The organism is Kitasatospora sp. NPDC093102 (genome assembly GCF_040683915.1).
Taxonomy (GTDB): domain Bacteria; phylum Actinomycetota; class Actinomycetes; order Streptomycetales; family Streptomycetaceae; genus Kitasatospora.
Genome location: NZ_JBFBFA010000044.1, coordinates 1 through 55,799 on the forward strand (window position 1 = coordinate 1; position 55,799 = coordinate 55,799).

Here is a 55,799-nt window from a genome sequence, read left to right on the forward strand (position 1 = left end):
GAGGACGGCGTCCTGGCCGGCATCCACTTCGAAGGCCCCTTCATCTCGCACAACCGCTGCGGCGCCCACCGCCCCGACCTGCTGCGCGACCCCGATCCGGCGCTGGTGCGCAAGCTGGTCGACGCCGCCCGCGGCCACGCCAGGATGGTCACCCTCGCCCCCGAGCTGCCCGGCGGCCTGGACTCGGTGCGGATGCTCGCCGACCTCGGCGTGATCGCCGCCGTCGGCCACACCGACTCCGACTACGCCACCACCCTGGAGGCGATCGAGGCCGGCGCCACCGTCGCCACCCACCTGTTCAACGCCATGCCCGGCATCGCCCACCGCGCCCCCGGCCCGATCGTGGCACTGCTGGAGGACGAGCGGGTCACCGTCGAGCTGATCAACGACGGCGTGCACCTGCACCCCTCCGTGCTGGACCTCGCCTACGGCACCGCCGGCGCGAACCGGGTCGCCCTGATCACCGACGCGATGGGCGCGGCCGGCATGGGCGACGGCCTCTACCCGCTCGGCCCGCTCCAGGTCGAGGTCAAGGACGGCGTGGCCCGGCTGGTCGAGGGCGGCGCGATCGCCGGCTCCACCCTCACCCTGGACGTGGCGTTCAAGCGCTCGGTCACCGTCAACGGGCTGAGCCTGAGCCAGACCGTCGAGTCGCTGTCCGCCACCCCGGCCCGGCTGCTCGGCCTGAGCGACTCGATCGGCTCGCTGGAGACCGGCAAGCTCGCCGATCTCGTCGTGGTCGACTCCGACGGCTACGACCTGGTCGCCGTCATGCGCCGCGGCCGGTGGGTCCTCGGCGGCGACACGTTCTCCACCGTCAAGCCCGCCTGAGCAACGCCGACGGCCGCCCTCCCCCTGCGAGGACGGGCGGCCGTGGTGTGTCCGGAGGGCGGGCGGGCTCAGCCGCCCGGCTCGATGGTGATCTGGTCGATCAGGACCGGCCCGGAGGGCGCCGTGAAGGTCACCGAGTTCGGCCCGGCCTGGAACTGCGGGAGTATCCAGGTGCTGAACCAGGCGGACGTCTGGTCCTTGGGGGGCGGACCGTAGATCTTGTAGGTCACCCCGCTCGGCCAGTCCTTGCCGTTCACCGCGACCGCGCCCTTGATCTCCGCGCCCGAGTAGTTGTAGTGCACGGTCAGCTTGTACGTCCCGGCCGTGGCGATCTCACCGGTCCAGGTCACCGAACCGCCCGGCTGGAGCGTCAGGTAGCTGCCGTCGGCGGACTTGGCACCCTTGACGCTGTTGCCGGACGGCGCGTTCTGCCCCTGGAGCTGGCCCGCGTCCACGGTCGTCGGACCGGAGATGACGGTCGCGCTCGCCGAGGGGGCGGCGCTCGCGGTGGTGGCCGTCGGCACCGGGGTGGCGGGGGCCGGCGGGGCGGAGGACGTGGCGCCGTCCTTGGTGGTCTTGTTGCCGTCCGGGTCCCCGGTGGAGAGCGCTATGCCGGCACCGATCGCTATCGCCGCGACCACGGCCACCGCGCCGATCACCGCGCCCCGGCTGCGGCCGCTGCTGCGGGGCTCCTCCCCCGGCTGCGGCCGGGAGTGCTCCGCGTAGCGGGTCTGCTGGCTGGGCGCGGCACCGTACTCGGGCTGCTGCGGCAGACCGGGCTGACCGCCGTACGGGGCCTGCGGCTGGCCGCCCGGGTACCCCTGCGGCGGCATGCCCTGCTGGCCGTACGGCTGCTGCTGTTGCGGCGCCCGCTGCGGGTAGCCGTACTGTGCGCGCCCGACCTCCATCGGACGGTTGTACGACGTGCGCGGAACCCCCTGCTGCGGCTCGGCCGACTCCCCGGTGGAACCGTCGGCCGGGCGGTAGAGGTAGCCGAACGGGTCGTCGTCCTGCGGGGCACCGCCCCCCTGGCCCTCGGGCACTCCGTTGCTGCCGGCGGTCGTCACGGTGGTCTGCTCCCCCATCCGGTGCGCCGCCGGCTGCGGGCGGCGCAGATCATGGACGCTGTCGTACCGGGAACCCTACCTGTCGTATGTGACGGCGGGGAAAGACCCCTTGACAACTCGCGGGTAACCCGGACCGACCAGGGCCGGCCCGGGCCCGCGGCGGCCGCCCGCCGGCTCAGCCCGCGCGTCGGTGCGAACGCTCGGCGCGCGCCCCACGCACCGCCCCGCCCCTGGCCCGCTTCTCGTCGTACATCCGCTCGTCCGCGGTGTGCAGCACCTCCTCGATGCTCATCCCGCAACCGGCCCAGCCGACCCCGAGGCTCACCCCCACCCGCATCGCCCGTCCGTCGATCCGCATCGGCGGGATGATGGCGCCCCGCAGCCGGTGGGCGAGGTCCTTGGCCTCCTCGCGGCCGATCCCGTCGGCCAGCACCACGAACTCGTCGCCGCCGAGCCGGGCCACCGTGTCGCCGTCCCGGACGGCCTGGCTCAGCCGCCGGGCCACCTCGACCAGCACCGCATCGCCAGCGTTGTGGCCGAACCGGTCGTTGATCGACTTGAAGCCGTCCAGGTCGCAGAAGAGCACCGCGAGCCCCTTGTCCACCGCCGCCGCGCCGCCGGAGCGGAACGGCGCCGACCAGGCGTCGCCGCCCGGCCCGTACTCGGCCGGGACCACCGCGTGCACGTGCTCCCCGAAGCCCGGGCCGAGCCCGCCCGGCAGGCCCTCGGGCAACCCGTAGCCGTGCACCGGCCCGGCGTACGGGTCGGCGCCCTCCAGCCCGTCGTGCGCCGTGTGCGCGCTGTAGGAGTCGGCCGGGTAGCCGTACGGCTGCGGGTAGGCCGCCTCGACCTGGCCGGCGGCGGCGCCGACCGGCTGCGGCTGGGCGCAGAGCCGGCGGGCCAGCCGGGCCTTGAGCTCGGCACCGTTCGGCAGCCCGGTGAGCGCGTCGTGGCTGGCCCGGTGGGCGAGCTGGAACTCGTGCCGCTTGCGGTCCTCGATGTCCTCGACGTGGGTGAGCAGGAAGCTCGGGCCCTCGGCCGCGTCCGCGACGATCGAGTTGCGCAGGCAGACCCACTGGTAGCCGCCGTCCCGCCGGGACAGCCGCAGCTCCGCGCGGCCGCTCTCGGCGCTGGTGCGTTCCAGCAGCGCCCGGTCCTCGGGGTGCACGAGGTCGGCGAAGCTCTGCTGGCGCAGCACCGCCCGGGGCCGGCCGAGCAGTCGGCAGAGCGCGTCGTTGACCCTGGTCAGCTGGCCGCGCCCGACGCCGTGCAGCTCGGTGATCGCCATCCCGCTGGGCGCGTACTCGAAGGCCTGGCGGAAGCTCTCCTCGCTGGCGCGCAGCGCCTGCTGCTCCTTCTCCAGGCGGGCCAGCGCACGCTGCATCTCGGCCCGCAGCCGGGCGTTGCCGATCGCGATGGAGGCCTGGAGCGAGAACATCTCCAGTGCCTCGCGGGTCCACGCCCCGGGCCGCTTGCCGCTGCGCGGGCGGTCCACCGAGAGGACGCCCAGGAGGTCGCCGCCGGCGCTGTACATCGGGGCGAGCAGCCCGTCGGCGGGGTGCCAGTCGTTGGCGTACACCGGCAGCGGGCCGTCCCCGATCCAGCGCGGGATGTCGCTGGCGACGGCCCAGCCGCGGTCGTAGGGCAGGAAGCGAAGGGTGCCCCAGTGGTCGCTGACGCCGAGCAACCGGTCCCAGGACTCGCGGGAACCGACCTGGCCGAGCAGCACGGAGGGGCCGCCCATCGGGCTCTCCTCCAGCTCCCAGACGGCCGCCACCACGAGGTCGCCGTCCGGCCGGACCAGGCTGACCGCGGCAGCGTCGAAGCCGAGCCCGTGCACCGCGCCTTCGACGACGGCCTGGAGGGTGCCAGCGAGGCTGCGGGCAGCGTTGAGGTCCGCCACGACCCGGTGCAAGGTGCGGAGGGTCGCGAGACGGACGTACGGCTCCGACTCGGCTTCCATGCGGGGGCTCCCCGGCTGCTTCGGATAGTTCTTGATTGGTTATCGTCCGATTGCCAGAAGAACTGAATCACAGGGAGCACAGCGCTCGGCACGCTCGGTCAGCAATAGGCCGTCACTTGTGACTTAAATCACACGACACTAATGCGCCTTTAATCAGTTCATCTGTCCCATAGCGGGACATAAAGCGCTATCGGAACATTTCTCGTGGTCGACCGCATTGGCCTCAGACTGAAGCCGACTGCGCCCGCCGGTCCGACGGCTTCACTCCTGAGGGTGAGTTCGGCCACCGAGCGCAACCCTTCGGCCGGACCGCCGGTCCTACGACCAAGGCCCGATGCCGTTTCTCCCGGGTGACGACTACCGTGCGGTACGTGTACCCGTCCCCGCAGCCCGAAGCTGCCCCCCACGCCACGCCCGACGAGTTCCGGGCTGCCCTCTCCCAGCTCGCCGCCGGCGTGAGCCTGGTGACCGTCCACGACCCGGAGGACGGGGAGGACGTCGGCATGACCGCCACGTCCTTCCTCTCGGTGTCGTTGGAGCCGCCGCTGGTACTGATCTCGGTCCGCGAGGACTCCCGGATGGACGAGGTGCTCTCCCGGGTGGACACCTGGGCGGTCTCGGTGCTGGCCGAGGGGCAGAAGACGCTCGGCTCCCGGTTCGCCATGAAGGGCCGGCTCAGCGACCGGCTGCTGTTCGCGGACACCGCGCACCACCGCGGCCCGCGCACCGGCGCCCCGCTGGTCGACGGCGCACTGGCCACCGTCGAGTGCCGCACCGAGCAGCGGATACCCGCCGGTGACCACACCCTGCTGCTCGGCCGCGTCCTGGAGGCCACGGTTCCCGACCCGGGAGGCCGCCCGCTGCTCTACTTCCGCGGCGGCTACCGCACCCTCGGCTGAGTCCCCGCCTACTCGCCGCCCCGCGGCGACCGGCGGCCCTGCTTCAGCTCGGAACGGTGCCGCTTGTTGAACAGCCGCCGTTCGACCATCCCCCGGCTCGGCCTGGTCGCCCGCCGGGCCTTCGGCGGCGGCGCGCACGCCTCGGTCAGCAGCGCCGACAGCCGGGCCGCGGCCGCCTCCCGGTTGCGCCACTGCGAGCGGAACTCCGAGGCCTGGACCACCAGCACCCGGCCGTCGACCAGCCGCCCGGCCAGCCGCTCCAGCGCACGCTCGCGCCACACCTCGGGCAGCGCCCTGGTCGAGGCCAGGTCGAAGCGCAGCTCGGCCTTGGAGTCGGAGGTGTTGACGTGCTGGCCGCCGGGGCCGGAGGAACGCGAGAAGCGCCAGACGAGCTCGGCGTCGGGGACGACCACCGACCCCCGCACGCGGATGGGCTCGGACATGCGTCCATCATCCCGCGCGGGGCCCGTACGGTCACCCGGTTATCCGACGCCCGCCCGCACGCCTCCGGGCGCCCCGGACCCGGTTACCGGAGCACGCCCCGAGCCCCGACAATGGCGTACGTGATCGAGCTCGGCTACTCCCTCTCCAACCGCTTCCCCGACCCCCCGCAGACGGACTACCGCACCGCGTCCGTGCACGCCCTGCGGTACGACCTGTTCTGCGGCGACGTCTACCTGGACGGCGAGGGCGCGGAGCTGTCCACCGCCTGGGGCTGGGTGCCGGTGCTCGACTTCGCCTGGGCGCTGTGCGACATCGCCGAGCTGCTGGACCGCGACCCGGCCGGCAGCCGGGCCGCCCGGGTGCAGACCGCCGACCTCGACTTCACCCAGAACACCGAGCTGCTGCGCTTCGCCCGCCGCTTCAACTGGGTCGAGGTCACCGCCACCTGGCTGCCGGACGAGCCGCCGGTCGTGGTCCGCCACGACGAACTGCGGCGCGAGGCCCGGGACTTCCTCCAGGACACCCTGGCCGACCTCTTCGACATGCACCCCGACCTGGCCGACAATCCGAACATCTGGTCGTTGCAGGGCCGGTTCCGGCGGATCTGACACCCGCTTTGCCCGGGCTTTGCCTTCGATTGGCGCTCACGAAGAATTCACGGCCCCCGCGGAACCAAGCCGCCGGAGTATTGCGTTGTCCCGGGAAAAAGCGAACGAAGCGAACGAAGGGACTGCAATCGTCATGCCAGTGAGCCTCTCCAAGGGTGGCAACGTCTCGCTGACCAAGGAGGCCCCCGGTCTGTCCGCGGTCACCGTCGGCCTGGGCTGGGACGTCCGCACCACGACCGGCGCCGAGTTCGACCTCGACGCCAGCGCGATCGTCCTGAACGCCGACGGCAAGGTGCTGTCCAACGCCCACTTCGTCTTCTTCAACAACACCAGCACGCCGGACAACACCGTCGTGCACACCGGTGACAACCGCACCGGCGAGGGCGCGGGCGACGACGAGTCGATCAACATCAACCTGGCCGGCCTGCCGGCCGAGGCCGTCAAGATCACCTTCCCGGTCACCATCTACGACGGCGTCGCCCGCGGCCAGAACTTCGGCCAGGTCCGCAACGCCTACATCCGCGTGGTGAACGCGGCCGGCGGCGCCGAGATCGCCCGCTACGACCTCTCCGAGGACGCCGCCACCGAGACCGCGATGATCTTCGGCGAGCTCTACCGCAACGGCGGGGAGTGGAAGTTCCGCGCCGTCGGCCAGGGCTACGCCTCCGGCCTGGCCGGCATCGCCCAGGACTTCGGCGTCCAGATCTGACGCACCCGCGGGGAACGCCGCGGCGCGGGAAGCCGGTCCGTCCGGCTTCCCGCGCCGCGGTTTTCGTTTTCGGAGCCCCGGCCCATCGAGCCCCGGCGTCCCGGGCCCCGGGCCCCGCTTCCGGTCCTCAGCGCGAGGCGCGCAGCTCCGGCAGCTGGATCAGCTCGGTCTCGTCCTCCGGCGTCAGGTCCACCACGGTCGGCTCGCCCTGCTCCGTCCGCTCGGCCGGCTCCGCCGCCCGGGCCTCGGCCTCGGCCTTCGCGGCCACCGCCTCGTCGCCCACCACGTCCGCCAGGTCGGCGCGCTCCCCCAGTTCGGCGACGCTGCCCACCGCCGGTGCCGGGGCCGCCGGGCGCACCGGGGCACCCGCGCCGCGGCCGAAGAAGCTGAAGCCCTGCCCGCGCGCCTGACCGGACTGCACCGACCGCGGCCGCTGCCGCTCCGCCGGCACGGGCGCCGCGGCGGGCGCGGCCGGCGTCCCGCCGAGCTGACCGACCGTCGCGGTCAGCGCCGGACGCACCGGCGCGGGCTGCGCCGGCGACTGGGCCGCCGGCGCCTGTCCCGGGGTGGGCACCGAGGGCGCCACCGGGGCCGGGACGGCCACCGGCGTGGGCGCCGGAGCGGCCGGGACGGCCGGGGCGATCAGCGACTCCTTCGCGGGCGCCCGCAGGGCGACCTCCGCGCCCGCCGAACGCGCCCGCTGCGCCTCCTGCTCCGCCGCGCGGCGCTCCAGCAGCCGCAGTACGGCCGCCGCCCGCACGTACGCGGCCGGGCTGGCCGGGTACTTCGGACGGCTCGCGTCGAGCGCCCGCTGGGCCGCCTCGGCCTCCTTGAGCGCCTGCTCGGCCACCGTCACGGCCCGCTCGCGCAGCAGCCGGGCGATCTCGGTCTCGGCCTTCGCCAGCCGCGACTTCTCCGCCGTCAGCCGCCGCCCGAACCGGGTGGCCCGCTCCTCGGCGACCTCTGCCGCGTACTCGGCCTCGGCCAGCTGCTCCTCGAACCGCTCCTCGGCGCGCAGCCGCTGCGCCGCGGACATCTCGGCGGCCGCCCGGGCCGCCTTGTCCCGCTGGCGCAGCAGCAGCGCGAAGCCGAGCGTCGCGATCACCGCCGCGACGCCCACCGAGCGCACCAGGATGGTGTCCTGACTGAAAAGCAGAGCCGCCAGTGCGGCGACCAGCAGCACGCCGGCGGCGGTGGGGGGAAAGACCCGGCCGAGGACGGAGGAATGACGGTGGCGTCCGCGAGACATGTCCAAGAAACTAGCGTGCGAATTGGGGCCGTGTCAGCCCAGGGTCCCCTTCCGCCCTTGACAGCGTGCGGTCTTTACCGCACGTGCCCGGATTCTCACGCAAGATCACGAAGAATGCCCTGCTCAGCGAGGTCTCAGCGGTGCGATGCCGCCGGGCCGCCCGGGTCGTCGTGGTTCTCCGGCAACTTGCACACGTGCTGGATCCAGAGCGCCGCCGCGATCACCGCGGCCCCGGCCAGCACCGCGAGCCCGGCCGTCACGGCCTGGTCCTTGCGGGCCGGCACGTCCAGCTCGCCCAGCAGGTAGATCCCGGCCCCCGCGTAAACGCCGGTGACCACCGCCGAGACCAGCGCGCTGGCCTGCCCCAGCACCACCGCCCGGGCCGCCAGCAGCGGGTCGACCCCCTTCGCCCCGGGCTGCCGCTCGCGCACCGCCTTCAGCCGGGCCCGCAGCGACAGCGCGGTCGCCAGCAGGATCACCGCCACCGCCGCCAGCACCACCGGCGCCGCGGCCGGCACGGCCGGCAGCGTGTCCACGGAGGCCCACAGCTTGGAGCCGGCCCAGGACAGCGCCGTCGTGGCGGCGGTGATGCCGATCAGCAGGCGGAGGCGAAGCAGCTTCACTCGGAGGGGGTCCTTCCCGGGTACCAGAACCGGCCGGGCCGCCCGGTGGCCCGGCACGGCGACGCCAAGCCACCGTACCGGGCCCGGCCGGGCGGTCACCCGCGCGAACGGCGGACACCTACTCGTACGGCCGGGCCCCCGGCCGAGTTCCCTGATCAACGGCCCGGCCGTCGGCCCGCGGGCCTACTCCGGCAGCGTCAGCCGGATGTCCTCGCGGCGCTTCACGCCCTGCGCGTCCGGGCCGCCCAGCGCCGTCAGCAGGTCGTCCACCCGCCCGTGCCCGGGCACCTCGGCCTCCGGCTGGGCGTCCAGCCAGGGGGCGAGCACGAAGGCCCGCTCGTGCGACCGCGGGTGCGGCAGCAGCAGCTGCGGGTCGTCGCTCAACACGCCCTCGTAGGCCAGGATGTCGACGTCCAGGGTGCGCGGGCCCCAGTGGACGGTCCGCACCCGCCCGAAGGCGTCCTCGATGGCGTTGCCGCGCTCCAGCAGGTCCCGCGGGGGCAGCGAGGTGCGCAGCACCACGACCGCGTTGTAGTAGTTCGGCTGCTCCTCGGGCCCGCCGACGGCCTCGGTCTCGTACACCGCGGAGACGGCCTTGATCTTCAGCCCCGGGGTGTCGGCGAGCGCGTCGACGGCCCCCTGGAGGGTGTCCAGCCGGTTGCCCAGGTTGCTGCCGAGCGCGATCACCGCGCAGCGCTGGCTGTGCAGCGTGGTGTCGGCGGAGTCCACCCGGCTCTCCAGGTCGAACGCGTTCGGCGTGGTGGTCGGGTCGCTGGTGTTCATGCGCCCGCCTCGCTTCGCTCGGCAGAGGCGCTCACCCGTGCGCGACTCCTGATCATTCGCTTGCTTCGCTCGCTCATCGGAAAACGTCCTCTTGCATCGGATACCGGGCGCGCGGTGGGGGTCATGCGCGGCCCCGGTGGATGGTCACGGTCACGTCGTCGAACGGCACGGTGATCGGGGCGTCCGGCTTGTGCACGGTGACCTCGACCTCCTCGACCGCTTCGTGCTTGAGGCACTGGTCGGCGATGCGCTGGGCCAGCGTCTCGATCAGGTCGACCGGCTCCCCGGCAATGATCGCGGTGACCTCCTCCGCCACCAGGCCGTAGTGCGCGGTGCGGGTGAGGTCGTCTCCGGCCGCCGCGGGGCGGGTGTCCAGGTACAGCACGAGGTCGACCACGAAGGTCTGCCCCTCGACGCGCTCGCGCTCGAAGACGCCGTGGTGGCCCCGGGCTCGCAGCCCCCGCAGGGTGACGCGGTCCAGCAAACGAATCACTGCTCCCAGTCGGACGGGCCCCGCCCGGAGAATGGCATGGACGGGCAGGGCGAAGGCGGGCAGCACGCCCGCCACTCCGTTTCGAATCTACCCGCGAGCACGGACAACGCCTGACCGTCCTACCCGGCACGAACCGACGCCACGCGCGCCGATATGGCGATTGACGTGAACGTTCGGTGACCACTCGGGAATTCCCGGGCGACTTCCCGGGGCGGCATTTCCGCAGCCGCCGGAATCAGCCTTCCTCGTCGTCGTCCCCGCTGGTCAGAACGGGTGAACCGTGATGCGACCAGAGCTTCCACCCCGCCGGGGTACGACGGAACAGATTCGTCGACACGACCTTTCCGCCGACCAGCGGCCCGAGCTCCCCCTCCTCCTCCGACTCGCCGCCGGACAGGATGTTCTCGGTGCACGTGACAAGGGCCACATCGCCGTGCACCTCGGCCTCGACATCGGTCAGGAAGAACTGGATGTACTCCGTGTTCATCATGATCAGCATGTACGAACGGGTCACCTGTGCCCGGCCGCGGAGCACCGGCCAGCCCGGGTGCACGCACACCACGCCGCCCTTGTCGTCGGCGTCCGCGGCCCCGAGCCAGGCGTCCTCGACCGCTTCCAGGTCCCCCCGTTCCAGCGCCTCGTAGAGCCCCCGGTTCGCCGCGAGCACGGCCTCCAGGTCCGCCCCCCGGGCCCGCCCGGCCGTACCGCCGCTCAACCTGCCGTCACCTGTCACAGACCCTCCCTCACCCCAACCGTGCCGCGTGCTGCCAGGCCGCGACCACCCGGACGGCGTCCGCCGTCCCGGACACGTCGTGCACCCGCACCGCCCAGGCTCCGGCCCGGGCCGACAGCACCGACACCGCGGCCGTCGCGTCGTCGCGCTCCCGGGCCGGGCGCAGTTCCCCGGTTGCCGGGTCGGCGAGCAGCGTACCCAGGAACCGCTTGCGCGAAGCCGCCACGAGCACGGGACGGCCGAGCGCGATGAGCGCGTCCAGCCGGCCGAGCAGCGCCCAATTGTGCTCGGAGGTCTTGGCGAAGCCGAGCCCCGGGTCGAGGATCAGCTGGTCCTCCTTGACCCCGGCGGCCAGCAGAGCCTCCATCCGGTCGGTCAGCTCGGCGACCACGTCCCGGACCACGTCGCCGTAGACGGCCATCCGGTCCATGTCGGCGGACTGCCCGCGCCAGTGCATCACCACGAAGGGCGCGCCGGTCTCGGCGACCACCCGGGCCATCGCCGGGTCGGCGAGCCCGCCGGAGACGTCGTTGACGATCGCGGCACCGGCCTCGACGGCCCGCTCGGCGACCGAGGCGCGCATGGTGTCCACGGAGACGATCACCCCGGCGTCCGCGAGCTCGCGCACCACCGGGAGCACCCGGCGCAGCTCCTCCTCCTCGGGCACCCGCTGCGAGCCCGGCCGGGTGGACTCGCCGCCGACGTCCACCAGGTCCGCGCCGCGGGCCCGCAGCGCGAGGCCGTGCGCGATCGCCTTGGCGGGGTCGTGCCACATCCCGCCGTCCGAGAAGGAGTCGGGCGTGACGTTGACCACGCCCATCACGGCGCAGCGCTCCAGCCGCGGCAGACCGGCCGGCAGGGAGAAGGACGGCGAATCGTTCATGCTCCCCATTATCGAACGGGGCCCCCGCCGAGGATTCTCGGCGGGGGCCCCTTCCGCACCAGCGGACGACGGCGACGGACCTCAGGCGGCCTCGCCGACCTTGCGGGTCGACGGGACCGGCATCAGCCCTTCGCGCTGGCGCCGGCGGCCGAAGCGCGGCATGCCGAGCGTGATGAAGGCCTCCGCCTGCATCGCGGCGAAGCCGATCCGCGGCAGGTCCCGGGTGTTCGGGAAGACCAGGAAGCGCGGCTCCCACTCGGGCTGGAACTTGGCGTTGAACTTGTACAGCGACTCGATCTGGAACCAGCGCGACAGGAACACCAGCAGCCCGCGCCAGGCGCGCAGCACCGGTCCGGCGCCGATCCGCTCGCCGCGGGCCAGCGCCGAGCGGAACATCGCGAAGTTGAGCGACACCCGGCGCACGCCCATCGCGGGCACCGCCTGGAGCGCGGCGACGATCAGCAGCTCGTTCAGGCCCGGGTCGGCGGCGCGGTCGCGGCGCATCAGCTCCAGCGAGATGCCGTCCGGCCCCCAGGGCACGAAGTGCAGCACGGCCTTGAGGTCGTCGCCCTGCTCGCCCTCCTCGGGGGCCTTGTGGGCGGTGACCACCACGCAGTCGTCGTCCAGCGGGTCGCCGAAGCGGCCGAGGGCCATCGAGAAGCCGCGCTCGGTGTCGGTGCCGCGCCAGCGGGCGGCGGCGTCGGCGATCCGGTGCTTCTCCTCCACGGTGAGCTCGGAGACCCGGCGCACCTGGCAGGAGTAGCCGTTGCGCTCGATCCGCTTGACCATCTGGCGCACGTTGCGCATGGCCCGGCCGGAGAGCGAGAAGGAGGCGGTGTCCACGATCGCCTCGTCGCCCAGCTCCAGCGCGTCCAGGCCCGCCTCGCGGGTCCAGACCTCGCCGCCGACCTCGCTGCACCCCATCACGGCCGGCACCCAGGCGTGCTCGCGGGCCTCGGCCATGAACACCTTGATCGCGCCCGGCCAGGCCTCGACGTCGCCGACCGGGTCGCCGGAGGCCAGCATCACGCCGGAGACCACCCGGTAGGAGATCGCAGCCTTGCCGGTGGCCGAGAACAGCACGCTCTTGTCGCGGCGCAGCGCGAAGTAGCCGAGCGAGTCGCGCTCGCCGTGCCGCGCCAGCAGCGCGCGCACCTTCTCCTCGTCCTCGGCGGTCAGCTCGGGCTTCGGCTTGCCGGGGCGCAGCGCCAGGTAGGCGGTGGTGAAGGCGGTCAGCAGGCCGAGGCCGCCGAGCAGGTAGGCGACCAGGTCGGACATCCGGACGTTGCTGTACCGGATCGGGCCCTCGAAGCCGAACAGCCCGTACCCGACGTGCTGCAGGCGCTCGCTCAGGCCCGGGTGGCCGATCTCGTACTTGGTCCGGGTGCTCACGATCAGCAGGCCCAGCAGCACGCTGAGGACGCCCATGACGACCAGGTTGAGCAGCGCCCGCCAGCGGGTGCGCGGGTCGGCCTTGGCGTAGAACTCGCGCTGGTGCACCAGCATCACGACGAGGAGCACCAGCGAGACGACCGCCGGGCCGATCTGGTGCCAGCGCACGATGTGCAGTCCGGCACTGACCGGCAGCAGCACGCAGACCGCCCGCCAGGCCCGACGCTTGCGCCGGCGCAGCGCGTGCGCCAGCGGCACCAGCAGGATGCCGACCATCAGCGCGCCGACCGCCGCCAGGCTGGTGGTGCCGCCCGGCAGCTGCCCCGTGAAGGTGTGCACCCTGGTGTGCCGGAGCTTGGGGAACACCGCGCTGGCGATGTCCATGAGCCCGATTATCAGACAGGCGTAGCCGACCGCTCCGGGGAGCCAGGCCCTCGGGACGGCGGCCGCCTGGGTACGCAGCGTCTGCAGGCCGCGACGACGGCGCGACGGCTGCTCGGGGCTCGGCTCAACGGACACGGGAACGCTCATGGAAGCTCAGCGTAGGGGCTGCGGGGCGGTGTCCTGTCACTCCGGGGGAGGACGCGTGATGGACCTTCATGCCTATTCCTTCATCAGGCAATGCGCATACCAAGGACCCGGAAACAGTCGGTAAACCGGGGCCGTGGTCGCGCTGCGGGTTGAGCCGGCGGTGGGAGCCGGGGGCCGCCGCACGGGACGCGACGGAACCCTCCGGGACACGTTACGTACGGTGGACGCCGCATTCTAGGGCGCCGGTTGCCTGCTGTTCCGCCCGCCCGCCCCACCCCCGCCCGGACGCCCGGACAGCCTAGCCGCGGTGGCCCGGCCTGACGGGCCGCCAGACGATGAAGCCTGCACCGACAGCGCCCACCGGAAGGCCGACGGCATGGAACTGACCAGCGACGCGCTGGTGAACTCGCTGCTCGCACTCGGCGTCGCAGCGATCGTCACGACCCTGTGGGTCTGGCCGCGGCTGGCACGCCAGCGCCCGCTGCCGGTGCTCGGCCGGATCGGGCTCCTGACGGTCGTTCAAGTCTCGGTCCTGGCCGTGCTCGCGCTGTCGGTGAACAACTCCTTCGGGTTCTACACCTCCTGGAAGGACCTGCTCAGTCCGGGCGGCGCCAAGCTCGCGCTGACCAGCAACGAGAACCACAAGAGCGGCACCCCGCTCTCCGACGCACTGGTCCAGCCCACCACCGAGGGCGGCCTGGAGACCATCACCAACCTGCCGCAGGGCCCGCCCGAGGAGGTCGGCAAGGTCGAGTCGGTCCGGGTCAACGGCAAGGAGACGGGCTTCTCCGACCAGATGTTCGTCTACCTGCCGCCCGCGTACTTCGACCAGAAGTTCTCGCTGGTCCGCTTCCCCGTCCTGCTGGCCGTCGCCGGCTACCCGGGCACCACGCTGAACCTGCTGCACGAGCTCCCGTTCGCCCAGACCGCGATCGAGCTGCAGCGATCCGGCAAGATGCCACCGACCGTCCTGGTGATGGCCCGCCCGGCGGTCGTCCCCTCCCGGGACACCGAATGCGTGGACGTCCCCGGCGGGCCGCGCACCGAGACCTGGTTCGTCAAGGACGTCCCCAGGGCCATCCGCAGCACCTACCGGGTCGGCCGCACCGCCGGCTCCTGGGGCGTCTTCGGCTACTCCACCGGCGGCAGCTGCGCGCTGCGCCTGGCGATGCGCTTCCCGGACGTCTACGGCAGCGCGGCCGGCCTGCACGGCGACTTCACCGTGCGCCAGGACAACTACACCGGCGGCGACCTCTTCAACGGCGACAAGGCGCTGACCCAGCAGCACGACCTCGGCTGGCGGCTGCAGAACCTGCCGGTCCCGGCGCTCAGCCTGCTGGCGGTCTCCACCCGCACGGAGGGGGACTACCCGCAGACCGTCCAGTTCGTCGACCAGGCCACCCGGGCCGCGGCGGCCAACCCGCAGTTCACGATCGACTCGCTCTACCTGGACGACGGCGGGCACAACTTCGACAGCTGGACCAGGGAGCTGCCGGCCACGCTCGAATGGCTGAGCTCCCACCTCGGCTAGCGCAGGTGAGTGACTACCCGCCGGTCGGCCCGGACGGCCGGCGGCTCGGGGGAACGTATCGCGACCGCCCGTCGGCCCCCGGCGGGCGCCGCCCCGGACCAGCGCAGGAGGCGCCGTGCTGAGCACCCGCTCGCTCTTCGACGAGATCTACCGGAACGACCAGGCGTACCAGCTGTTCTGCAGCATCGCCGCGGGCGGCGAGGACCAGGGCGGCTGGGAGAACGAGCGGATCACCACGCTCACCCGGGATCCGGTCCTCGCGCCGAAGGTCGCCCGGCACGGTGCCGACGAGCGCAAGCACGGCCGGATCTTCACCCGACTGCTGAACAAGCGCGGCCTGCCCAAGGTGCCCGTGCCGGACGAGGCCGACTACTGCATGCTGCTGGAGCGCCAGGGCGTCGGCCTCTCGCACGAGCGGCTGAACAGCGACGTCCCGCTGACCGACCGCGAGATCGTCACCTACCTCGCGCACAGCCGGGTCACCGAGCAACGCGCCGCCGAGCAGATGCGCCTGCTGGTCAAGGCGTACGGGGACAACCCCGACCTCGGCCGGGCGATGCGGATGATCTCCGCCGACGAGGACAACCACCTCGCCTACTGCCACGAGGAGCTGCTGCGGCTGGTCTCCGAGGGCCACGGCCCGTACGTCCGGCACGCCCTGGAGGCCACCGCCCGCGGCGAGATCCGCACCCACCGGGACGTCGGTCTCGCCGTCACCGCCCGAATGGCCCGGATCCTGCGCTGGCCGCGCTGGCAGCTCGCCCTGGTCGCCCTCGCGGTGCACGTGCTCTACCTGTACGACCGTGCCTACGGCTGGCGGCGGATGGTCACGCTGCGGATGCCCGAGCGCCGCAACGCCCTGGGCACCCCGGCCCCGCCGCACGCGGAGCACGAGGTGCTCTGAGTGCGTCCCGGCCGGCCGGTGATGCCGTCGACCGGTGCCCCTACCGACCGATGATGAGGCTCATCGCCTCGGCCCGGGTGGCCGGGTCGCGCAGCTGGCCGCGCACGCAGGAGGTGATGGTCTTGGCGCCGGGCTTGCGGATGCCGCGCATCGACATGCACATGTGCTCGCACTCGACCACGACGATCGCCCCGCGCGGCTCCAGGATCCGCATCAGCGCGTCGGCCACCTGACTGGTCAGCCGCTCCTGCACCTGCGGCCGGCGGGCGTAGACGTCGACCAGCCGGGCGAGCTTGGAGAGCCCCGTGATCTTGCCGTTGATGGACGGGATGTACCCGACGTGGGCCACACCGCGGAACGGCACCAGGTGGTGCTCGCAGACCGAGGTCAGCTCGATGTCCTTGACCAGCACCATCTCGTCGTGGCCGAGGTCGAAGGTGGTGGTGAGGACGTCCTCGGGCTCCTGCCAGAGGCCCGCGAATATCTCCTTGTAGGCACGCGCGACCCGGGCCGGGGTCTCCAGCAGACCCTCGCGGTCCGGGTCCTCCCCCACGGCCAGCAGCAGCTCGCGGATGGCGTTCTCGGCCCGCTTCTGGTCGAAGGCACCGACGGCGGGCGGACCGTCGAGCGTCACCGGGTCGATCATGCGGGCCTCGCTTACTCGTGGGAAGACTCTGGCTGAACAGCACGGATGCCGCGCCTCCAGGGTACAAACCCTGGTGACGCGGCATCCATTCCCCGTGGAGCGGGGGTCAGCCCTCGGTCGGCGGCTCGGTGGCCGGCAGCGGCGGGAGCTTCACGACGTCCACCGGAGCGCCCTCGCCGGAGGCGGCGCCGTTGGTGAGCGCCAGCTCCTTCGGGGACTGCACCGGAGGCCGGGTCGACGGCGTGCGGCGGGCGGAGCCCGTCCAGGCCGGCCGGGCCGGGCGCTTGACGATCGGCGCGAAGATCTCGGCGATCTGCTCCTTGTTCAGGGTCTCCTTCTCCAGGAGCTCCAGGACCAGGTTGTCGAGCACGTCGCGGTTCTCGACCAGGATCTCCCAGGCCTCGTTGTGCGCGGTGTCGATGAGCTTCTTGACCTCTTCGTCCACCAGCCCGGCGACCTCTTCCGAGTAGTCGCGCTGGTGACCCATCTCACGGCCCAGGAAGGGCTCCGAGTTGTCGGATCCGAACTTGATCGCACCGAGGCGCTCGGTCATGCCGTACTGGGTGACCATGGCCCGGGCCGTCGCGGTGGCCTTCTCGATGTCGTTCGAGGCGCCGGTGGTCGGGTCGTGGAAGACCAGCTCCTCCGCCGCGCGCCCGCCCATCATGTAGGCGAGCTGGTCGAGCATCTCGTTGCGGGTGGTCGAGTACTTGTCCTCGTCCGGCAGCACCATGGTGTAGCCGAGGGCCCGGCCGCGGGACAGGATGGTGATCTTGTGCACCGGGTCGCTGTACTGGCAGGCCGCCGCGACCAGGGCGTGGCCGCCCTCGTGGTACGCGGTGATCTTCTTCTCCTTGTCGGACATGATCCGCGTGCGCTTCTGCGGACCGGCCACGACGCGGTCGATCGCCTCGTCCAGGATGCCGTTGTCGATCAGCTTCTTGTCCGAGCGGGCGGTCAGCAGCGCCGCCTCGTTGAGGACGTTCGACAGGTCGGCACCCGTGAAGCCGGGGGTGCGCTTGGCGACGGCCGACAGGTCGACGTCGGGCGCGATCGGCTTGCCCTTCTGGTGCACCTTGAGGATGTCCAGCCGGCCCTGGAGGTCGGGGCGCTCCACCGCGATCTGGCGGTCGAAGCGGCCCGGGCGCAGCAGCGCCGGGTCCAGGATGTCGGGGCGGTTGGTCGCGGCGATCAGGATCACGCCGCCCTTGACGTCGAAGCCGTCCATCTCGACCAGCAGCTGGTTGAGGGTCTGCTCGCGCTCGTCGTGGCCGCCGCCGAGGCCCGCACCGCGGTGCCGGCCGACGGCGTCGATCTCGTCGACGAAGACGATCGCCGGGGCGTTCGCCTTGGCCTGCTCGAAGAGGTCGCGGACGCGGCTGGCGCCGACACCGACGAACATCTCGACGAAGTCCGAGCCGGAGATGGAGTAGAACGGCACCCCGGCCTCGCCCGCGACGGCGCGCGCCAGCAGGGTCTTGCCGGTGCCGGGCGGGCCGTAGAGCAGCACGCCCTTGGGGATCTTGGCGCCGACGGCCTGGAACTTGGCCGGCTCCTGGAGGAACTCCTTGATCTCGTGGAGCTCCTCGACCGCCTCGTCCGCGCCCGCGACGTCGGCGAAGGTGGTCTTCGGGGTGTCCTTGGTGAGCAGCTTGGCCTTGGACTTGCCGAACTGCATGACCCGGGAGCCGCCGCCCTGCATCTGGTTCATCAGGAACAGGAAGACCAGGACGATGATCACGATCGGGAGCATCGACAGCAGCAGGCTGACGAAGGTGCTCTGCTTCTCCGGGCTGATGGTGTAGCCCTCGGCGAGCGTGCTCTGGTCCTTGTCGTTGACCTGGGCCTGGAGCTTGTCGGCGATGGCGACGCCCTGGTCGCCGATGTACGAGGCCTGGAACTTGGTACCGGACGGGACCTTGCCCGTACCGGAGCTGGGCAGCGCGGCGCCGTCCTTCAGCTGGATCTTGATCGTGTTCGAGTCACCGGTGGTGATCTGCGCCGACTTGACGTTGTGCGCGTCGATCGCCGCGACGACCTGACCGGTGTCCACCGTCTTGTAGCCGTTCGAGTCCGAAACGACCTGCATCAGTACGATGACGGCGAGGACGGCCAGCACGATCCACATGATCGGCGCACGGAAGTATCGCTTGACGTCCATCCATGCGGGGCGTTGCCGCCCCGTCCCTCCTGCCACTCAACGGCGCCGGGGGTCTGTTGGGCCGCGGCGCATCCGAATTAGTGCTCATGTGAAGAGCGGTTTATTGGACCGTACCGCAGTCGGACCCGCCCATGGCGGGAGCACGGCGACACGGCTTTGGTTCTTTGTCCCCCCGGGCTCAACGGGCGGGAACGGCCTACTGTTCCCGCCCGTAACCCGAACGGGGCCCTCAGCCGCCGTAGACGTGCGGGGCGAGGGTGCCGATGAAGGGGAGGTTGCGCAGCTTCTCCGCGTAGTCCAGGCCGTAACCGACCACGAACTCGTTGGGGATGTCGAAGCCGACGTACTTCACGTCGATCTCGACCTTGGCCGCGTCCGGCTTGCGGAGCAGGGTGCAGACCTCCAGCGAGGCCGGGCCGCGCGAGCCCAGGTTGCCCAGCAGCCAGGACAGCGTCAGACCGGAGTCGATGATGTCCTCGACGATCAGGACGTCACGGCCGGCGATGTCGGTGTCCAGGTCCTTCAGGATCCGCACCACGCCGGAGGACTTGGTGCCCATGCCGTACGAGGAGACGGCCATCCAGTCCATGGTGACCTGCGAGTGCAGGGCCCGGGCGAGGTCGGCCATGACCATCACGGCCCCCTTGAGGACGCCGACGATCAGCAGGTCCTTGCCTGCGTAGTCCCGGTCGATGCGCTCGGCCAGCTCAAGGAGCTTGGCGTCGATCTCGTCCTTGCTGATGAGCACCTTCGCGAGGTCAGCGCCCATGTCGTTCTGGTCCACCGGGGATACGTCCTCAAACGTTCGGGGTCTGTGTGGCCGGCGGTCGGCTCCCCCGGGGCATGCCTCGCCCGTCAGTCGCCCTGCCGCCGAAAGACCAGCGTGCCACACCTGCGGGTGGCCTCGACGCCCCCGGGTAGGTGCAGCGGGCCCTGTCCGCGCCAACCGGTGACCAGCAGGTCGATCGTCTCCAGGTGCCGGGCGAAGAGGTCCCCGGCCGGACAGCCCGCCCGCAGCGCGGCCCGGCGCAGCACCCGGCGGCGCACCGCCGGCGGCAGTTCGGCCAGTTTCACGGCGTCCAGGGCGCCGTCGCCGGCACGGAGGTCGCGTTCGGCCAAGGAGGCCCACTGGTCGAGGGCGTCGGCATCGTCGCGGAACAGCCGGGCGGTGCGGGCCAGCGCCTCGACCACTCCGCCGCCCAGGTGCTTCTCCAGGACCGGCAACACCTCGTGGCGGACCCGGGAGCGGGTGTAGGCGGGATCACAGTTGTGCGGGTCGTCCCAGACCGGGATCGACTGGGCGGCACAGGCCTGCCGGGTGGCGGCCCGGTCCAGCTCCAGCAGCGGGCGGCGGTAACGGCCCTTCTGGGCCGGCATCCCGGCCAGCGAGCGGGCGCCGGAGCCGCGGGCGAGGCCCAGCAGCACGGTCTCGGCCTGGTCGTCCCGGGTGTGGCCGAGCAGCACCGCGACCGCGCCGTGGCGGTCGGCGGCCTCGTCCAGGGCGGCGTAGCGGGCGTCCCGGGCGGCGGCCTCCGGGCCCCCGGCGCGACCGACCCGCACCGGGATCGCCTCCACCGGGTCGAGGCCGAGCGTGCGCAGCCGGTCGGCCACCTGGGCGGCGCGCTCGGCGGAGCCGGCCTGGAGGCCGTGGTCGACGGTGACGGCGCCGACCCGCAGGCCGATCTTGGGGGCCTCGAAGGCGGCCGCGATGGCCAGCGCCATCGAGTCCGCGCCGCCGCTGACCGCGACCAGGACCAGCGGCGAGCCGGGCGCGGCCGGGGTGCGGGGCAGCCCGGAGGGGTGGCGCGCGGCGTTGCCGATCAGGGTGGTGCCGACCGCGGCACCCACCAGCGGCGTCCCGGCCGAACGCTCCCGGGGCTTGCGCACGGGCGCGGTGAAGGTGGAACCGGCCTCGGCGGCGAGGTCGGTGAGCGTACGGCGAACGGCCAGGCGTATCGCGGCGACGGCGGGGTGAGGGCCCACGGCGGACGACTCCTCGACGGAGGGGGACAGGACTCGCGGCGGACGCGGCGGGAACCGCGCACCGCGTGAGCGCCCTGTTACCGGGCGCTCACAGATGGTGGCAGAAAGGAGCGACCCGCTACGCCACCCGCGCCACCGGTACGACCACCGTCCCACGTACGGGTGAATGAAGAAACGCTTCTTCACCCGCCGTCTGCCTGATTGGACCACTCGTACGAGCGGGTTTGACCAACGCACGCCGCTTGCCGCCCGGCTCGCGGCGCCTGCGGCACCACGGCGCGCTCAGCGGGCCACCCGGGCCACCCAGGCGGCCGGATCGTGGATCTCGTCCTTGGTCGGCAGGGTGTTCGGGGAGGTCCACACCCGGTTGAACCCCTCCATGCCGACCTGCTCCACCACGCCGCGCACGAACACCGCGCCGTCCTGGTACTGACGCAGCTTCGCGTCCATGCCGAGCATCCGGCGCAGCAGCAGGTCGAGCCGGTTGGCGCCGCGGTCCCGGCGCTGCTGGAACTTCTCCCGGATCTCGGCGACCGTCGGCACCACGGCCGGTCCGACGCCGTCCATCACCACGTCCGCGTGGCCCTCCAGCAGCGACATCACGGCCGTCAGCCGGCTGAGGATCTCGCGCTGCGCGGGCGACTGGACGATCTCCAACAGGTTCCCGGACGGGGCGCTCTCCCGGCTGCCTCCGCCCGGCAGGCCACCGAGCGAACCCGCCGCGTCCCGCAGCCGCTCCAGCAGGGCGCCCGGGTCGACGTCCGTCTCGGCGAGGAAGGACTGCACCTCGGACTGGATGTGGTCGCGCAGCCACGGCACCGCGGTGAACTGCGTCCGGTGCGTCTCCTCGTGCAGGCAGACCCAGAGCCGGAAGTCGGACGGGTCGACGTCCAGCTCCCGCTCGACGTGCACGATGTTCGGCGCCACCAGCAGCAGCCGACCCGGCCCGGGGCCCTCCGGCCCCAGCCGCGGCTTGTCGAACAGCGCGGCCGGGCTGTCCGGCGCCTCCAGCGGGGGCTCGGCCGGGGCGAAGGTCTCGTACTGGCCCAGCACCTTGGTGGCCAGGAACGCCAGCAACGCCCCGACCTCGATCCCGGTGGCCTTCTCGCCCACCGCACCGAACATCCCGGCCGTCGCGCTGTTCGCCCGACGCGCCTGGAGCTTCTCCACCAACGGCTGGACGACCGTACGGAAGCCCGCCACGTTGGCCCGGATCCACCCGGGGCGGTCCACCACCAGCACCGGCGTCGCCACGGCCCGGGACAGGCTGGACGAGCGCATGCCGGTGAACCCCCGCACGTGCTCCTCCGCCTCCAGGGCGTGCCGGCGCAGCTCGGCGACCACCGCCGCCGCTTCCTCCCGGCTCACTTCCGGCCCCGGCCGCACCAACCTGGTCGCGGTTGCGACCGCGAGGTTCCAGTCGACCATGTCAGCACCGCCACTCGCGCTCGTCATGCCCTCACCGTACGTGCTCCCCACCGCCAACGGCAGCCACCCGCCGCGAACACCTGTCCCCGACGGCCCGCGGCCCGACTCGCCCGACCCGCCGACTCGGCCGGGCCCGGGGCGGTGACGGCACTCGGCAGCGGGCCGCCTGGTGCCCGTGACCGCCGCGGTCCGGGACGACCGTGCCGTGCCCGGCCGTACGGGGACCCGGCGGGACGGCCCGCACGGGGCGGGGCCCGGTCAGTGGCAGCCGCAGGTGGCGAGGCGGGCGGCGACGCGGTCCATGGCGGCACGGGCGGTCTCGGCGGCCGCGCTGCGGGTCATGACGGCGAAGGCGAGGAGGCGGCCGTCGGCGTCGACGACGGTGCCCGCGAGGGTGTTGACACCGGTGAGGGTGCCGGTCTTGGCCCGGATCAGGCCGGCCGCGTCGGCGGCGCCGGACCCGGAGCCGTAGCGCTTGTTGAGGGTGCCGGTGAAGCCGGCGACCGGGAGGCCGGTGAGCACCGGGCGCAGGGCGGGGTGCTGCTCGGAGGCGGCCAGCACGAGGAGTTGGACCAGGACGGCGGGCGGGATCGCGTTGCCCGGGTGCAGGCCGCTGCCGTCGTTGAGGAGCACGTTGCCCATCGGCACGCCGAGCCGGGCGAGTTCCTGGGTGACGGCGGCCGCGGCGCCCTCGAAGCTCGCCGGCTGGTGGGCGGCGATCGCGACCTGACGGGCGATCGCCTCCGCGAGCTGGTTGTCGGAGGTGGTCAGCAGACGTTCGACCAGCCGGGCGACGGTCGGCGAGTGGACCTCACCGAGGGGGGCCGTACCGGAGACGGCCGGGGCGGGGGCGGGCGCGGCGGCGGGTCCGGCCTTGCCCGTCACGGTGATGCCGCGGGCCTTGAGCAGCGTGGCGAAGGTCTCGGCGGCCGCGGCCGCCGGGTCGGCGACCCGGTCCGGCGCGTCCTCCCGGCTCTTCGGGTCCACCCTGCCCTCGTCCACCATCAGCGGGACCACCAGGGCGATGTTCTGCGCGTCGTGGTTCCTGTGCTGCGGGCTGCCCGCGTACATCGACAGGTCGTAGTCCAGCCGGACCGTCGTGGTGCCGAGGCTCTTGAGGGTGTCGGCGGTCTGCTGGGCGAGGGCGTCCAGCGAGGCGGGGGCGGTGTCGGCGTCGGCCGGCTGCCCGCCGATCTGCACCTGGTCGGCGGGCAGCGCGGTGAGCGTCGGGTCGCCGCCGCCGACCAGGGTGATCGTGCCCGGGTCCGCGCCCCGGACCACCCGGGTGTGCAGCCGGGTGTCGCCCGGGAGGAGGGACAGGGCCGCGATCGCGGTGGCCAGCTTGGTGGTGGAGGCGGGGGTGGCCGGTGCGTTCTCCCCGGAGCCGTACAGGAGCCGGCCGGTGCCGGCGTCGGCGACGGCGAAGGTGACCTCGCCGAGGCTCTTGTCGGCGAGGGCGGCGGCGAGCATCTGCTGGAGGCCCTGCGCGGTGGGGACGGCGGCGCCCTCGCCGTCCTCGGCGGCCGCCAGGACGGCGCCCGGCGCGGGGGCCGGGCGTCCACCGGGTGCGTCACTGCCGCCACCGGTGGGCGCGGAGGCGGCGGGCGGCGCGGCCCGGCGGGTGGGGTCGGCGCCCGGGCTGTCGCTCGACCGGGAGGCGGCACCGCCCTTCCCGTGGTCGCCCTTCCTCCCGTCGCGGCCGCCCTGCCCGTCGTGGTCCTCGTCCCCGCCGTGCCCGGCGCTGTGTCCGCCCGGCGGCGGGGACGGCTGCGCATACGCACCGCCCGAGGTCAGGACCGTGCTGACGACCAGGAGCGCCGCTCCGAACAGCCCCGCGGCCGTCCCCCCGCGACGGCGCGCCGCTCCTCCCCCTGCTCCCACCGACCGGCCCCTTTCCCGAGCACCCACTCCCGTAGGAGACACTTGGATTCTGTCAGTCCCTACCTTGGAGGAACCGTTGGAGTTCGACGTCCTTATCGAAATCCCGAAGGGCTCTCGTAACAAGTACGAGGTCGACCACGAGACCGGCCGTCTGCGGCTCGACCGGATGCTCTTCACCTCGACCCGCTACCCGGCCGACTACGGCTACGTCGAGGGCACGCTCGGCGAGGACGGCGACCCGCTGGACGCCCTGGTCATCCTGGACGAGCCGACCTTCCCGGGCTGCCTGATCAAGTGCCGCGCCATCGGCATGTTCCACATGACCGACGAGGCCGGCGGCGACGACAAGCTGCTCTGCGTCCCGGCGACCGACCCGCGCTGGGAGCACCTGCGCGACATCCACCACGTGTCGGAGTTCGACCGCCTGGAGATCCAGCACTTCTTCGAGGTCTACAAGGACCTGGAGCCGGGCAAGTCCGTCGAGGGCGCCGACTGGGTCGGCCGCGCCGAGGCCGAGGCCGAGGTCACCGCTTCGATCAAGCGTCTGGCGGAGCAGGGCGGTCACTGAGCCGTCGTTCCGATCTCATTCGATCGAGGACGGTTCGAGGTAGGTCGGGACAGCCCGGGGCCGGGGTCCGCGGATTCGTCCGCGAACCCCGGCCTCTGCCGTGTCCGGGGGCGGTACGCCTTGCCGACAGCCTGTCGGCATGGGGTGGGGTCGGTCGGGGCGGCCGAACCGGGTCAGTCCTCCAGCCGGAAACCGACCTTCATGCACACCTGGTAGTGCTTGATCCGGCCGTCCTCCAGGTGGCCCCGGACCTGCGAGACCTCGAACCAGTCGAGGTTGCGCAGCGTCCGGGAGGCCCGCTCCACCCCGTTGCGGATCGCGGCGTCGACGCTCTCGGTCGAGGACCCGACGATCTCGGTCACCCGGTACACGTGGTCGGTCATGGCGGACTCCCTCAGCTGTGCGACGGCCCCGGGTCCACCGTGCACCGGCCCGGGTCGGCCCGCACCCCGAGGGGCCGCCTCCGCCCCGGGCAGCCGCGCCGGGACGGGCCTCAGAACGCCGCCCGCACCTCGCCGACCGGCACGCCGCCGCCGAACAGCCGGGCCGCGCCGATCCGCTCGACGGTCTCGTCCGCCCCGGTCACCCCCAGCCTGCGCAGCGCGGCCGCCAGCACCGGGCCGCGGGCCCGCTCGGCGCCGTCCTCGATCTTGAAGGCCAGCGCCCGCCCGTCCGGCAGCGCGACCACCTGCACGGCCTCGGCACCCATCTTGGACAGCGCACCCGGCACCGCCCGCATCAGCCAGGTATCGGCCCGGCGGGTGCCGGCCACGTACTCGGGGTGGGCGCGCATCGCGTCGGCCACCCGGCGCGGCTCGGTGCCCTCGGCGGCCAGCACGAGGCCGCGGTAGCCGCGGGCCAGGCCGGTCAGCGACACGGCCAGCAGCGGCGCTCCGCAGCCGTCCACCCCGGCGTGCGCGGCGGTCTCGCCGGTGCCCTCCTCCAGGGCCTCGCGGGCCAGCCGCTGGATCGGGTGGGCCGGGTCGAGGTAGCCGTCGGCGTCCCAGCCGTTGGCCGCGCAGGCGGCCAGCCATCCGGCGTGCTTACCGGAGCAGTCCATCAGGATCGGGGCGCGTCCGCCGCCGGCGGCGAGCAGCAGTTCCGCCTCGGTCTCGTCCAGCGGCAGGTCGGCCGGGGTGCGCAGGGCCGACTCGTCGAGACCGGCGGAGCCGAGGATGCTCCGCACCCCATCGAGGTGAAACGATTCTGCGGAGTGGCTGGAGGCCGCCAGCGCCAGCAGCTCGCCCTCGATCGCCAGCCCGGCCCGCAGCGTGGCCACCGCCTGGAACGGCTTGGCGGTCGACCGCGGGAAGACCGGGGCGTCCGGGTCACCGAGCGCGAACTCGACCGAGCCGTCAGCCGCGAGCAGCACCAGGGAGCCGTGGTGGCGGCCCTCGACGAAACCGGAGCGCACGACCTCGGCGAGAACGGGCGCGGTGGCGGGCAGGGACATGGCGGATGAGCCTTCCGGGGCGAGGGTGGGCCGGGAGCGAGCCGGGCCCACCGCCCACGGCGACTCACCCGGTCAGAGCGGCCCTCCTGCGAGCAGGTCGTCGACCCGTGCTTCCCCATCACGGTACCTGCGGGTGATCTCAGCGCTGCAACCGTCGGCCGTGCGCAGCAGCCGCCGGCGCCGTCCGGACACCTCGCGCTCGTGCGCCCGCAGCCGCTCCAGGGCGGCCAGCAGCTCCTCGGCCGGGTGCGCCGCCAGGTCGGCGAGCTGGACGTCGCCCATCAGCGCGTCCGCCTCCAGCCGGGACTCCCGGGTGCGCGGCGGGCCGAGGGTGACGTGCCGGGCCGAGCGCCGCACGGTGGAGGGCGCGTCGGTCAGGATGGCCGGCAGCCGGTCCAGCAGGTCGCCGGGGGCCGGGTCGGGGCCGGACGGGCCGGGCGCACGGACCGGGTCCACGCCGGGCCGCCGGTCGAGTTCGGCGCGCAGGATGTCCATCCGCCCGTGCAGCAGCCGCCGCAGGTAGGACAGGTCGGCCTCCTGCTCCAGGGTCTCCCGGCGCAGCACCCGCAGCTGCTCCAGGCCCAGCCGCTCCAGGTCGGGCTCGCCCTCCGTCCCCACCGTCGGACCGTCCGGATCCCCTGAGGCCCGCACCACCGGCCCGGACCGGTCCCGCGCCGCGCTGCTCGCGTCCATCACTTATCCACCTGACGTCGTCCGATCCCGCCCGCTCGCGGCACCCCGCCCTGCCACCGGTCCGGCCCGTCCCCCGACGCGCCGCGCATCCCGTCCGCCGGCACGCCCGGGAGCCCCGGAGGTACCGGTCCCCGGCCGCGACCGCCCACCGGGGCGGCACCGCCGGAACGCCCGACCCACCGGCTCGACCGCCCGGCCGAACCCCGGCCCGGCGCGGCGGACCTCCTGGCGCCCCGGACCCTTCGTACGGTCCACCAGCGTGCCACCCCGCCCGGCGCACGCGCACTGCCCGTGCACCCGAACGGCCCCCTGGCGAACAGGGGTGGCTGATATGACCGGCCCTTTCCGCAGGAAGAGCGGCGCCCGATCCGGCGCAGGCGCACACCGCCGGGCGTGCACTACCCCTGCGCGCGCCCCTGGTGTGCGCCCTGAGGAGGCCGCTGGGGCGTGCAGGGGAGGGTGCGACGCGGCCCGGGTGCGGCGCAGTCGCGGGGAGGCCCGGGGGTCCTCCGGGGGCCGTACAGCGCTCCGGCACAATGGCGGCATGCGAGCAGTGGTGCAGCGAGTGACCGAGGCCCGGGTGACCGTGGCCGGTGAGACCGTGGGCGCGATCGAGGGGCCCGGGCTCTGCGTCCTGGTCGGCGTCACCCACGACGACACCCCCGCCAAGGCCGCCCGACTGGCCCGCAAGCTCTGGACGCTGCGGCTGCTCCCCGCGAACGACGAGGGCGTCGAGCAGAGCTGCTCGGACCTCGGCGCCCCGCTGCTGGTGATCAGCCAGTTCACGCTCTACGGCGACGCCCGCAAGGGCCGTCGCCCCACCTGGAACGCCGCCGCCCCCGGCCCGGTCGCCGAGCCGCTGGTGGACGAGGTGGTGGCGCAGCTGCGCGCGCTGGGCGCCAAGGTGGAGACGGGCCGGTTCGGCGCCGACATGCAGGTGGCGCTGGTGAACGACGGCCCGTTCACCGTGCTCGTCGAGGTCTGAGCGGCCCCTACTGCGGGACGATCACGTCCTGGGTGCCCGGCACCGTCCCGGCCAGCAGCACGGCGTCCACCGGGACGTTCCGCTTGACGATCGCCAGCGCGATCGGCCCCAGCTCGTGGTGCCGGGCGGAGGAGGTCACGAAGCCCAGCGCCCGCCCGTCCGGGTCGGTGGCCAGCCGCACCTCGGTGCCGTGCGGGGGCAGCGTCTCCTCGGTGCCGTCCAGGTGCAGGAAGACCAGCCGGCGCGGCGGGCGGCCCAGGTTGTGCACCCGGGCGACCGTCTCCTGGCCGCGGTAGCAGCCCTTCTGGAGGTGGACGGCGGTGCGCAGCCAGTCCACCTCGTGCGGGATGGTCCGGTGGTCGGTCTCGAAGCCCAGCCGGGGCCGGTGGCCCTCGATCCGCAGCGCCTCGTACGCCCAGACCCCGGCCGCCGGGCCGAACCCGTCGGTGAACCGCTCCAGCTCGCCGCGCGGCACGAACAGATCACGCCCGTACGGGAGTTCGCGGACGGCGGCGGCACCCTCGACGGACGCGGTGGAGCCGGCCGGAAGGTGGACCACGGCGTACTCGGCGGTCGCGTCGGCGACCTCCACCCGGTAGAAGAACCTCATGCTCTCCAGGTAGGCCACCAGCGCCTCCTGGGTGCCCGGCTCGACGTGCGCCCAGGTGGTGGTGCCGTCGTCCACCAGGTAGAGCGCGTGCTCCACGTGCCCGTTCGGGGAGAGCACCAGCGCCTCGGCGGCCTGCTGCGGCGGCAGCTCGCTGACGTGCTGGGTGAGCAGCAGGTGCAGCCAGGAGAGCCGGTCCGGGCCGGTCACGGTGACCACGCCGCGGTGCGAGAGGTCGACGAAGCCGGTGCCCTGCGACAGGTTGCGTTGCTCTCGGAAGATGTCGCCGTAGTGGGCGGCGACACCCTCGTCGGCCCCCTCGGCGGGGACGGCTCCGGGCAGGGAAAGCAGCGGGCTCTTCACACCGGTCATACCGGCCAGCTTACGACCGGTCCCCGACGAGCTTGGCAGTGCAGTCGGCGCAGCGGCCGAAGATGGCGAAGTGCTTGAGGTCGGTGTCGAAACCGTGCCGCTCGCGCAGGCTGTCGATCAACGGCTGGGCGATCTCGGTGCCGGTCTCGGTGACCTTCTCGCAGTCCCGGCAGACCAGGTGCAGGTGGTGGTGGCGGCCGGCCAGGTGGTAGGTCGGGGCGCCGTGGCCGAGGTGGGCGTGCGAGACCAGGCCCAGCTCCTCCAGCAGCTCCAGGGTCCGGTAGACGGTGGAGATGTTGATGCCGCTGGCCGTCCGGCGGACGTGGCAGAGGATGTCGTCGGGGGTGGCGTGGTCGAGCTCGTCGACGGCCTCCAGCACGAGCTGCCGCTGTGGAGTGAGCCGGTACCCGCGTTCGCGCAGGTCGGCCTTCCAGTCGTCGGAGAGGTGCCGATCGCCGGAGAGCTGCCAGTCGGTGGTGCCGGTGTCCGCCACGGTGCCGTCCCTGCCAATGGTCGGGGTCCTGGATGCAAGTGTAGGGACCGGCCGCGGGCCGGTCCCTACCTCGTGCGCGGAAGTGCCGGCCGTCCGATCACCCGGGGCCGATCACTTCGAGCCGGTCACTTGAAGAAGGCGATGCCGTCGTCCGGCAGGTCGTTGATGTCCTTGATCAGCTGGGCCGGGCTGAGCACCTTCTTCAGCTGCGCGGACATGTACGGGCGCAGCGGCACGTTCGGGGCGGCCTTCTCGCCGACCCAGAGCAGCTCGCCGTTGACGAAGCCGTACAGCCGCTTGCCGCCGGAGTACTCCGGCGAGCCCTCGATCCGGGCCACCGCGTCGGTGGAGACGTCGACCTGCGGCTTGCCGTCGGCCAGTTCGCCGTACCAGATCTCGACCGTGCCGTCGTCGCGGACGGAGGAGATCTCGATCCCCCGGGCACCGCTGGTGCCGTCGTGGTTGCTGGTGATGCGCCAGAACGCGTGCTCGTTCTCCAGCGGACGGACCTTCTCGCCCTCGTTGTTCAGCACCCAGGTGCGGGAGCGGAACTCCAGGAAGGGGCGGCCGTCGTGGCGGATCACGATCTCCTGGCCGAAGTTGCACTTTTCCGCGCCCGGGAAGTCGAAGACGCCCGCGCCCTCCCAGGTGCCCAGGAGGAAGGCGAGCGGGACGACGTCCTTGTGGAGGTCAGAGGGGATCTCGATCATGTTCCTGGTCGCTGTTCTCGTCGGTGTGGGACTGCCTCAACCGTACGGCAGACTCAGCGCTGGCCCTGGTACAGCTTCATCACCGAGAAGATGGCGAACCAGGTGATCAGCACGGCCATGAGGGCCAGCAGACCGTCGAAGAAGATTTCCAGACCGGACACGGGGGGCTCCCAGGCGGCGACAGTGTGGTGGATTTTGCTCCGCTCACTCTATCCGCCGGTCTCCGGCCGGTCGCGGTGAGCCCCACCACGTCACCGTTCGCGCCGTCCTCCCGCGGCTGCCCAAGCTTTGCCCAAGGGTTCCGGGGATGCCGGACGGCGGGGGTGTCGGCACCTCTAAGGTGGCGCCATGCCGAAGAAACTCGTCATCAAGGTCACCGCAGGGGCGGACGCGCCGGAGCGGTGCTCGCAGGCGTTCACGGTGGCGGCGGTGGCCGTCGCCAGCGGGATCGAGGTCTCGCTCTGGCTGACCGGGGAGTCCTCCTGGTTCGCCCTGCCGGGCCGGGCGGCGGAGTTCGAACTGCCGCACGCGGCGCCGCTGCCGGACCTGCTGGAGTCGATCCTGGCGGCCGGCTCGGTGACGCTGTGCACCCAGTGCGCGGCCCGGCGCGGGATCGAGCAGAAGGACACCGTCGAGGGGGTCCGCATCGCGGGCGCCCAGGTCTTCGTCAGCGAGATCATGGCGGACGGCGTCCAGGCGCTCGTGTACTGACGCCTCTCGTGCCCTGACGCCCCTCGTGCCCTGACGCCCTAGGGACGCTGCTCGTGGTCGGGGCGGTCCCGGTCGTGGCCGGGGTCGTCCCACTTGGGGTCGTCCCAGCGCGGGTCGTTCCACCAGTCGTCGTCCGGGTCCCGCTTGTTGGCGAACACCGCGGCAGCGGGCGGGATCACCATCGCGACCACGCACATGCCGATGGCCGCCCCGACCGAGAAGAAGCGCACCACGCCCCAGGCCATGACGAACAGGCCCAGGCACACGCCCATCATGGCGAAGTAGTAGCGACGCCGCCGCCTTGCCTGCACCCCTCCACGGTACGGCCGAGGGCCCCTGCGCGGCAGGGGCCCTCGGGGTGGTCCGGACTGGTTCCGGCTCCGGTCAGACCGCGATCGCGACCTCGACGGCGGTGCCCTGGGAGGCCACCACCTGACGGTCCACGGTCTGGCCCGGCACCAGCGCGCGCAGGGTCCACTTGCCCGGGCGGGCGAAGAACCGGAACTGGCCGGTCGCCGAGGTGGGCACCTCGGCCGTGAACTCGCCGCCCTCGTCCAGCAGCCGGACGTAGCCGTTGACCGGCTCACCGTCGCGGGTCACCGAACCCTGGATGATCGTCTCGTTCGCCACGTCAACTCCTGCCAGGTCCGGGCCGCCGGCCTTCGCACCGCACATGTCTGTTCTTCCCTTCTGACTTACGGGTCGAGCCGGGGGCTCAGTTGCTGCCGAGCTCGATCGGCACGCCGACCAGGCTGCCGTACTCGGTCCACGAGCCGTCGTAGTTCTTGACGTTCTCCTGACCGAGCAGCTCGTGCAGCACGAACCAGGTGAGCGCGGAGCGCTCGCCGATGCGGCAGTAGGCGATGGTGTCCTTCGCCAGGTCGATGCCCTCGGCCTCGTACAGCGCCTTGAGCTCGTCGTCGCTCTTGAAGGTGCCGTCGTCGTTGGCGTTCTTGGCCCACGGGATGTTGCGGGCGCTCGGCACGTGGCCGGGGCGCTGCGACTGCTCCTGCGGGAGGTGGGCCGGGGCGAGCAGCTTGCCGGAGAACTCGTCGGGCGAGCGCACGTCGACCAGGTTCAGGTTGCCGATGGCGGCGATCACGTCGTCGCGGAAGGCGCGGATCGAGGAGTCGGCGGCCTGCGCCTTGTACTCGGTGGCGGGGCGGGCCGGCACCTCGGCGACCAGGTCGCGGGAGTCCAGCTCCCACTTCTTGCGGCCGCCGTCCAGCAGGCGGACGTCGCCGTGGCCGTACAGCTTGAAGTACCAGTAGGCGTACGAGGCGAACCAGTTGTTGTTGCCGCCGTACAGGACGACGGTGTCGTCGTTGGCGATGCCCTTGGCGCTGAGCAGCGCCTCGAAGCCGGCCTGGTCGATGAAGTCGCGGCGGACCGGGTCCTGGAGGTCCTGCTTCCAGTCGATCCGGACGGCGTTGCGGATGTGGTTCTTGTCGTACGCGGAGGTGTCCTCGTCGACCTCGACGATGACGACCTTCGGGTCGTCCAGGTGGGCCTGGACCCAGTCGGCGTCGACCAGGACGTCGCTGCGGCTCATGGTGGTGTTCTCCATCCGAGGGCGGTTGTGCGGAAGGTGCTGGCCAGGAGGGTGCTGCAGGGGTGCCCGGGTGGGTGCGGTCCGAAATCCAGTCCGAATACCGGGACGAGGGGGTGGACCGGTGCGACCGGGCAGGGAACTGCGGAGGACGTCGGCGACTGCCAGCCCGCAGGGCCGGGCACGGTCGCCGGGAAGATCGGCGGCGGGCGTCAACTGCCCTGCCGGAACGCCGAATCAGCGCATTCGACACAGACAGGCGGCCACGCGGCACAGGTCTACCGCCCGCCGCTTCGTGAGATCCGTCTGTCGCTTCATGCCGACGATGCTAGGGACACCGGAGGCCCGCTGTCATCAGCGTATCGAATAGTGGGATCAAAACAACCGGATGCTGGGATTTAGCCCCGGCCCGGACCGAAGGGGCCCGCCCGGAGGCCCTCCGGCGGCATGCACGGGGCGGAAACGGCACCGCTCCGCGGTCCGCGCTGGACAGCGCGTCTCGCGGAGCGGAACGATTCGGCGGGACGGGAACGGGCGGCCGGGGGCCCGGGGCGGGACCGGCAAAGGGGCGGGGATCAGCCCAGGAGCTTGACGCCCTTGCCGTCGAAGGTCAGCTGGAGGCCCTCCGGCAGCGGCGTCACGCCGCCGTCCCCGCCCTCCTTGTCCGCCAGCTTCAGCCCGGCCGGCAGCGAGTCCAGGGTGAAACTCATCGGCTCGACCTGCTGGTTGGTGACGCCGGCCACCACCCCCGCCAGCGAGCTCAGCCGGAAGCCGTCCACCGTGACGGTGTTCCCCTTGTTGTGCACGGTGCCCTCGCCGATCGCGATCGGCCCCAGCGAGGCCTTGACCTTGCCCGGACCGGCGTAGGACAGGCTCAGCCGGGAGTTGCCGCCCACCGGCAGCTTCGTCCCGTGCAGCAGCTGGGAGGCGGGCGGCAACAGCTGCGCGAGGTCCGGGTAGGAGATCACCCCGCTGCCGGTGCCGCTGTCCACCGTGGCACTGCTCATGCTGTCGCCGACCTCGACGCCGGAGAGCCGGGCCTTGAACGAGTGCAGCGCCACCTGGTGGCTGCCGTCGCCGACGGTCAGGCCGTCGGAGGAGATCCGGACGTCGTCCAGCTTCATCGACAGCACCTGGGTGAGGAAGGGGAAGCCCCCGATCGAGACGTCCGGGCGCTGGCTCATCCGGCCGCTCTTCACGATCCGGTCGGCGGCCTCGTCCTCGGCCACGCCCACCGCGATCCGGTCGGCGCCCAGCAGCAGGCCGGAGAGCACCGCCAGGCCGATCGTGGCCTTCAGCCATCCGCGCATCGTGTCCCCTGTCGTCGCCGGTCACCGGCGTCGTTCGTCGCTGTGGTCGTTCGCAGTGGGTCGCTCACCGTTCCGTGGCGGACGCAGGACACGTCCGCCCCTCGCACGACCGTACGACGTCCCGCCCCGGAACATGGTTCCGGGGCGGGACGTCGATCCGCAGCGGCCTGGACGGAAGGGTCAGGCCAGCAGATCGGTGGCGATCCACATCAGCGGCGCGGCCACCGCCAGCGGCAGCGCCACGCCCGCCGTCATGTGCACGAAGCGGGACGGGAAGTCGTACCCCGCGACCCGGCGGCCAATCAGCGCGCCCAGTCCGGCCAGCGCGCCGAGCGCCACCGGCGCCCCGACCAGCAGGCCCAGTGCCACCGCCGCGGCCAGGCCCAGCACCGGGCCCAGCTGCTTCGGTCCGGGCAGCGGCGCCGCGGCCAGCAGGGTGGCCAGCGCGACCGCGCCCACCCCGGCCGGCACCCAGTCGGCCAGCAGCAGCGCGGTGCACAGCGCCGTCACCACGGTGGCCGAACCGAGCACGGTCAGCGCGTAGAACCGCTCCTTCGGGTCCGACGGACGGAACGTCTGCAGCACCAGGACGAGCAGGAAGAACCCGCCCAGGGTGCCCACCACGGCCGCCACGCCGCCGTCGGAGTCCGCCAGCAGCACCGCCACGTCCGCCGTGAAGCCGGCCAGCGCGGCGAGCAGGATGCCCTGCCGGGCGGGCCACATGCCGTTCAGCCGGAACCAGCCGGCCGCCGTCAGCAGCTGGAGCAACGCGACCACCAGGGCCAGCGCGATCTGCCCGAGCGCGGCGCCGCCGGCCAGCAGCGCGGCCGCGCCGGCGGTGATCAGGGCCGGCTGCAGGCCCGGGTCGATGATCGGCGAGCCGGTCCGGCCGCGCGGGCCGGCGGGCGGCGCGGACTGCGGCGGGACGGCCGCGTACGGCGGTGCGGCGGGGACGCCCGGCGGGCCGGGGACACCGGCCACGCCCAGCGGCCCGGGCGCGGCCGGACGCTTGAGCGTCATGGTCGGCGGGTCGAAGGCCTCCGCCGCCGCCTGCTGCGCGGGGGCCGGCTGCGGCGCCGGGGCCGCGTGCCGGGCCCGGGGCCTCGGCGGCTGCTGGAGCTGGATCGTCGGGTCCGGCTGGGGCTGCTCCGGCCGCCGACGCCGCTGATGCGGCTGCGACTGCTGGGGCCGGCGGGGCTGCTGGTGCGGCTGGGGCTGGGGGGGCTGCTGCGGCCCGCCCGGCATCGCACCGGACACCACCACCGGCGGCAGCAGCGCCGTCGCCTCGGCGTCGTCGAACGCGGGCACCGGCGGCAGCAGGGTGGTCGCGGCCGCGTCGTCGAACGCGGGCACCGGCGGCAGCAGGGTGGTCGCCGCCGCGTCGTCGAACGCGGGCACCGCCGGCAGCACCGCGGTCGCCGCCGCGTCGTCCACCGGGTAGCCGTACGGCGGCTGGTGGCCCGGCTGCTGCGGCGGGAAGTGCGGATGCGGGTGCTGGTGCGCCTGGGGCGGGTACGGCTGCTGCGGCTGGTGGGGCTGCTGCGGCCACTCGCCGTAGCCGCCGTGGTTCGGGTGGTTCGGGTTGTTCATGTCCGTCACGCCGCTCAGCCTCCCGCGAACGGCGGGAGGACCTCCACCGTCCCGCCCTCGGTCAGGGCGACGGCCGCGTGGTCGCGGCCGCCCACCTGGGCCCCGTCGACCAGGTACGAGCAGTGCCCGAGCAGCCGGACGAGCTTCGGCCGGTCGGCGTGCCGCTCCTTGGCCGCCGCCAGCGCCTCCGCCAGGGTCGCCGCCTCGTACGGCTCCTCGGCCAGCCCGGCCTCGGACTTCGCCGCCGCCCAGTAGCGGATCGTCCCGCGCACCCGGGCGCCGCTCGCGGGCTCGGTGGTCGCGCCCATCGGGCCACCCCTTCTCGTCGTCCTCGCCCGGTCCCGGTGCCCCGGTCCGGCTCGCCACCGCGCCGGCCGTCCGACCACCCGAACGATGGACCCGAACAGCGCTTCCGATGTGCGCCCCCATGATGGCGTGTCCGCCGCCACGAGCGGCAATCGCCCTGGCCGGACGGGCACCGGCCTCCCGCCGGACCGCCGTCGAGGGGCGCCGGACCGGCGCTCGAAGTTGTGTCCAGCCTCACCCCGGTGCGCGCCCGAATGAGGCGAACCGCCGGATTCCCGCACTCCCGGCCAAGGGGCGGGGTCGGCTATCCTCGACCACCATGAGGGATCCGGGCAGAGTCGCCCCCGGGTCCTTTTGTGCTTTCAGGACGCCAGTACGGACGTTCTTGCGATTCGTCGGCCCACCCCCGGCGCGCAGCAGGAACCGCCCCGCCTGACGCGGCACAACGACGTGCCCCGGCCGGCCGGGGCATCGCCACCCGGCACCGGGCCGCCACCCGGCACCGGACCAGACCGGAGGGTTCGCGGTGATGAACAGGGCAGAAACGGTGCGCCAGGGGTTGCGGGACCCCCGGCGGACCCGCCGTCGCGCCCTGCACGCCGTCCGCTCCCTCGGTTCGCCGCGGGCAACCGCCGTCCTCCCCTCCTCCTCAGCACGTGCGCCATCCGGCTGTGGCGGCAGCCGTAACGCGACCGCGACGACCCGGAAAGGGGACCACCGGGTATGAGTTCTCTCCTCCTCCTCACCAATGCGCTGCAGCCCTCCGCCGAGGTACTGCCCGCCCTCGGACTGCTGCTGCACAACGTCCGGGTGGCCCCCGCCGAGGGCGCGGCCCTGGTGGACACTCCCAGCGCGGACGTCATCCTGGTCGACGGCCGGCGTGACCTTCCGCAGATCCGCAGCCTCTGCCAGCTGCTGCGCTCCACCGGCATCGGCTGCCCGCTGATCCTGGTGGTCACCGAGGGCGGCCTGGCCGCCGTCACCGCCGAGTGGGGCATCGACGACGTCCTGCTGGACACCGCCGGCCCGGCCGAGGTCGAGGCCCGGCTGCGGCTCGCGCTCGGCCGGCTCCAGGTCGTCACCGACGAGGGCCCGACGGAGATCCGCAACGGCGACCTCTCGGTCGACGAGGCCACCTACTCCGCCAAGCTCAAGGGCCGGGCGCTCGACCTCACCTTCAAGGAGTTCGAGCTGCTCAAGTACCTCGCACAGCACCCCGGGCGGGTCTTCACCCGGGCGCAGCTGCTCCAGGAGGTCTGGGGCTACGACTACTTCGGCGGCACCCGGACGGTGGACGTGCACGTCCGGCGGCTGCGCGCCAAGCTCGGCGTGGAGCACGAGCAGCTGATCGGCACCGTGCGCAACGTCGGCTACCGCTTCGTCGTCCCGGAGAAGCCCGAGAAGGGCGAACGGCCGGAGCTCGCCCAACGCCCCGCCGCCCCCCTGGACGCCTGAGGCCCGGGCCCGTCCGAGCACCGGAACGGAGCCGGGCGGGCCGTCCCCCGCCCGGCTTGTCCGGTTCCTCCCGGAGCCGCCCGACGACCTGCCGAACGAGGCCCCAGGTCCCACTGCCACCCCGGAGGCCACACGCGTAGACTCCCCCCGTGGCCAAAGTGACGCGCGACGATGTAGCCCGGCTGGCTGGTACCTCGACCGCGGTCGTCAGCTACGTCATCAACAACGGGCCGCGCCCGGTCGCGCCCGCGACCAGGGAGAAGGTCCTCGCGGCGATCGAGCAGCTCGGCTACCGGCCGAACAGCGTCGCCCAGGCGATGGCCTCCCGGCGCACCAACCTGATCGGCATGGTCGTCCCCGACGCCCGCCAGCCCTTCTTCGCCGAGATGGCCCACGCCGTGGAACGGGCCGCCTCCGAGCGCGGCAAGCTGGTGCTGATCGGCAACTCCGACTACGTGGACGACCGCGAGGTGCACTACGTCCGCGCCTTCCTCGGAATGCGCGTCTCCGGCCTGATCCTGGTCAGCCAGGGCCCCTCGCAGCGGGCCGCCGAGGAGTTCGCCGCGATGGAGGGCGCCAAGGTGGTGCTGCTGCACCGCCGCCCCGAGGCGATCGACGACGTCGCGGTGGTCACCGACGACGTGGCGGGCGCCGAGGCGATCGTGCGCCACCTGCTGGAGGAGCACGGGCACCCGTACGTGGCCTGTTTCGGCGGCCCGGTCGAGTCCCCCGCCCCCGGCGACCCGGTCATCGACCACGTCGAGGGCTGGCAGCGCGCCATGGACGCGCACGGCGTCCCCACCGAGCCGCACCTGATCGACGCGCCCTTCCACCGCTACGGCGCCTACGACGTCGCGCTCGGCGTGCTCCGCTCGCCGGACCGGCCGCGGGCGATCTTCTGCTCCACCGACGACCAGGCGATCGGCGTGCTGCGGGCCGCCCGCGAGGTCGGCCTGCGGGTCCCGGAGGACCTCGCGGTGGCCGGCTTCGACGACGTACCGGAGGCCGCGCTCGCCGACCCGCCGCTGACCACCGTCGCCTCCGACCGCGACGCGATGGCCCGGGCCGCCGTGGACCTGGTGCTGGACGACTCGCTGATGGTGCCCGGCTCGGACACCGAGCGGGTCCGCACGTTCCCGTCCCGGCTGGTCATCCGCCGCTCCTGCGGCTGCAACGGCGACGCCCCCGGCCGGCCGGTACCGGAGTAGCCGGTTCCGCTCGGCGGGCGGCCTGACCAGGCTTTATGAGAACCCAACGGGCTTCTCTCCCCGTTCTGAGCCGGTTCTCATGCACTCCTCATGCACCGGGCCGAGCTTGGTCGGCATGAGCGAACAGCAGCAGTACCCCAGCGAGCAGTACGGTCCCGACCCGGCCCACGGGCAGTACGGCCCCGACCCGGCCCACGGACAGTACGGCCCGCACTGGTCCCACGAGCCCCGGGTGATCGAGGGCACCGTGCTCGGCAGCGGCCCGGCCGTCGGCGGCCCGGACAGCGGTTCCGGCCCGGACGGGTACGGGTACGGCTACCGCGAGGACCACTCCGGCGGGCGCTTCGACGGACCGCCGCCGCCCCCGCCGATCCCGCCCGAGCCGCCCACGATCCTCGGCCCCGGAGGCCCCGGAGGCCCCGGAGGCCCCGGGGACCGCGGCAGCCGGGCCCGGCGAGGACTGCTGCGCGGTCGGCTCGCCATGGTCACCGCCGTCGCCGCGGTCGCCGCCGTCCTCGGCGGGGTCACCGGCGGACTGGTCGCCGCGGACCGGCAGGGCTCCGACGACCGCGTCGGCACCATCGCCAGCCCGGTCTCCGCCCGCTCCGACGGCAGCGCCGACGTGCCCGCCATCGCCGCCGCCGTCTCGCCCAGCACCGTCCAGATCACCGTCAAGAGCGGCAACGGCACCTCCACCGGCACCGGCGTCGTCCTGAACACCGACGGGCAGATCCTCACCAACTACCACGTGATCGACACCGCGACCGGCGGCGCGAGGATCACCGTCACCTTCAAGGACGGCTCCACCGCCCAGGCCACCGTCACCGGAACCGACAAGGCCCTCGACGTCGCCGTGATCACCGCGACCGGCGCGAAGAACCTCACCCCCGCCGTCCTCGGCGACTCCTCCTCCATGGCCATCGGCGACCCGGTCGTCGCCATCGGCAACCCCGACGGCCTCACCGGCACCGTCACCTCCGGCATCATCAGCGCCGAGAACCGCGACGTCACCGTCCAGCTCGACGAGGGCAGCACCAGCAACAACGGCGGCTTCGGCCTCCCCTTCCTGCCCGGACTGCGCGGCACCGCCCCGCAGTCCAACAACGGCAGCACCACCACCTACAAGGCCTTCCAGACCGACGCCGCGCTCAACCCCGGCAACTCCGGCGGCCCGCTGATCAACGCCAACGGCCAGGTCATCGCCATCAACTCGGCGATGTACGCGCCCGGCGCCTCCGGCTCCTCCGGCAGCAGCTCGGCCGGCAGCGTCGGCCTCGGCTTCGCCATCCCGATCAACGACATCAAGCAGGTCCTGCCGAAACTCGAAGCCGGCCAGAACCTGTGACCAGCAGCCCCTGAGACGGACAATTGCTCCCAGCAGGCCCTCCACCCGACGAGAAAGGGCGCCCGCCCATGATCCCGTCCGCCGACGACCGCACCACCGCCGAGGCCGGCCACCCCTCCGCCCGGCTCCTGGTGGTCGACGACGAACCCGCCCTCCGGGACGCCCTGGAGAGCAGTCTCGCCTTCGAGGGGTACGAGGTCGCCACCGCCACCGACGGCTACGAAGCCCTGGAGTCCGTCGAACGCGACCGGCCCGACCTCGTCCTGCTGGACATCATGATGCCCCGGATGGACGGCCTCACCGCCGTCCGCCGGATGCGCTCGCGCGGCGACACCGTCCCGGTGCTGATGCTGACCGCCCGCGACGCCGTCGGCGACCGCGTCACCGGCCTCGACGTCGGCGCCGACGACTACCTCGCCAAGCCCTTCGAACTCGACGAACTGCTCGCCCGCGTCCGCGCCCTGCTGCGCCGCAACGCCCTCGCCGCCGAGGCCGCCGCCCGCGCCGCCGTCGAGGACGAGAGCGAGGTGCTCGCCTTCGCCGACCTGCGGATGAACACCGCCACCCGCGAGGTCACCCGGGCCGGCAAGCCGATCGAGCTCACCCGCACCGAGTTCATGCTGCTGGAGATGTTCCTCGCCCACCCCCGCCAGGTCCTCACCCGCGAACAGATCCTCAAGGCGGTCTGGGGCTTCGACTTCGAGCCCTCCTCCAACTCCCTGGACGTGTACGTGATGTACCTGCGCCGCAAGACCGAGCAGGGCGGCACGCCCCGACTGATCCAGACCGTACGCGGCGTCGGCTACGCCCTGCGCCCGGCAGCCGGCACCGGCGCGTGAGCAGCATTCCGCCCCCTCCGCTGGCCCCGCCCCGCGCGCCCGGGCGCCGGCAGCGCCTCCTGCACTGGTTCCGCTCCCGCTCGCTCCGCAGCCGCCTCACCTTCCTGAGCGCGGCGGCGGTGGCGGTGGCGATCGCGCTGTCGGCGCTGGCGTGCTGGTTCATCGTGGAGAAGCAGCTCTACAACCAGGTCCGGACGGACCTGCTCAATACCGAGCCCGAGCCCCTGCACGGCAGCAACCCGCCTTGTGGTGACACCCCCCAGGAAGCACTCGCGTTCTCCCTGGCCAACCCCCGGAGCAGCCGCCCCCCGGCGGACCTGGGCAACCCGCCGCTGCGGGACACCCAGAACGTCTCCTCCGACCTGTCCCGCGTCTGCCTGCCGTTGGGCGCGAAGCGGGCGATCGTCATCCAGCACGACGATGCCAAGGTCTTCGGCCTCAAGAAGGGCCAGTCGCTCGTCCGCAACGGGCAGTACACGAACGGCTCGCCCGCCATGGTCCGCCTGGCCTGGTACCCGAACGCCACTCCGGGACTCCCGCCGGTCCTGGTCATGGTCGCCGCGCCGACCCAGCCCGTCGAGGACTCCCTCAGCGGCCTCGCCATCCTGCTCGGCTCGGTCTCCGTCGGCGGCATCCTGCTCGCCGCCCTCGCCGGCCGTCTGGTCGCCCGCTCCGCCCTCAAGCCGGTCGACCAGCTCACCGACGCCGTCGAGCACATCGCCCGGACCGAGGAGGTCGGCACCACCATCCCCGTGCACGGGGACGACGAGATCGCCCGCCTCTCCACCTCCTTCAACTCCATGAGCACCGCCCTCGCCAACTCCCGCGAGCGGCAGACCCGGCTGATCGCCGACGCCGGGCACGAGCTCCGCACTCCCCTGACCTCCCTGCGCACCAACGTCGACCTGCTGATCCGCAGCAACGACACCGGCCGCCCGCTGCCCGCCGCGACCAAGACCAAGCTGCTCGGCAACATGAAGGCGCAGATGCAGGAACTCACCGTCCTGATCGGCGACCTGCTCCAGCTCTCCCGCCCGGACACCCCGAAGAGCGGCCCCGCCCCCACCGTGGTGGCCCTGCACGAGATCGCCGGACGAGCCGTCGAGCGGGCCGAGCTGCGCGGCCCGGGGCTGGTCTTCGAGACGGACACCGAGCCCTGGTACGTACACGGCGACGCGGTGGGGCTGGAACGGGCCGTGATCAACCTGCTGGACAACGCGGTCAAGTACAGCCCGCCCGGCGGCACCATCGAGATCCGGCTGCACCAGGGCGTGTTGACCGTCCGCGACCACGGACCCGGCATTCCGCCGGACGAGCTCCAGTACGTCTTCGACCGGTTCTGGCGCTCGCCGTCCTCGCGCCAGCTGCCCGGCTCCGGGCTCGGGCTGTCGATCGTCGCACAGAGCGTCCGGGAGGCCGGCGGCGAGGTCACCCTCGGACCGGCCGCCGACGGCGGTCCGGGCGCGCTGGCCACCGTCCGGCTGCCCGGCGGCCCCGCCCCGGAATGACGGAAGGGCGGGTGGGACGCCCCGACAGCGCCCCACCCGCCCTTCCGCAGGGGGTGTCCTGCAAGATCTCCGCCAGGTCCGACAGGACCCGCAGGACACGCCCCCGAGGCCGGCTCACGGTCAGTCGATGTCGCTGCCCGGGCCGATGATCTTGATGCGGTCCTGCGCCGGGGCCTGGAGCGGCGAGCCCGCCGTGCTGTGGGCACCCAGGTAGGCGACGAAGACGTCCAGGTCCGAGGCACCGACCAGCTTGTCGGTACCGGCCGCGAAGGCCGGGAAGCCGTCACCGCCGCCGGCCAGGAACTCGTTGGCCGCGACCCGGTACTTGGCGGCCGGGTCGACCGGGGCGCCGTTCAGCCGGACCGAGTCCAGGACCACCCGGTCCGCACCGGTCTTGCGCATGTCCAGGGTGTAGTGCAGGTTCGAGGACACCTGGAGGATCTTCGGCGCGGCGGCGTTGGAGCCGCTCACCTGCTGCTGGAGCAGCTGGATCAGCTGGGCGCCGGTCAGCGTCTTGACCTGCATCATGTTGGTGAACGGCTGGACGGTAAACGCCTCGCCGTAGGTCACCACGCCGTCGCCCTCGCCACCCGAGGCCTTGTAGACCAGGTCGGAACGGATGCCGCCGGGGTTCATGAAGGCGACCTGCGCGCCGCCCTTGTCGGCCGGGGCCAGCCCGGCGAGCTGCGCGTCGGCGATCAGGTCACCGAGCGGCTTCTCCGGGTCGCTGTTGCCGCGGCCGTTGATGTCCGAGGCGATGTAGCCGATCGGGCGGTTGGCGATCGGGGCGGCCAGCTTGGAGTAGTGGTCGACCAGCGCCGTCATGTCGGGCGCCTTCTCGACCGTGCGGCGCACCACGTGGTTCTCGGCCTTGACCGAGGGACGCACGATCTCACCGGTGGTCTTGTCCAGCTTCATGTCGATCTCGGTGAAGAGCCGGCCGAAGGAGGCGGCACTGGTCACCGAACGCGGGACGCCGTTGGGGTCGGGGATGCTGCAGGCGTAGGCGTTGTGGGTGTGGCCGGTGACGATGGCGCCGACCGACGGGTCGATCTTCTTCGCGATGTCGACGATCGGGCCGGAGATGCCCTGCCCGGCCGCGCCGCAGTCGTAGTTGTAGACGCTGCTGGCCGGGAAGCCGCCCTCGTGGATCAGCGCGACGATCGAGTTGACGCCCTTGGCCTTGAGCTCGGCGGCGTACTTGTTGATCGTGGTGACCTCGTTGGCGAACTTCAGGCCCTTGACGCCCTCGGCGGTCACGATGTTCGGCGTGCCCTCCAGGGTGACGCCGATGAAGCCGACCTTCACGCCCTGGGACTTGGTCACCCAGTACGGCGCCAGCAGCGGCTTGCCGGTCTTCTCGTCGATGGCGTTGGCCGACAGGTAGTTGAAGTTGGCGCCCTTGAAGGTGCGGCCGGCCTCGTAGCAGCCGTCGGTCGGGTGGCAGCCGCCCTCCTGCATGCGCAGCAGCTCCTGCGCACCCTCGTCGAACTCGTGGTTGCCCACGGAGGTGACGTCCAGGCCGAGCTTGTCCATCGCCTCGATGGTCGGCTCGTCGTGGAAGAGCGCCGAGGTGAGCGGGCTGGCGCCGATGATGTCGCCGGCCGCGACGGTGATCGAGTCGTCGGCCGGGACGCGCGCCTTGCGCAGCTCGGTGGCCAGGTACTCGATGCCGCCGGCCGGGGTGGCGACCTCCTTGCCGGTGGCCGGGTCGATCTCCTTGATCGTGCCGGAGGAGCCGGCCGGGGGCTCCAGGTTGCCGTGGAAGTCGTTGATCGCCAGCAGCTGGAGGTTGACGGTCTTGTGGCGCTTGGCGTCGGCGGCCTGGGCGGCCGTCGGCACGACCACCGTGCCGAACAGACCTGCGGCGGCGACGACGGCGAGCGCCGTCCGTCGGGATCTGACGGTGAGCATGAAGGGTTCCCCTGCACCTTGGAGGAGCACCGGCTGAGAACAGCATCGGCGTTCGGGCATGTGTTGCGACTGCGAAGCCTAGGGTCAACGCGCGTAGCTGTCAGGACGTCGAACGTAACGAGAGGATTACCTGCTGACGAACCATCGCCGTCCGCCGGGTGCGGAGCCCGTGGAGAGGACTTCCTCAGACCCCGGGCTCGGCCGCCAACTGCCTCTCCGCACGTACCCGTTCGGCCACCGCATCCTCGGTCATCGCGCGGTCGGTGTAGACCAGTGGACGCTCGACCTCGGTGACGATGTGCTTGACCACCTGGACGTTGCCGTTGACGTCCCAGACCGCGATGCCCGGCGACAGGGTCGGGATGATCTCCACCGCCCAGCGCGGCAGGCCCAGCACCCGGCCGGTGGCCCGCGCCTCCTCGGCCTTCTGCATGTAGATCGTCCGGGTGGAGGCCATCTTCAGGATCGCCGAGGCCTCCTTGGCCGCCGCGCCGTCCACCACGTCGGACAGGTGGTGCACCACCGCGACGAAGGACAGACCGAGCCGACGGCCGAACTTCAGCAGCCGCTGGAACAGTTGTGCCACGAACGGACTGTTGATGATGTGCCAGGCCTCCTCGACCAGGAAGATGCGCTTCTTCCGGTCCGGACGGATCCAGGTGTGCTCCAGCCACACCCCGACGATCGCCATCAGGATCGGCATCGCGATCGAGTTGCGGTCGATGTGCGAGAGGTCGAAGACGATCAGCGGCGCGTCCAGGTCGATGCCCTCGGTGGTCGACCCGTCGAACATGCCGCGCAGGTCGCCGTCGACCAGCCGGTCCAGCACCAGCGCCACGTCCAGACCCCAGGACTGCACCTCGTCCACCGCCACGCCCAGCGACTCCACCGAGGACAGGTCGGGGTTGCGCAGGGTGTCGATGATGTCGTCCAGCACCGGCTGACGGTCCTTCACCGTGGCCACCACGTGGGCGTGCGCGGCCTTCAGCGCGAAACCGGCCCGCTCCTCCAGCCCGCGCCCCATCGCCACCTCGACGATGGTGCGCAGCAGCGACAACTGGCCGGTCTGGGTGATCGCCGGGTCCAGCGGGTTGAGCTTCACCCCGCCGTCCCGGGCCGCCATCGGGTCCAGCCGGATCGGCTTTATGCCCAGCGCGTCGGCGATCAGGTTCCACTCGCCCACGCCGTCCTCGCCCTGCGCGTCCAGCACCACGACCTGGCGGTCGCGGAACCTCAGCTGCCGCAGCACGTACGTCTTCTCCAGCGCCGACTTGCCGTTGCCGGACTCGCCGAGCACCAGCCAGTGCGGGGCGGGCAGCTGCTGCCCGTACAGCTGGAAGGGGTCGTACACGTACCCCTTGCCGCTGTACACCTCACGGCCGATGATCACGCCGGAGTCGCCCAGCCCCGGCGCGGCGGTGGGCAGGTAGACGGCCTGCGCCTGACCGGTGGAGGTGCGCACCGGCAGGCGGGTGGTCTCCACCTTGCCGAACATCAGGCTGGTGAACGCCTCGGTGAGGTTGCCGAGCGCCATGGGCGGCCTCCTGACGGGTCAGCGGTGGACGGGGACGGGCGTACGGGCGCAAGGCCGTACGGTGTGCTCAGCGGCGGATACCGGTGGCGAACGGGAGGGTGTTGACGAAGGCCCGGTGGTGCTCGCGGTCGCACCACTCCAGCTTGAGGTAGCTCTTGCCGGCCGAGGCCCGGATGGTCCGCTTGTCACGGGCCAGTGCGTCGGGGTTGCGCGAGGAGACCGTGATGTAGCCGACCAGGTTCACCCCGGCCGCGCCGGACGCCAGGTCGTCGCCGCGCTGGTCCACCCGGCCGGTGTGGGCCAGGTCGCGCGGGTCGACCGTCCGGTTCATCTTGGCCGCGCGGCTGGCCTCGGCCTCGTCGTTGGTCTTCTCGGTCAGCATCCGCTCGATCGCGACGTCGGTGGGCTCCAGGTCCATCGTCACCGCGACCGTCCGGATCACGTCCGGGGTGTGCACCAGCAGCGGCGCCAGGAAGTTGACGCCCACCGGGGTGAGCGGCCACTCCTTGATCCACGCGGTGGCGTGGCACCACGGCTCCCGGGTCGCCGACTCACGGGTCTTCGCCTGCAGGTACTGTTGGTGGGTCGCGTCCAGCTCGGCCGGCCAGGCGTTGCGCCGGGACATCGCCTGGATGTGGTCGATCGGGTGGTCCGGGTCGTACATCGAGTGCAGCAGCGAGGAGAGCCGGGCCTGGCCCAGCGGCTGGCGCACCCGGATGTCCGCCTCGGCCAGCCGGGCGCAGATGTCGGTCAGCTCGCGCGCCATCACGGCCGCCAGCCCCTCGTCGTCCCGCGCCCGCCGCCCGGTGGCCGTGCGGCCCATCGCGTGCGCCTCGGCGGCCAGGTCGCGGGTGTAGTGCATGCACGCCACCAGGTACGCCCGGTGCTGCTCCGAGGAGGTCGACACCATCGACTGCAGCTGGTCGTACGAGTCCTGCAGCCAGTGCGGCGCGGACGAGTCACCGCGCCGCTCGACGTCCTTGGCGTGCGCGTCCGGGTCGGCCGGCAGGGTCCGGGCCAGGATCTGCAGCCGGGTCACGAAGCCGTCCCCGTTGGCGACGTGCTTCAGCAGCGTCCCGAACCGGTCGACCAGGGCCTCCTGGTCCTCCGAGTCGCGCAGGCCGACGCCCGGGCCCTCGATCTCGATCGCGGCCGTCACCGTGCGCCGCTCCAGGTGCATCAGCACCCCGACCTCGTCCGGCCCGAACGGCGCCGTCAGCCAGCGCAACCGCCCCACCCCGGGCGGCGGGCCGACCTCCACCTCCCGGCCGTCCAGCCGGGTGCCGGCGTCCATCACGTCCGAGCGCCACACCGCCCGCCCGCTGCGGACCGTCCGGCGGTAGGTGCGGCTGATCTCCACCCACTTGTAGAACGTCCGCTTGCGGTACGGCACGTACACCGCCGCGATGGCGAGCGCCGGCAGGCCGACCAGACCGCCGATCCGCAGCGGCAGAATCGGCATCAGCAGGCCCCAGAGCATGCCGAGGAAGGCCCCGAGGATGATCAGCATGATCTCGCCGGACTCCCGGTTCCGGCCGATCGGCGCGTTCGGGCGGGCCTTGCCGATCAGGTAGGTGCGGCGCTGGTGCACGTACGGCTGGGCGTACTGGGCACCGTACTGGCCGAGCGGTTCGCTGCTCACTTACCCGTCACCCTCCCTTCGCTGGATTGCTTTCGCGGATCGGAACCGGGGCCTGCGGCGGCCCGCCCTGGGGCGGTGGCGCCGGCGTCCGGCCCGCGTGGGCGGCGATGCCCGGCGCGACCGAACCGCCACCGGCACCCCCACCACCCGTGCCGCCCGCCTGCGGACCGCGGTCGCCGTGGGTGGTGATGCCCTGCTTCATCAGGTTCGCGGTGCCGTTGATCATCGCCGAACCGGCCTGGACGGCGTTGGCCCGGGCCCCACGCACGTTCAGCAACTCGTCGCCGAAGCCCGGCACGAAGCGGTAGACAGCGGCGCTCGCGAAGATCGACAGGAACAGGATCGCCAGCCCGGACAACACCCGGGCGAAGTCGTCGTCAGCTCCGGCCCCGGTCGCCACCGCGCCCGCCAGGCCCAGGATGACCACGATGATCGGCTTCGCCAGGTCCACCGCCAGCATCACCCCCGCCCAACGCCGCACGTGCTTCCACAGCTGCCGGTCCACCAGTCCCGCGTACACCGCCGTACCCAGCAGCGCGCCGACGTACAGCATCGCCGCCCGGATCAGCAGCTCGATCCAGAGCACCGCCGCCGCCAGCACCGCGACCAGCGACACGATCACCAGGATCAGCGGACCGCCGCCCACATTGCCCTTCTCCAGCGTGTCGGCGAACCCTCCCAGGTACGACCCGGTGTCCGTCTTCGTCCCGACCGCGATCGCCTTGGTCAGCCCGTCCGTCACGCTCACCACGGTGTACAGGATCAGCGGCGTGAACGCGGACGCCACCACCGTCAGCCACAGGAAGCCGACCGCCTCCGAGAACGCCGTCGTCAGCGGCGCCCCCCGCACCGCCCGCTTCGTCACCGCCAGCAGCCACAGCACCAGCGTGATCACCGTCGACACGGCGAACACCACGGCGTACTGCTGCAGGAACGACGCATTGGTGAAGTCCACCTGCGTCGTCCCGTCGATCGCCCCCGACAGATTCCGCACCACCCACGCCGCGGCCTGCGCGCAGCTCTTGGCCAACGACCCGAGGGGGTCGGTCACGGTCCCGACGGTGCTACTCCCGGGGAGGGAGCCACCACCAGGCGGAGCACAGTAGACGTCATTGCCAGGAAGCGGGACGCCGGGGCAACTCGTGTTGGTCGCACCTGAGCTCGGGGTGGGCGAGGGCTCCGCCAGCGCGCGATGGGCCGTTGCCACGACCGAGAGGGCGCCGAACAGCGCGACCCCCGTCACCCGGCCCATGGTCCGCCGGACGACGCCCGAATTACCGTCAGCGGGCATAGTGGAAGCCTCCGAACTGCTCGACGGCACCAGTGATCTCCTCGGCGGTCGCGGCCTGCTGATCCGGCGGAATCGGGGCCGGTCCCGCTGCACGGCTGTAGTCGCTGAGCTTCCAGTCCGTCCCGGTCCACCGCAGGCTGAGACTGAGTGTGAACCATTCCTCGGAAACCGGCTTGGTTGAGTGCTCACCGGCCAGCCCGAACAGGCCCGTACACCAGACGTTAACCTTGACGCTGTCCTCGGTATAGCCGCTGCTCTTGGCCCCGACCGGGATCGTCCGGCTGACGAAGGTCAGACCCTTCGGTGGCCGCCCCTGCGTGTCGACCCCGAACCTGGCCGCCGTCTCGGGCGAGAAGCCCTGGTCCAGCCGGCTCTGGAGCCCCGCCAGTGCGCCCGGATCGGCGATGGTGGCGACGATGCCGTGCCGGCTGTCGGTGCGGAACATGTCCGCGGAACCGATCGCCACCGCGTAGTTGGTGGCGGCCGACTGGGCGCCCGGCTCGCTGTGCGGGTAGCCGGTCGGGATGCCGTTGACGGTGGTGCCGGCGGGCTGGTCACCGCTGGGGGCGGGGCCGGTGCCGGAGGTGCCGTCGCCGCTTCCGGCGCCGGGCATGACGCGGTTGGCGATGGCGATGGCCACCACGAGCAGGGTGACGACGGCCAAGACGGCCAGCAGGGCGCGCAGTGGACGGGACTGACCGTGGTTCGGCTGGGCGGAGGACTGTTCGCCGACCGGCAGGCGCGTACGGGTGCGCGGCTGGTCGTCGGACAACGGCACGGCGGCCCTCCTGGTGCGGGGAGCCGGGGCGGCTCCGGGGGCCCTCCGCCCGGGGGCGGGCGCGGACGGAGGGTGGGAACGGGGGTGGACTCCTGGCGGGCCGACTGCCGGAGGGGGTCCGGACGAGGACCCGGTCTCAGGCAGGTCGGACTACTGCTGTCCGATCGTCAGATCGCCATGCCGTAGACAATGGTGAACAGAGTGCCGAGTGATCCGATGATGAACACGCCGGTCAGTCCGGCGACGATCAGCCCCTTGCCCTGTTCGGCGCCGAAACTGTCGCGCATCGCGGTCGCGCCGATCCGCTGCTTGGCCGCACCCCAGACCGCGAGCCCGAGGCAGATGAGGATGGCCACGGCCATGATGACCTCGACCATCACCCGCGCCTCCGACCCGAGGCTCGCGAACGGCCCCCAGTCCGGGGCGATTCCGCCGATGATGGTGTCGATGTTCGGCTTCTTGGGGGGGTCTTCGGCCAGGTGGCCGACCGCATTCGTGTGCACGCTGCTCAGGTTCATTTCCATCTCACCGCCCGATCAGGCAAATTCAAGGGCCCGGACCCGGCCCGCGCGAAGGGTCAGTGCCTATTCTTGGCCAGATCTGATGTCGACTTGGCTACTTCTCGCGTATTGGTCGTGAGGCATCGGACACGTACGCGAGGATGTACACCGCACGAAGGATAGCGCTCACTGTTCGTATCTCTGATGATTGCGGTGAGCAACGCCTTCCGGGACACTTCGACTGACGATTCGTCGGGATGGTGCTGATGGTACTCCGGAAGGCCGGTACGGCCGCCGCCGCTGCGGGAGTTGTTGCGTTCGGGTTCATCGGGTTGGTGACGATGGGGACTTATGCGGCAAGTGGGACGCCGCAGCAGTCGGCGAATCGTTCCGCCCTCTCTCCCGGAACGGTCCCCGCGGCCTACCAGGATCCGATCCAGAAGTGGGGCTCACTCTGCCCCGAGATCTCCCCGCCGATGCTCGCGGCACAGCTGTACCAGGAGAGCGGTTTCGATCCCAAGGCGCGCTCCGGGGTCGGGGCGCAGGGAATGGCGCAGTTCATGCCGGGCACCTGGACCTCGTACGCCACCGACGGCAACGGGGACGGCAGGGCGGACGTCTGGGACCCGCTGGACGCGATCGCCTCGGCGGCGACCTACGACTGCGCGATCGCCAAACGGGTCGCGAAGATCCCGGGCGACCCGCAGGCCAACCTGCTGGCCGCCTACAACGCCGGCGAGGGTGCGGTGGAGCAGTACCACGGGGTGCCGCCGTACAAGGAGACCCAGGGCTACGTGCGGAACATCCAGGCGATGGCCCGCAGCTTCACCGCGCCGGCCTCGCCGACCGCGCCGCTGGAGGTGTCTCCGCAGTCGTCGGCCGCGATCTACTTCGCGCAGACCAAGCTCGGCACCCCGTACCTGTGGGGCGGTGAGGGCCTGCCCTCGCAGAACGGGCGGTTCGACTGCTCGGGCCTGACCCAGGCCGCGTTCGCCAGCGTGGGCATCACCCTGCCCCGGGTGGCCAACGACCAGTGGTACGCCGGGCCGCACCCGTCGCGCGATCAGCTACGGCCGGGCGACCTGGTGTTCTGGGCGACGGACCTGAGCGATCCGCGGAGCATCCACCACGTCGGGATCTACGTCGGCGGCGGCTACATGATCAACGCGCCGCACACCGGCGCGGTGATCCGCTACGACAAGATCGACACCAGGGAGTACATCGGCGCCACCCGGGTCACCTCGGACGGCGCCCAGGCCCTGCCGACCCGCAACAACGACGGCTCGGTCAACGCCCCGAGCCGTCCGGGCGGGGCGGAGCCCACCGCCCCCGCGGGGAGCCAGGGCGGCACCCAGGGCGGCGCGCCGGGCAGCGCCCCGGCGACCCCCGGCCGGTCCGCGACCGCCGCCCCGCCCGCCCAGGCCGGCCCGAGCCCCACCGGGGCGGGACGGTAGGGCCCGGTGGGGCCGGGACGACCGGGACCTGTGTGCGCACTGTGGACGCTGAGTCAAGTTTCGATAACCGCGCGTTTCCGTGGAACGCTGTGCCTCGGAAATGACGTTTCTTCCGGTGGCCTCCCGTCAGCTTCCCGCACGGAACGGCCCCCGGCCATGACGATCAGATGCAGCGGACCAGAAGGAGGTGCGGCGTGTCGACGCCGCTTGCCGACACGACCAACCCCGACCTCGACCTGCTCTACGCCGTCAACGGCCTGGCCAAGCGCGCCCCGCAGTGGCTGGATCACCTGGTCTCGTGGATCGGCGAGTACGGCATCCTGATCGGTCTGGCGATGCTCGGCCTGGTGGCCTGGCTCCAGGCCAGACGTCGTCCGGACGCGCCGGTGGCGATGGCCGGGCTGCTCTGGGTGCCGCTCTCGGTGGCCGTCGCCGAGCTGGCCAACCTGCCGATCGCCGCGATCGTGAACCGCCCGCGCCCCTTCGTCGACCATCCCGGGCTGCTGGTGCTGGTGGACGGCAAGGCCGGCACCCACTCCTTCGTCAGCGACCACTCGACCATGACCATGGGCGTCGCGGTGGCACTGTTCCTGGTGAACCGCAGGCTGGGCTGGATCGCCGGCGGGCTGGCGCTCCTCCAGGGCTTCTGCCGGATGTTCATGGGCGTCCACTACCCGACCGACGTGATCGGCGGATTCGCGCTCGCCGTCGCCGTGGTGCTGCTGCTGGCGCCGATCGCGATGGCCGTGCTGGTGCCGTTCTGCCATGCGCTGAGCCGGACGGCGGCCGCCCCGCTGATCCGGGCATCCGAACGCGGCGGCGCGGCCCGCGCCGGGGCCGGGGCCGGGGCCGGTCCGCGCGGCCGTCGGCGCGGACGCGGGGCGGTGCGGGCCGGGGAGCAGCCGCCGGAGTCCGACCTCGCGGCCTGACCCCTCCCGCGGGGCCCTGCCGAGGATCCCGGGGCCCGAGGGGATCAGTCCGGCTCGGCGCCGCTCGCGGCGATGTGGTCGGCGCCCTCACGACGGGCCAGTTCGCGCGAACGGCGGGCCGGGGAGTACCAGCCGCAGCTGCAGGTCGCGAAGATGAAGGAGCCGCGCTCGCTGATCACGAGGCGGTGCTCAGGCATCCGGGTGGTGCCGGGTGCGACCGGCAGCTCACTGTGCACGTGGTTCACCGTAACGCGCCGGACGCCCCCTGCGCGACGCTCCCCGGGCGCCGGCCCCGTAACCCTTTGCACCCCAACTCGTTTGCCTGGAAAGAGCTATGCCCACCCGGCGGTGTCCGGCGGGGCAGTCGGGCCCGAGGGGGTTGTCGCGAGGATGAAGATGACCGACCAGCAGTGCACCGGACGGCCGGCACGCCGTCCGGGTCCGCACCTGCGCTCGGCGGCCGGGGCCGCCCTGATCGCCGCCGCCCTGGCGGTGGGGGCCGCCGGCTGCGGCGGCGGCTCCGTCAGCGGCTCCTCCGACCAGCAGTCGGGCACCCCCGACCGGCTCGCCGCGGACCCGCTGACGGCGGTGCGCAACGCCGCCGACATCACCGGCCGCACCGGCTCCGCGCACACCGCGACCGATCTGGTCACCGAGTCCGCCGACAAGAAGGCCTCGTTCAACGGCACCGGCGGCTACGACTACGTCAAGCGGATCGGCCGGCTGGAGGTCCAGGTGCCTCCGGGCGCGGCGACCACCGGGAAGATCGTCGAGGTGGTCCTGCCGGGCACCGTCTACCTCCAGAACAGCGGCGCCAAGGTCCCCGAGGGCAAGTGGGTCAAGCTGGACGTTCGCCAGCTGCCGGACGGCAACCTGGTCAGCAGCGGCGCCACCGACCCGGCCTCGGCGGCGGGGGCGCTGCGCGGGGCACAGAAGGCGGAGGCGGTGGGCACCGAGACCGTCGACGGGGTCGCGTTGCACCACTACCGGGGCACCCTGGACCTGGCGAAGGCGGCCGAAGCGACCGGCGGCCGGGGCGGGGACGGCCTGCGGATGGGCGCGCAGACCTTCACCGTCAAGGAGGTCCCGTACGACGCCTGGCTGGACGACCAGGGCCGGCTGCGCAAGGTGGTCGAGGTGTTCACCTTCGCCGGGGTGGCCGGGTCGAAGGAGCCCAAGGACCAGGTGAAGGTGACCTCGACGACCTCGCTGAGGGACTTCGGCAAGCCGGTGGAGGCGGCCGAGCCCTCGGCCTCGGACATCTACCAGATGAAGCCCACGGAGAGCCCGAAGTAGGGCGGGTCCGACACCGCCCTGGCCCACCGGGGCAGCGCTCCGGCGCCGGGGCGAAACGGGGTGCCGCCGGAGCGGGTGGCCGTCCGGGGAGCGACGGCCACCCGTTTCGGCGGCGCCGAGATGGCCCGTCCGTGCCATGTGGACGGGCCCCGAAGTGCCTAGGCTGGACTCCGGGTGGCTGCCGCCCGGGCTGGCGAGGCACTGAAGGGGTGGTGCAGGTGGTGTCGTCCACGGGCGGCCGCAGCGGCGGCCACGACGACGCGGCCCTCGACGAGATCGATCTGGCCGGCGAGCTGATGATCGCCGCGACGGCCAGCTCCGGCGACCGGCTGCCGACCGAGCGGATCGACGAGGTGCTGCTGGACCGGGCCGAACCCGGGCAGGCCGACCGGGAGGCCGACGGCTAGCGGGCGCCGGGCGGCCGGTGGCTCAGCTGCGCAGCAGGCGGCTGATCGCGGCGGTGGCCTCCGCCACCTTGGCGTCCAGCTCGGTGCCGCCCTCCTCGGCGGCCGCGGCGACGCAGTGCCGGAGGTGCTCCTCCAGCAGGGAGAGCGCGAAGGACTGCAGCGCCTTGGTGCTGGCCGAGACCTGGGTGAGCACGTCGATGCAGTAGACGTCCTCGTCGACCATGCGCTGGAGGCCGCGGATCTGGCCCTCGATCCGGCGCAGCCGCTTGAGGTGGGCGTCCTTCTGCGCGCTGTAGCCGTGCGGACCGTGCCCGCCGTGGTGTCCCTCCGCGGCGGCGGGGCCGGCCTGCGGGTCGGCCTCCTGCGCGTGCTCCGGCTCGGTGCGCGCTTGCGTCGTGGTCATCGGCCCCGCCTTCGTCTCAGTGCCTGGTGGCTGCGTCGGCCACCAGTGTCCAACACCGGGGCCCCGCGTGGTGTTCCGACGGCCGAGGCGGCATGTGCCGGGGCGGCCCGGGAGGGGTGCCCCGGCGGTTCACCCGTCTGAGCGGTGCCCCGGTCTTCCGTACGCACGACGGGGACAATCCCGGCGAGGTTCCGTCAGACTGAGGGCTCAGCGCCCGCCTCGCCTCGCTCCGCAGACCCTTCGCCCAGAGCGCTCCTCCTCCTGGTTCGCTCTCCCCGGCCTCCGGCCGGGGGTACCCCCATCGCTCGCTCAGTTCCACACGTGGTGGTGCGGCCCGGATCAGCCGGTGCGGCAGCCGAACGGAAGGGGAGGTTCCGACTCCTTCTCCGACACCCCGTTTGCGTGATTGCGCTTGGTTGCACCTAGCATCGTTCAGTCCCTACCCCGCACATCGGAGATTTCCGTGCGTTTTAGCCTGACCCCGAAGGAGACGAGCTTCTACGACATGTTCGCCGCCGCGGCGGAGAACCTCGTCGTCGGATCGAAGCTCCTTTTGGAGCTGCTGGGATCAGACGTGTCGGCCCGTGCGGAGATCGTCGAGCGCATGCGCGCCGCCGAACACGCCGGGGACGACACCACCCATGCCGTCTTCCACCAGCTGAACTCGTCCTTCATCACGCCCTTCGACCGCGAGGACATCTACAGCCTGGCCTCGTCGCTGGACGACATCATGGACTTCATGGAGGAGGCCGTCGACCTGGTCGTCCTCTACGACATCCAGACCCTGCCGAAGGGCATCGAGCAGCAGATCGAGGTACTGGCGCGCGCCGCGGAACTCACCGCCGAGGCGATGCCGAACCTGCGCAGCATGTCCAACCTCACCGAGTACTGGATCGAGGTCAACCGGCTGGAGAACCAGGCCGACCAGATCCACCGCAAGCTGCTCGCCCACCTGTTCTCCGGTCAGTACGACGCCATCGAGGTGCTCAAGCTCAAGCAGGTCGTGGACGTCCTTGAGGAGGCGGCGGACGCGTTCGAGCACGTCGCCAACACGGTGGAGACCATCGCCGTCAAGGAGTCCTGACCCCCGTGGACATGGCAGCACTCATCGTCGTCATCGGCGTTGCGTTCTTCTTCACGTACACCAACGGCTTCCACGACTCGGCGAACGCGATCGCGACGTCGGTCTCCACCCGGGCGCTCACCCCCCGGGCGGCGCTGGCGATGGCCGCGGTGATGAACCTGGCCGGAGCGTTCCTCGGCAGCGGCGTGGCGCACACCGTCTCCAAGGGGATCATCGAGACCCCCTCCGGCAGCCAGGGGATGGCGATCCTGTTCGCCGCCCTGGTCGGGGCGATCGCCTGGAACCTGACCACCTGGTACTTCGGCCTGCCGTCCTCCTCCTCGCACGCGCTGTTCGGCGGCATGGTGGGCGCGGCGCTGGCCGGCGGCGTCGACGTGATCTGGAGCGGGGTCCTCGACAAGATCGTCATCCCGATGATCGTCTCGCCGGTGGTCGGCCTGATCGGCGGCTTCCTGGTGATGCTGGCGATCCTGTGGATCTTCCGCCGGGCCAACCCGCACCGGGCCAAGCGCAACTTCCGGGTCGCCCAGACCGCCTCGGCCGCCGCGATGGCCCTGGCGCACGGCCTCCAGGACGCCCAGAAGACCATGGGCATCGTGGTCATGGCACTGACCATCTCCGGCCACCAGTCCGGCAACGGGATCCCGGTCTGGGTGAAGATCTCCTGCGCGACCATGCTCTCGCTGGGCACCTACGCGGGCGGCTGGCGGATCATGCGGACGCTCGGCCGCAAGATCATCGAGCTGGACCCGCCGCAGGGCTTCGCGGCCGAGGCCACCTCCTCGGCGATCATGTACATCACCTCGTTCGTCTTCAAGGCGCCGATCTCCACCACCCACGTGATCACCGCGGCGATCATGGGCGCGGGGGCCACCAAGCGGATCCGCGCGGTGCGCTGGGGCGTCGCGAAGAACATCGTGCTCGGCTGGTTCATCACGATGCCGGCGGCCGCCATCGTCGCAGCGCTGATGTACTGGTTCGTCCACCTGTTCTGGGGCTGACGGCCCCGCAGGACGCACGAACGGGCAGGGCCCGCCCCCACATCTCGGGGGCGGGCCCTTCTCCATGTCCCGCGGCGGCACCGCCATGCAGCACCACGGGACAGCTTGCGGTCCGTCACGGC

At 72.5% G+C, this 55,799-nt stretch carries 57 protein-coding genes; 20 read left to right on the top strand and 37 right to left on the bottom strand.

Annotation, left to right across the window (positions count from 1 at the left end):
* Window positions 1–831, top strand: an 831-nt coding sequence (locus tag AB0O11_RS32815; RefSeq protein WP_363394341.1) for an amidohydrolase family protein, incomplete at its 5' end; no start/stop codon positions are given.
* A gap of 68 nt (window positions 832–899) precedes the next feature.
* On the opposite strand, the gene AB0O11_RS32820 is transcribed toward AB0O11_RS32815, so the two are convergent.
* Together AB0O11_RS32820 and AB0O11_RS32825 are read right to left on the bottom strand one after the other, a co-directional pair.
* Window positions 900–1,898: a hypothetical protein gene (locus tag AB0O11_RS32820; RefSeq protein WP_363394343.1), complete on the bottom strand. Its 999-nt coding sequence runs from the start codon at window positions 1,896–1,898 to the stop codon at window positions 900–902.
* A 175-nt stretch (window positions 1,899–2,073) separates the two neighbouring features.
* The gene (locus AB0O11_RS32825) at window positions 2,074–3,861 is read right to left on the bottom strand and encodes a diguanylate cyclase (protein ID WP_363394345.1); all 1,788 of its coding nucleotides are present in this window, start codon (window positions 3,859–3,861) and stop codon (window positions 2,074–2,076) included.
* 371 nt (window positions 3,862–4,232) lie between these two features.
* Between AB0O11_RS32825 and AB0O11_RS32830 the strand changes: the two genes are divergently transcribed.
* The gene (locus AB0O11_RS32830) at window positions 4,233–4,760 is read left to right on the top strand and encodes a flavin reductase family protein (RefSeq protein ID WP_363394347.1); all 528 of its coding nucleotides are present in this window, start codon (window positions 4,233–4,235) and stop codon (window positions 4,758–4,760) included.
* An 8-nt stretch (window positions 4,761–4,768) separates the two neighbouring features.
* Here AB0O11_RS32830 and arfB read toward each other — a convergent pair whose 3' ends face one another.
* Window positions 4,769–5,203 (bottom strand): alternative ribosome rescue aminoacyl-tRNA hydrolase ArfB, encoded by a 435-nt coding sequence (arfB, locus tag AB0O11_RS32835; RefSeq protein ID WP_363394349.1) that lies wholly within the window; start codon window positions 5,201–5,203, stop codon window positions 4,769–4,771.
* Window positions 5,204–5,323: 120 nt separating this feature from the next.
* Here arfB and AB0O11_RS32840 point away from each other — a divergent pair, with 120 nt between their 5' ends.
* Both AB0O11_RS32840 and AB0O11_RS32845 read left to right on the top strand, forming a co-directional pair.
* Window positions 5,324–5,812 (top strand): hypothetical protein, encoded by a 489-nt coding sequence (locus AB0O11_RS32840; RefSeq protein WP_363394351.1) that lies wholly within the window; start codon window positions 5,324–5,326, stop codon window positions 5,810–5,812.
* A 133-nt stretch (window positions 5,813–5,945) separates the two neighbouring features.
* Window positions 5,946–6,521: a TerD family protein gene (locus AB0O11_RS32845; protein ID WP_224284415.1), complete on the top strand. Its 576-nt coding sequence runs from the start codon at window positions 5,946–5,948 to the stop codon at window positions 6,519–6,521.
* 127 nt (window positions 6,522–6,648) lie between these two features.
* Here AB0O11_RS32845 and AB0O11_RS32850 read toward each other — a convergent pair whose 3' ends face one another.
* The 7 genes from AB0O11_RS32850 to AB0O11_RS32880 all read right to left on the bottom strand — a co-directional run bounded on the left by AB0O11_RS32850 (window position 6,649) and on the right by AB0O11_RS32880 (window position 13,208).
* The gene (locus AB0O11_RS32850; protein WP_363394353.1) at window positions 6,649–7,770 is read right to left on the bottom strand and encodes a hypothetical protein; all 1,122 of its coding nucleotides are present in this window, start codon (window positions 7,768–7,770) and stop codon (window positions 6,649–6,651) included.
* Between the two features lie 134 nt (window positions 7,771–7,904).
* Window positions 7,905–8,393, bottom strand: a complete 489-nt coding sequence (locus AB0O11_RS32855) for a DUF3180 domain-containing protein (protein WP_224281657.1) — start codon at window positions 8,391–8,393, stop codon at window positions 7,905–7,907.
* A gap of 183 nt (window positions 8,394–8,576) precedes the next feature.
* On the bottom strand, window positions 8,577–9,176 hold the full coding sequence (gene folK / locus AB0O11_RS32860; protein WP_363394356.1) for a 2-amino-4-hydroxy-6-hydroxymethyldihydropteridine diphosphokinase: 600 nt from the start codon (window positions 9,174–9,176) through the stop codon (window positions 8,577–8,579).
* Window positions 9,177–9,297: 121 nt separating this feature from the next.
* Window positions 9,298–9,657, bottom strand: coding sequence for a dihydroneopterin aldolase (folB, locus tag AB0O11_RS32865; protein WP_224281670.1), 360 nt, complete (start codon window positions 9,655–9,657; stop codon window positions 9,298–9,300).
* Between the two features lie 247 nt (window positions 9,658–9,904).
* Window positions 9,905–10,336: a nuclear transport factor 2 family protein gene (locus AB0O11_RS32870; protein WP_363394358.1), complete on the bottom strand. Its 432-nt coding sequence runs from the start codon at window positions 10,334–10,336 to the stop codon at window positions 9,905–9,907.
* Window positions 10,337–10,412: 76 nt separating this feature from the next.
* Window positions 10,413–11,294 (bottom strand): dihydropteroate synthase, encoded by an 882-nt coding sequence (gene folP, locus AB0O11_RS32875; protein ID WP_363394360.1) that lies wholly within the window; start codon window positions 11,292–11,294, stop codon window positions 10,413–10,415.
* 72 nt (window positions 11,295–11,366) lie between these two features.
* A complete protein-coding gene (locus AB0O11_RS32880) occupies window positions 11,367–13,208 on the bottom strand; it encodes a phosphatidylglycerol lysyltransferase domain-containing protein (protein ID WP_363394362.1) in 1,842 nt (613 codons plus the stop codon).
* A gap of 376 nt (window positions 13,209–13,584) precedes the next feature.
* On the opposite strand from AB0O11_RS32880, the gene AB0O11_RS32885 reads away from it, so the two are divergent.
* Window positions 13,585–14,739 (top strand): alpha/beta hydrolase-fold protein, encoded by a 1,155-nt coding sequence (locus AB0O11_RS32885; RefSeq protein ID WP_363394364.1) that lies wholly within the window; start codon window positions 13,585–13,587, stop codon window positions 14,737–14,739.
* A 115-nt stretch (window positions 14,740–14,854) separates the two neighbouring features.
* Window positions 14,855–15,643, top strand: coding sequence for a ferritin-like domain-containing protein (locus AB0O11_RS32890; protein ID WP_363394366.1), 789 nt, complete (start codon window positions 14,855–14,857; stop codon window positions 15,641–15,643).
* A 40-nt stretch (window positions 15,644–15,683) separates the two neighbouring features.
* Here the strand turns inward: AB0O11_RS32890 and folE are convergent, their stop codons facing one another.
* The 6 genes from folE to dacB form a co-directional block, all read right to left on the bottom strand.
* Window positions 15,684–16,289: a GTP cyclohydrolase I FolE gene (gene folE, locus AB0O11_RS32895; RefSeq protein ID WP_224281666.1), complete on the bottom strand. Its 606-nt coding sequence runs from the start codon at window positions 16,287–16,289 to the stop codon at window positions 15,684–15,686.
* A 106-nt stretch (window positions 16,290–16,395) separates the two neighbouring features.
* Entirely contained in the window at window positions 16,396–18,450 is a 2,055-nt protein-coding gene (gene ftsH, locus AB0O11_RS32900) for an ATP-dependent zinc metalloprotease FtsH (RefSeq protein ID WP_363394369.1), read from the bottom strand.
* A gap of 229 nt (window positions 18,451–18,679) precedes the next feature.
* Complete coding sequence (gene hpt / locus AB0O11_RS32905; RefSeq protein ID WP_030059589.1) at window positions 18,680–19,234, bottom strand: hypoxanthine phosphoribosyltransferase; 555 nt, start codon at window positions 19,232–19,234, stop codon at window positions 18,680–18,682.
* 71 nt (window positions 19,235–19,305) lie between these two features.
* Entirely contained in the window at window positions 19,306–20,433 is a 1,128-nt protein-coding gene (gene tilS, locus AB0O11_RS32910; protein ID WP_363394371.1) for a tRNA lysidine(34) synthetase TilS, read from the bottom strand.
* A gap of 282 nt (window positions 20,434–20,715) precedes the next feature.
* Window positions 20,716–21,888, bottom strand: a complete 1,173-nt coding sequence (locus AB0O11_RS32915; RefSeq protein ID WP_363394372.1) for a zinc-dependent metalloprotease — start codon at window positions 21,886–21,888, stop codon at window positions 20,716–20,718.
* Window positions 21,889–22,119: 231 nt separating this feature from the next.
* Window positions 22,120–23,742, bottom strand: a complete 1,623-nt coding sequence (gene dacB, locus AB0O11_RS32920) for a D-alanyl-D-alanine carboxypeptidase/D-alanyl-D-alanine-endopeptidase (RefSeq protein ID WP_363394374.1) — start codon at window positions 23,740–23,742, stop codon at window positions 22,120–22,122.
* A 76-nt stretch (window positions 23,743–23,818) separates the two neighbouring features.
* On the opposite strand from dacB, the gene AB0O11_RS32925 reads away from it, so the two are divergent.
* Window positions 23,819–24,310 carry an inorganic diphosphatase gene (locus tag AB0O11_RS32925; RefSeq protein WP_188300447.1) on the top strand — a complete coding sequence of 164 codons (492 nt, stop codon included), beginning with the start codon at window positions 23,819–23,821 and terminating at the stop codon, window positions 24,308–24,310.
* Between the two features lie 173 nt (window positions 24,311–24,483).
* On the opposite strand, the gene AB0O11_RS32930 is transcribed toward AB0O11_RS32925, so the two are convergent.
* The 3 genes from AB0O11_RS32930 to AB0O11_RS32940 all read right to left on the bottom strand — a co-directional run bounded on the left by AB0O11_RS32930 (window position 24,484) and on the right by AB0O11_RS32940 (window position 26,456).
* Window positions 24,484–24,693 (bottom strand): dodecin, encoded by a 210-nt coding sequence (locus AB0O11_RS32930; protein ID WP_224285507.1) that lies wholly within the window; start codon window positions 24,691–24,693, stop codon window positions 24,484–24,486.
* A gap of 110 nt (window positions 24,694–24,803) precedes the next feature.
* Window positions 24,804–25,763, bottom strand: coding sequence for an asparaginase (locus AB0O11_RS32935; protein ID WP_363394377.1), 960 nt, complete (start codon window positions 25,761–25,763; stop codon window positions 24,804–24,806).
* Between the two features lie 72 nt (window positions 25,764–25,835).
* Complete coding sequence (locus AB0O11_RS32940; protein WP_363394379.1) at window positions 25,836–26,456, bottom strand: ABC transporter substrate-binding protein; 621 nt, start codon at window positions 26,454–26,456, stop codon at window positions 25,836–25,838.
* A 544-nt stretch (window positions 26,457–27,000) separates the two neighbouring features.
* On the opposite strand from AB0O11_RS32940, the gene dtd reads away from it, so the two are divergent.
* Window positions 27,001–27,441 carry a D-aminoacyl-tRNA deacylase gene (gene dtd / locus AB0O11_RS32945; RefSeq protein WP_363394381.1) on the top strand — a complete coding sequence of 147 codons (441 nt, stop codon included), beginning with the start codon at window positions 27,001–27,003 and terminating at the stop codon, window positions 27,439–27,441.
* Window positions 27,442–27,448: 7 nt separating this feature from the next.
* On the opposite strand, the gene AB0O11_RS32950 is transcribed toward dtd, so the two are convergent.
* The 3 genes from AB0O11_RS32950 to AB0O11_RS32960 form a co-directional block, all read right to left on the bottom strand.
* Complete coding sequence (locus AB0O11_RS32950) at window positions 27,449–28,411, bottom strand: folate-binding protein (protein WP_363394440.1); 963 nt, start codon at window positions 28,409–28,411, stop codon at window positions 27,449–27,451.
* Between the two features lie 19 nt (window positions 28,412–28,430).
* Window positions 28,431–28,913 (bottom strand): Fur family transcriptional regulator, encoded by a 483-nt coding sequence (locus AB0O11_RS32955; protein WP_363394383.1) that lies wholly within the window; start codon window positions 28,911–28,913, stop codon window positions 28,431–28,433.
* A gap of 125 nt (window positions 28,914–29,038) precedes the next feature.
* The gene (locus AB0O11_RS32960) at window positions 29,039–29,623 is read right to left on the bottom strand and encodes an FABP family protein (RefSeq protein WP_363394385.1); all 585 of its coding nucleotides are present in this window, start codon (window positions 29,621–29,623) and stop codon (window positions 29,039–29,041) included.
* Between the two features lie 348 nt (window positions 29,624–29,971).
* On the opposite strand from AB0O11_RS32960, the gene AB0O11_RS32965 reads away from it, so the two are divergent.
* Window positions 29,972–30,334 (top strand): DsrE family protein, encoded by a 363-nt coding sequence (locus tag AB0O11_RS32965; protein WP_189924813.1) that lies wholly within the window; start codon window positions 29,972–29,974, stop codon window positions 30,332–30,334.
* Window positions 30,335–30,372: 38 nt separating this feature from the next.
* Here the strand turns inward: AB0O11_RS32965 and AB0O11_RS32970 are convergent, their stop codons facing one another.
* The 7 genes from AB0O11_RS32970 to AB0O11_RS33000 form a co-directional block, all read right to left on the bottom strand.
* On the bottom strand, window positions 30,373–30,645 hold the full coding sequence (locus tag AB0O11_RS32970) for a DUF3099 domain-containing protein (RefSeq protein WP_363394387.1): 273 nt from the start codon (window positions 30,643–30,645) through the stop codon (window positions 30,373–30,375).
* A gap of 73 nt (window positions 30,646–30,718) precedes the next feature.
* Window positions 30,719–31,009, bottom strand: coding sequence for a DUF1416 domain-containing protein (locus AB0O11_RS32975; RefSeq protein ID WP_030059605.1), 291 nt, complete (start codon window positions 31,007–31,009; stop codon window positions 30,719–30,721).
* A gap of 40 nt (window positions 31,010–31,049) precedes the next feature.
* On the bottom strand, window positions 31,050–31,886 hold the full coding sequence (locus AB0O11_RS32980) for a sulfurtransferase (RefSeq protein WP_363394389.1): 837 nt from the start codon (window positions 31,884–31,886) through the stop codon (window positions 31,050–31,052).
* 234 nt (window positions 31,887–32,120) lie between these two features.
* Entirely contained in the window at window positions 32,121–32,201 is an 81-nt protein-coding gene (locus AB0O11_RS32985; protein ID WP_350517234.1) for an Ms5788A family Cys-rich leader peptide, read from the bottom strand.
* 257 nt (window positions 32,202–32,458) lie between these two features.
* Window positions 32,459–33,193, bottom strand: a complete 735-nt coding sequence (locus AB0O11_RS32990) for a DUF2993 domain-containing protein (protein ID WP_363394391.1) — start codon at window positions 33,191–33,193, stop codon at window positions 32,459–32,461.
* A gap of 180 nt (window positions 33,194–33,373) precedes the next feature.
* Entirely contained in the window at window positions 33,374–34,792 is a 1,419-nt protein-coding gene (locus AB0O11_RS32995; RefSeq protein ID WP_363394393.1) for a hypothetical protein, read from the bottom strand.
* A gap of 5 nt (window positions 34,793–34,797) precedes the next feature.
* Entirely contained in the window at window positions 34,798–35,091 is a 294-nt protein-coding gene (locus AB0O11_RS33000; RefSeq protein ID WP_224281820.1) for a MoaD/ThiS family protein, read from the bottom strand.
* 721 nt (window positions 35,092–35,812) lie between these two features.
* Here AB0O11_RS33000 and AB0O11_RS33005 point away from each other — a divergent pair.
* The 5 genes from AB0O11_RS33005 to AB0O11_RS33025 all read left to right on the top strand — a co-directional run bounded on the left by AB0O11_RS33005 (window position 35,813) and on the right by AB0O11_RS33025 (window position 41,444).
* A complete protein-coding gene (locus AB0O11_RS33005) occupies window positions 35,813–36,544 on the top strand; it encodes a response regulator transcription factor (RefSeq protein ID WP_363394395.1) in 732 nt (243 codons plus the stop codon).
* A 149-nt stretch (window positions 36,545–36,693) separates the two neighbouring features.
* Window positions 36,694–37,752 carry a LacI family DNA-binding transcriptional regulator gene (locus AB0O11_RS33010; RefSeq protein WP_363394397.1) on the top strand — a complete coding sequence of 353 codons (1,059 nt, stop codon included), beginning with the start codon at window positions 36,694–36,696 and terminating at the stop codon, window positions 37,750–37,752.
* A 115-nt stretch (window positions 37,753–37,867) separates the two neighbouring features.
* Window positions 37,868–39,097 carry a trypsin-like peptidase domain-containing protein gene (locus AB0O11_RS33015; RefSeq protein ID WP_363394399.1) on the top strand — a complete coding sequence of 410 codons (1,230 nt, stop codon included), beginning with the start codon at window positions 37,868–37,870 and terminating at the stop codon, window positions 39,095–39,097.
* Between the two features lie 68 nt (window positions 39,098–39,165).
* Window positions 39,166–39,936, top strand: a complete 771-nt coding sequence (locus AB0O11_RS33020; protein ID WP_363394401.1) for a response regulator transcription factor — start codon at window positions 39,166–39,168, stop codon at window positions 39,934–39,936.
* Window positions 39,933–41,444, top strand: a complete 1,512-nt coding sequence (locus AB0O11_RS33025; RefSeq protein ID WP_363394403.1) for a HAMP domain-containing sensor histidine kinase — start codon at window positions 39,933–39,935, stop codon at window positions 41,442–41,444. The genes AB0O11_RS33020 and AB0O11_RS33025 overlap by 4 nt, the downstream gene beginning before the upstream one ends.
* 120 nt (window positions 41,445–41,564) lie before the next feature.
* Here AB0O11_RS33025 and AB0O11_RS33030 read toward each other — a convergent pair whose 3' ends face one another.
* From AB0O11_RS33030 to AB0O11_RS33055, 6 genes are all read right to left on the bottom strand, one after another.
* On the bottom strand, window positions 41,565–43,358 hold the full coding sequence (locus tag AB0O11_RS33030; protein ID WP_363394405.1) for a bifunctional metallophosphatase/5'-nucleotidase: 1,794 nt from the start codon (window positions 43,356–43,358) through the stop codon (window positions 41,565–41,567).
* Window positions 43,359–43,542: 184 nt separating this feature from the next.
* Window positions 43,543–44,892 (bottom strand): ATP-binding protein, encoded by a 1,350-nt coding sequence (locus AB0O11_RS33035; protein WP_363394407.1) that lies wholly within the window; start codon window positions 44,890–44,892, stop codon window positions 43,543–43,545.
* A gap of 67 nt (window positions 44,893–44,959) precedes the next feature.
* A complete protein-coding gene (locus AB0O11_RS33040; RefSeq protein WP_363394409.1) occupies window positions 44,960–46,534 on the bottom strand; it encodes an SCO6880 family protein in 1,575 nt (524 codons plus the stop codon).
* A gap of 7 nt (window positions 46,535–46,541) precedes the next feature.
* Window positions 46,542–47,855 carry a hypothetical protein gene (locus AB0O11_RS33045; RefSeq protein ID WP_363394411.1) on the bottom strand — a complete coding sequence of 438 codons (1,314 nt, stop codon included), beginning with the start codon at window positions 47,853–47,855 and terminating at the stop codon, window positions 46,542–46,544.
* A complete protein-coding gene (locus AB0O11_RS33050) occupies window positions 47,815–48,603 on the bottom strand; it encodes a hypothetical protein (protein WP_363394413.1) in 789 nt (262 codons plus the stop codon). The genes AB0O11_RS33045 and AB0O11_RS33050 overlap by 41 nt, the downstream gene beginning before the upstream one ends.
* 167 nt (window positions 48,604–48,770) lie before the next feature.
* Window positions 48,771–49,121, bottom strand: coding sequence for a hypothetical protein (locus AB0O11_RS33055; RefSeq protein WP_224284734.1), 351 nt, complete (start codon window positions 49,119–49,121; stop codon window positions 48,771–48,773).
* Between the two features lie 248 nt (window positions 49,122–49,369).
* Between AB0O11_RS33055 and AB0O11_RS33060 the strand changes: the two genes are divergently transcribed.
* Window positions 49,370–50,557: a bifunctional lytic transglycosylase/C40 family peptidase gene (locus AB0O11_RS33060; protein WP_363394442.1), complete on the top strand. Its 1,188-nt coding sequence runs from the start codon at window positions 49,370–49,372 to the stop codon at window positions 50,555–50,557.
* Window positions 50,558–50,751: 194 nt separating this feature from the next.
* Complete coding sequence (locus AB0O11_RS33065; RefSeq protein ID WP_363394416.1) at window positions 50,752–51,486, top strand: phosphatase PAP2 family protein; 735 nt, start codon at window positions 50,752–50,754, stop codon at window positions 51,484–51,486.
* Window positions 51,487–51,530: 44 nt separating this feature from the next.
* Here the strand turns inward: AB0O11_RS33065 and AB0O11_RS33070 are convergent, their stop codons facing one another.
* Complete coding sequence (locus tag AB0O11_RS33070) at window positions 51,531–51,722, bottom strand: hypothetical protein (protein WP_363394418.1); 192 nt, start codon at window positions 51,720–51,722, stop codon at window positions 51,531–51,533.
* A gap of 160 nt (window positions 51,723–51,882) precedes the next feature.
* On the opposite strand from AB0O11_RS33070, the gene AB0O11_RS33075 reads away from it, so the two are divergent.
* Window positions 51,883–52,782: a hypothetical protein gene (locus AB0O11_RS33075; protein ID WP_363394420.1), complete on the top strand. Its 900-nt coding sequence runs from the start codon at window positions 51,883–51,885 to the stop codon at window positions 52,780–52,782.
* 218 nt (window positions 52,783–53,000) lie between these two features.
* On the top strand, window positions 53,001–53,189 hold the full coding sequence (locus tag AB0O11_RS33080; protein WP_363394422.1) for a hypothetical protein: 189 nt from the start codon (window positions 53,001–53,003) through the stop codon (window positions 53,187–53,189).
* A gap of 22 nt (window positions 53,190–53,211) precedes the next feature.
* Here AB0O11_RS33080 and AB0O11_RS33085 read toward each other — a convergent pair whose 3' ends face one another.
* The gene (locus AB0O11_RS33085) at window positions 53,212–53,592 is read right to left on the bottom strand and encodes a metal-sensitive transcriptional regulator (RefSeq protein ID WP_363394424.1); all 381 of its coding nucleotides are present in this window, start codon (window positions 53,590–53,592) and stop codon (window positions 53,212–53,214) included.
* 463 nt (window positions 53,593–54,055) lie between these two features.
* Between AB0O11_RS33085 and AB0O11_RS33090 the strand changes: the two genes are divergently transcribed.
* The gene (locus AB0O11_RS33090; RefSeq protein ID WP_030059626.1) at window positions 54,056–54,676 is read left to right on the top strand and encodes a DUF47 family protein; all 621 of its coding nucleotides are present in this window, start codon (window positions 54,056–54,058) and stop codon (window positions 54,674–54,676) included.
* A gap of 5 nt (window positions 54,677–54,681) precedes the next feature.
* On the top strand, window positions 54,682–55,677 hold the full coding sequence (locus tag AB0O11_RS33095) for an inorganic phosphate transporter (protein ID WP_363394427.1): 996 nt from the start codon (window positions 54,682–54,684) through the stop codon (window positions 55,675–55,677).
* Window positions 55,678–55,799 lie beyond the last annotated feature (122 nt).

Coding starts and splice junctions, on each gene's coding strand:
- AB0O11_RS33030 (WP_363394405.1), bottom strand. CDS start 43,358: ATGCTCACCGTCAGATCCCGACGGACGGCGCTCGCCGTCGTCGCCGCC.
- AB0O11_RS32980 (WP_363394389.1), bottom strand. CDS start 31,886: ATGAGCCGCAGCGACGTCCTGGTCGACGCCGACTGGGTCCAGGCCCAC.
- AB0O11_RS32825 (WP_363394345.1), bottom strand. CDS start 3,861: ATGGAAGCCGAGTCGGAGCCGTACGTCCGTCTCGCGACCCTCCGCACC.
- AB0O11_RS32985 (WP_350517234.1), bottom strand. CDS start 32,201: ATGAAGCGACAGACGGATCTCACGAAGCGGCGGGCGGTAGACCTGTGC.
- dtd (WP_363394381.1), top strand. CDS start 27,001: ATGCGAGCAGTGGTGCAGCGAGTGACCGAGGCCCGGGTGACCGTGGCC.
- AB0O11_RS32930 (WP_224285507.1), bottom strand. CDS start 24,693: ATGACCGACCACGTGTACCGGGTGACCGAGATCGTCGGGTCCTCGACC.
- AB0O11_RS33060 (WP_363394442.1), top strand. CDS start 49,370: ATGGTACTCCGGAAGGCCGGTACGGCCGCCGCCGCTGCGGGAGTTGTT.
- AB0O11_RS33005 (WP_363394395.1), top strand. CDS start 35,813: ATGAGTTCTCTCCTCCTCCTCACCAATGCGCTGCAGCCCTCCGCCGAG.
- folP (WP_363394360.1), bottom strand. CDS start 11,294: ATGGGGAGCATGAACGATTCGCCGTCCTTCTCCCTGCCGGCCGGTCTG.
- AB0O11_RS32965 (WP_189924813.1), top strand. CDS start 29,972: ATGCCGAAGAAACTCGTCATCAAGGTCACCGCAGGGGCGGACGCGCCG.
- AB0O11_RS32850 (WP_363394353.1), bottom strand. CDS start 7,770: ATGTCTCGCGGACGCCACCGTCATTCCTCCGTCCTCGGCCGGGTCTTT.
- AB0O11_RS33075 (WP_363394420.1), top strand. CDS start 51,883: ATGACCGACCAGCAGTGCACCGGACGGCCGGCACGCCGTCCGGGTCCG.
- AB0O11_RS32880 (WP_363394362.1), bottom strand. CDS start 13,208: ATGAGCGTTCCCGTGTCCGTTGAGCCGAGCCCCGAGCAGCCGTCGCGC.
- AB0O11_RS33085 (WP_363394424.1), bottom strand. CDS start 53,592: ATGACCACGACGCAAGCGCGCACCGAGCCGGAGCACGCGCAGGAGGCC.
- AB0O11_RS32845 (WP_224284415.1), top strand. CDS start 5,946: ATGCCAGTGAGCCTCTCCAAGGGTGGCAACGTCTCGCTGACCAAGGAG.
- AB0O11_RS33055 (WP_224284734.1), bottom strand. CDS start 49,121: ATGAACCTGAGCAGCGTGCACACGAATGCGGTCGGCCACCTGGCCGAA.
- AB0O11_RS32975 (WP_030059605.1), bottom strand. CDS start 31,009: ATGTGCGGTGCGAAGGCCGGCGGCCCGGACCTGGCAGGAGTTGACGTG.
- AB0O11_RS33015 (WP_363394399.1), top strand. CDS start 37,868: ATGAGCGAACAGCAGCAGTACCCCAGCGAGCAGTACGGTCCCGACCCG.
- folK (WP_363394356.1), bottom strand. CDS start 9,176: ATGAACACCAGCGACCCGACCACCACGCCGAACGCGTTCGACCTGGAG.
- AB0O11_RS32940 (WP_363394379.1), bottom strand. CDS start 26,456: ATGGACGCGAGCAGCGCGGCGCGGGACCGGTCCGGGCCGGTGGTGCGG.
- AB0O11_RS32990 (WP_363394391.1), bottom strand. CDS start 33,193: ATGCGCGGATGGCTGAAGGCCACGATCGGCCTGGCGGTGCTCTCCGGC.
- arfB (WP_363394349.1), bottom strand. CDS start 5,203: ATGTCCGAGCCCATCCGCGTGCGGGGGTCGGTGGTCGTCCCCGACGCC.
- ftsH (WP_363394369.1), bottom strand. CDS start 18,450: ATGGACGTCAAGCGATACTTCCGTGCGCCGATCATGTGGATCGTGCTG.
- AB0O11_RS32960 (WP_363394385.1), bottom strand. CDS start 29,623: ATGATCGAGATCCCCTCTGACCTCCACAAGGACGTCGTCCCGCTCGCC.
- folE (WP_224281666.1), bottom strand. CDS start 16,289: ATGATCGACCCGGTGACGCTCGACGGTCCGCCCGCCGTCGGTGCCTTC.
- AB0O11_RS33000 (WP_224281820.1), bottom strand. CDS start 35,091: ATGGGCGCGACCACCGAGCCCGCGAGCGGCGCCCGGGTGCGCGGGACG.
- AB0O11_RS32915 (WP_363394372.1), bottom strand. CDS start 21,888: ATGACGAGCGCGAGTGGCGGTGCTGACATGGTCGACTGGAACCTCGCG.
- AB0O11_RS33020 (WP_363394401.1), top strand. CDS start 39,166: ATGATCCCGTCCGCCGACGACCGCACCACCGCCGAGGCCGGCCACCCC.
- AB0O11_RS33035 (WP_363394407.1), bottom strand. CDS start 44,892: ATGGCGCTCGGCAACCTCACCGAGGCGTTCACCAGCCTGATGTTCGGC.
- AB0O11_RS32935 (WP_363394377.1), bottom strand. CDS start 25,763: ATGTCCCTGCCCGCCACCGCGCCCGTTCTCGCCGAGGTCGTGCGCTCC.
- AB0O11_RS32885 (WP_363394364.1), top strand. CDS start 13,585: ATGGAACTGACCAGCGACGCGCTGGTGAACTCGCTGCTCGCACTCGGC.